Source organism: Pectinatus frisingensis (genome assembly GCF_015732285.1).
Classification (GTDB): Bacteria; Bacillota; Negativicutes; order Selenomonadales; family Selenomonadaceae; genus Pectinatus; species Pectinatus frisingensis.
In genome coordinates this window covers 1-57,671 of record NZ_WIQU01000029.1, presented here as the reverse complement: position 1 = coordinate 57,671, position 57,671 = coordinate 1, and the positions used below count along the sequence as shown (strand labels likewise).

At 39.3% G+C, this 57,671-nt stretch carries 56 protein-coding genes and 1 pseudogene (1 of these 57 running past the window's edge); 31 read left to right on the top strand and 26 right to left on the bottom strand.

Going from position 1 to position 57,671, the window contains the following annotated elements:
• From I6751_RS05095 to I6751_RS05045, 11 genes are all read right to left on the bottom strand, one after another.
• A protein-coding gene (locus I6751_RS05095; protein WP_196592328.1) for a BglG family transcription antiterminator crosses the window boundary here: on the bottom strand, positions 1 to 695 show its 5' portion. 1,210 nt of this gene lie to the left of the window's left edge; the window shows 695 of its 1,905 coding nt (coding positions 1–695); the start codon lies at positions 693 to 695; its stop codon lies off the left edge, out of view.
• A gap of 107 nt (positions 696 to 802) precedes the next feature.
• Positions 803 to 1,141, bottom strand: coding sequence for a PTS lactose/cellobiose transporter subunit IIA (locus tag I6751_RS05090; protein WP_196592327.1), 339 nt, complete (start codon positions 1,139 to 1,141; stop codon positions 803 to 805).
• 4 nt (positions 1,142 to 1,145) lie between these two features.
• Positions 1,146 to 1,454, bottom strand: a complete 309-nt coding sequence (locus I6751_RS05085; RefSeq protein WP_196592326.1) for a PTS sugar transporter subunit IIB — start codon at positions 1,452 to 1,454, stop codon at positions 1,146 to 1,148.
• A 2-nt stretch (positions 1,455 to 1,456) separates the two neighbouring features.
• A complete protein-coding gene (locus I6751_RS05080; protein WP_196592325.1) occupies positions 1,457 to 2,791 on the bottom strand; it encodes a PTS sugar transporter subunit IIC in 1,335 nt (444 codons plus the stop codon).
• 16 nt (positions 2,792 to 2,807) lie between these two features.
• Positions 2,808 to 4,172: a glycoside hydrolase family 1 protein gene (locus I6751_RS05075; protein WP_196592324.1), complete on the bottom strand. Its 1,365-nt coding sequence runs from the start codon at positions 4,170 to 4,172 to the stop codon at positions 2,808 to 2,810.
• Between the two features lie 369 nt (positions 4,173 to 4,541).
• Positions 4,542 to 5,474 (bottom strand): pyrimidine-specific ribonucleoside hydrolase RihA, encoded by a 933-nt coding sequence (rihA, locus tag I6751_RS05070; RefSeq protein ID WP_196592323.1) that lies wholly within the window; start codon positions 5,472 to 5,474, stop codon positions 4,542 to 4,544.
• Positions 5,475 to 5,489: 15 nt separating this feature from the next.
• On the bottom strand, positions 5,490 to 6,674 hold the full coding sequence (locus tag I6751_RS05065; RefSeq protein ID WP_196592322.1) for a NupC/NupG family nucleoside CNT transporter: 1,185 nt from the start codon (positions 6,672 to 6,674) through the stop codon (positions 5,490 to 5,492).
• Positions 6,675 to 6,702: 28 nt separating this feature from the next.
• Complete coding sequence (gene rbsK / locus I6751_RS05060; RefSeq protein ID WP_196592321.1) at positions 6,703 to 7,617, bottom strand: ribokinase; 915 nt, start codon at positions 7,615 to 7,617, stop codon at positions 6,703 to 6,705.
• A 138-nt stretch (positions 7,618 to 7,755) separates the two neighbouring features.
• Positions 7,756 to 8,688 (bottom strand): pseudouridine-5'-phosphate glycosidase, encoded by a 933-nt coding sequence (locus I6751_RS05055; protein ID WP_196592320.1) that lies wholly within the window; start codon positions 8,686 to 8,688, stop codon positions 7,756 to 7,758.
• Positions 8,689 to 8,715: 27 nt separating this feature from the next.
• On the bottom strand, positions 8,716 to 9,807 hold the full coding sequence (locus I6751_RS05050; protein WP_196592319.1) for a PfkB family carbohydrate kinase: 1,092 nt from the start codon (positions 9,805 to 9,807) through the stop codon (positions 8,716 to 8,718).
• Between the two features lie 490 nt (positions 9,808 to 10,297).
• Complete coding sequence (locus I6751_RS05045; RefSeq protein WP_196592318.1) at positions 10,298 to 10,717, bottom strand: phage holin family protein; 420 nt, start codon at positions 10,715 to 10,717, stop codon at positions 10,298 to 10,300.
• Between the two features lie 153 nt (positions 10,718 to 10,870).
• Here I6751_RS05045 and I6751_RS05040 point away from each other — a divergent pair, with 153 nt between their 5' ends.
• Positions 10,871 to 11,383, top strand: a complete 513-nt coding sequence (locus I6751_RS05040) for a sigma-70 family RNA polymerase sigma factor (protein ID WP_196592317.1) — start codon at positions 10,871 to 10,873, stop codon at positions 11,381 to 11,383.
• 54 nt (positions 11,384 to 11,437) lie between these two features.
• Here I6751_RS05040 and I6751_RS05035 read toward each other — a convergent pair whose 3' ends face one another.
• A complete protein-coding gene (locus I6751_RS05035) occupies positions 11,438 to 11,653 on the bottom strand; it encodes a DUF2922 domain-containing protein (protein ID WP_196592316.1) in 216 nt (71 codons plus the stop codon).
• Between the two features lie 35 nt (positions 11,654 to 11,688).
• Positions 11,689 to 11,913 carry a DUF1659 domain-containing protein gene (locus tag I6751_RS05030; RefSeq protein ID WP_196592315.1) on the bottom strand — a complete coding sequence of 75 codons (225 nt, stop codon included), beginning with the start codon at positions 11,911 to 11,913 and terminating at the stop codon, positions 11,689 to 11,691.
• Between the two features lie 265 nt (positions 11,914 to 12,178).
• Here I6751_RS05030 and I6751_RS05025 point away from each other — a divergent pair, with 265 nt between their 5' ends.
• From I6751_RS05025 to I6751_RS05010, 4 genes are all read left to right on the top strand, one after another.
• Positions 12,179 to 12,742: an N-acetylmuramoyl-L-alanine amidase family protein gene (locus I6751_RS05025; protein ID WP_196592314.1), complete on the top strand. Its 564-nt coding sequence runs from the start codon at positions 12,179 to 12,181 to the stop codon at positions 12,740 to 12,742.
• Between the two features lie 41 nt (positions 12,743 to 12,783).
• On the top strand, positions 12,784 to 13,482 hold the full coding sequence (locus I6751_RS05020; RefSeq protein ID WP_196592313.1) for an amidohydrolase: 699 nt from the start codon (positions 12,784 to 12,786) through the stop codon (positions 13,480 to 13,482).
• The gene (locus I6751_RS14075; RefSeq protein WP_196592334.1) at positions 13,455 to 13,781 is read left to right on the top strand and encodes a hypothetical protein; all 327 of its coding nucleotides are present in this window, start codon (positions 13,455 to 13,457) and stop codon (positions 13,779 to 13,781) included. Before I6751_RS05020 ends, I6751_RS14075 begins: the two co-directional genes overlap by 28 nt.
• Before the next feature lie 226 nt (positions 13,782 to 14,007).
• Complete coding sequence (locus tag I6751_RS05010) at positions 14,008 to 15,396, top strand: aspartate ammonia-lyase (protein ID WP_196592312.1); 1,389 nt, start codon at positions 14,008 to 14,010, stop codon at positions 15,394 to 15,396.
• A gap of 130 nt (positions 15,397 to 15,526) precedes the next feature.
• On the opposite strand, the gene I6751_RS05005 is transcribed toward I6751_RS05010, so the two are convergent.
• Together I6751_RS05005 and I6751_RS05000 are read right to left on the bottom strand one after the other, a co-directional pair.
• A complete protein-coding gene (locus tag I6751_RS05005) occupies positions 15,527 to 16,420 on the bottom strand; it encodes a response regulator (protein ID WP_196592311.1) in 894 nt (297 codons plus the stop codon).
• A gap of 6 nt (positions 16,421 to 16,426) precedes the next feature.
• Positions 16,427 to 17,737: an ATP-binding protein gene (locus I6751_RS05000; RefSeq protein WP_196592310.1), complete on the bottom strand. Its 1,311-nt coding sequence runs from the start codon at positions 17,735 to 17,737 to the stop codon at positions 16,427 to 16,429.
• A gap of 293 nt (positions 17,738 to 18,030) precedes the next feature.
• Here I6751_RS05000 and I6751_RS04995 point away from each other — a divergent pair, with 293 nt between their 5' ends.
• The 5 genes and pseudogenes from I6751_RS04995 (at position 18,031) to I6751_RS04970 (ending at position 24,573) form a co-directional block, all read left to right on the top strand.
• Positions 18,031 to 19,455, top strand: a complete 1,425-nt coding sequence (locus tag I6751_RS04995; protein WP_196592309.1) for a DASS family sodium-coupled anion symporter — start codon at positions 18,031 to 18,033, stop codon at positions 19,453 to 19,455.
• 90 nt (positions 19,456 to 19,545) lie between these two features.
• Positions 19,546 to 20,934: an aspartate ammonia-lyase gene (locus tag I6751_RS04990; RefSeq protein WP_196592308.1), complete on the top strand. Its 1,389-nt coding sequence runs from the start codon at positions 19,546 to 19,548 to the stop codon at positions 20,932 to 20,934.
• Positions 20,935 to 21,337: 403 nt separating this feature from the next.
• Positions 21,338 to 21,889, top strand: a complete 552-nt coding sequence (locus I6751_RS04985; RefSeq protein ID WP_196592307.1) for a TetR/AcrR family transcriptional regulator — start codon at positions 21,338 to 21,340, stop codon at positions 21,887 to 21,889.
• Positions 21,890 to 22,276: 387 nt separating this feature from the next.
• A pseudogene (locus tag I6751_RS04975) lies at positions 22,277 to 23,398 on the top strand (ABC transporter permease).
• Positions 23,395 to 24,573, top strand: coding sequence for an ABC transporter permease (locus I6751_RS04970; protein ID WP_196592305.1), 1,179 nt, complete (start codon positions 23,395 to 23,397; stop codon positions 24,571 to 24,573). The pseudogene I6751_RS04975 and the gene I6751_RS04970 overlap by 4 nt, the downstream one beginning before the upstream one ends.
• Before the next feature lie 172 nt (positions 24,574 to 24,745).
• On the opposite strand, the gene I6751_RS04965 is transcribed toward I6751_RS04970, so the two are convergent.
• Complete coding sequence (locus I6751_RS04965; RefSeq protein WP_196592304.1) at positions 24,746 to 25,297, bottom strand: flavodoxin family protein; 552 nt, start codon at positions 25,295 to 25,297, stop codon at positions 24,746 to 24,748.
• A gap of 145 nt (positions 25,298 to 25,442) precedes the next feature.
• Here I6751_RS04965 and I6751_RS04960 point away from each other — a divergent pair, with 145 nt between their 5' ends.
• A complete protein-coding gene (locus I6751_RS04960; RefSeq protein WP_196592303.1) occupies positions 25,443 to 25,763 on the top strand; it encodes a winged helix-turn-helix transcriptional regulator in 321 nt (106 codons plus the stop codon).
• 309 nt (positions 25,764 to 26,072) lie between these two features.
• Here the strand turns inward: I6751_RS04960 and I6751_RS04955 are convergent, their stop codons facing one another.
• Positions 26,073 to 26,738, bottom strand: coding sequence for a hypothetical protein (locus tag I6751_RS04955; protein ID WP_196592302.1), 666 nt, complete (start codon positions 26,736 to 26,738; stop codon positions 26,073 to 26,075).
• Between the two features lie 210 nt (positions 26,739 to 26,948).
• On the opposite strand from I6751_RS04955, the gene I6751_RS04950 reads away from it, so the two are divergent.
• The 3 genes from I6751_RS04950 to I6751_RS04940 all read left to right on the top strand — a co-directional run bounded on the left by I6751_RS04950 (position 26,949) and on the right by I6751_RS04940 (position 30,644).
• A complete protein-coding gene (locus I6751_RS04950; protein ID WP_196592301.1) occupies positions 26,949 to 28,145 on the top strand; it encodes a phosphoenolpyruvate hydrolase family protein in 1,197 nt (398 codons plus the stop codon).
• A 146-nt stretch (positions 28,146 to 28,291) separates the two neighbouring features.
• Positions 28,292 to 29,509 carry a Tm-1-like ATP-binding domain-containing protein gene (locus I6751_RS04945; protein WP_196592300.1) on the top strand — a complete coding sequence of 406 codons (1,218 nt, stop codon included), beginning with the start codon at positions 28,292 to 28,294 and terminating at the stop codon, positions 29,507 to 29,509.
• A gap of 304 nt (positions 29,510 to 29,813) precedes the next feature.
• Positions 29,814 to 30,644, top strand: a complete 831-nt coding sequence (locus I6751_RS04940; protein WP_196592299.1) for a phosphoenolpyruvate hydrolase family protein — start codon at positions 29,814 to 29,816, stop codon at positions 30,642 to 30,644.
• 187 nt (positions 30,645 to 30,831) lie between these two features.
• Here the strand turns inward: I6751_RS04940 and I6751_RS04935 are convergent, their stop codons facing one another.
• A complete protein-coding gene (locus I6751_RS04935; RefSeq protein WP_196598997.1) occupies positions 30,832 to 31,938 on the bottom strand; it encodes a response regulator in 1,107 nt (368 codons plus the stop codon).
• 193 nt (positions 31,939 to 32,131) lie between these two features.
• Between I6751_RS04935 and I6751_RS04930 the strand changes: the two genes are divergently transcribed.
• From I6751_RS04930 to I6751_RS04870, 14 genes are all read left to right on the top strand, one after another.
• Complete coding sequence (locus I6751_RS04930; RefSeq protein ID WP_196592297.1) at positions 32,132 to 34,789, top strand: hybrid sensor histidine kinase/response regulator; 2,658 nt, start codon at positions 32,132 to 32,134, stop codon at positions 34,787 to 34,789.
• Between the two features lie 3 nt (positions 34,790 to 34,792).
• On the top strand, positions 34,793 to 35,533 hold the full coding sequence (locus tag I6751_RS04925) for a response regulator transcription factor (RefSeq protein ID WP_196592296.1): 741 nt from the start codon (positions 34,793 to 34,795) through the stop codon (positions 35,531 to 35,533).
• Between the two features lie 204 nt (positions 35,534 to 35,737).
• On the top strand, positions 35,738 to 36,991 hold the full coding sequence (gene urtA / locus I6751_RS04920; protein ID WP_231038002.1) for an urea ABC transporter substrate-binding protein: 1,254 nt from the start codon (positions 35,738 to 35,740) through the stop codon (positions 36,989 to 36,991).
• A gap of 78 nt (positions 36,992 to 37,069) precedes the next feature.
• Positions 37,070 to 37,978 (top strand): urea ABC transporter permease subunit UrtB, encoded by a 909-nt coding sequence (gene urtB, locus I6751_RS04915; RefSeq protein WP_231038001.1) that lies wholly within the window; start codon positions 37,070 to 37,072, stop codon positions 37,976 to 37,978.
• Positions 37,979 to 37,992: 14 nt separating this feature from the next.
• Positions 37,993 to 39,072 carry an urea ABC transporter permease subunit UrtC gene (gene urtC, locus I6751_RS04910; protein WP_196592295.1) on the top strand — a complete coding sequence of 360 codons (1,080 nt, stop codon included), beginning with the start codon at positions 37,993 to 37,995 and terminating at the stop codon, positions 39,070 to 39,072.
• An 8-nt stretch (positions 39,073 to 39,080) separates the two neighbouring features.
• Positions 39,081 to 39,836 carry an urea ABC transporter ATP-binding protein UrtD gene (urtD, locus tag I6751_RS04905; RefSeq protein WP_231038000.1) on the top strand — a complete coding sequence of 252 codons (756 nt, stop codon included), beginning with the start codon at positions 39,081 to 39,083 and terminating at the stop codon, positions 39,834 to 39,836.
• Positions 39,829 to 40,518, top strand: a complete 690-nt coding sequence (gene urtE, locus I6751_RS04900; RefSeq protein WP_196592293.1) for an urea ABC transporter ATP-binding subunit UrtE — start codon at positions 39,829 to 39,831, stop codon at positions 40,516 to 40,518. The genes urtD and urtE overlap by 8 nt, the downstream gene beginning before the upstream one ends.
• Before the next feature lie 17 nt (positions 40,519 to 40,535).
• Entirely contained in the window at positions 40,536 to 40,838 is a 303-nt protein-coding gene (gene ureA, locus I6751_RS13885; protein ID WP_196600327.1) for an urease subunit gamma, read from the top strand.
• 15 nt (positions 40,839 to 40,853) lie between these two features.
• Positions 40,854 to 41,255 (top strand): urease subunit beta, encoded by a 402-nt coding sequence (gene ureB / locus I6751_RS13880; protein WP_196600328.1) that lies wholly within the window; start codon positions 40,854 to 40,856, stop codon positions 41,253 to 41,255.
• A complete protein-coding gene (ureB, locus tag I6751_RS04890; protein WP_196592292.1) occupies positions 41,230 to 42,948 on the top strand; it encodes an urease subunit beta in 1,719 nt (572 codons plus the stop codon). Before ureB (I6751_RS13880) ends, ureB (I6751_RS04890) begins: the two co-directional genes overlap by 26 nt.
• Before the next feature lie 15 nt (positions 42,949 to 42,963).
• Positions 42,964 to 43,461: an urease accessory protein UreE gene (locus tag I6751_RS04885; RefSeq protein WP_196592291.1), complete on the top strand. Its 498-nt coding sequence runs from the start codon at positions 42,964 to 42,966 to the stop codon at positions 43,459 to 43,461.
• Complete coding sequence (locus I6751_RS04880; RefSeq protein WP_196592290.1) at positions 43,454 to 44,143, top strand: urease accessory protein UreF; 690 nt, start codon at positions 43,454 to 43,456, stop codon at positions 44,141 to 44,143. Before I6751_RS04885 ends, I6751_RS04880 begins: the two co-directional genes overlap by 8 nt.
• 14 nt (positions 44,144 to 44,157) lie before the next feature.
• Positions 44,158 to 44,766: an urease accessory protein UreG gene (gene ureG / locus I6751_RS04875; RefSeq protein WP_196592289.1), complete on the top strand. Its 609-nt coding sequence runs from the start codon at positions 44,158 to 44,160 to the stop codon at positions 44,764 to 44,766.
• Positions 44,759 to 45,565 (top strand): urease accessory protein UreD, encoded by an 807-nt coding sequence (locus I6751_RS04870; protein WP_196598996.1) that lies wholly within the window; start codon positions 44,759 to 44,761, stop codon positions 45,563 to 45,565. The genes ureG and I6751_RS04870 overlap by 8 nt, the downstream gene beginning before the upstream one ends.
• A 60-nt stretch (positions 45,566 to 45,625) precedes the next feature.
• Here I6751_RS04870 and I6751_RS04865 read toward each other — a convergent pair whose 3' ends face one another.
• From I6751_RS04865 to I6751_RS04830, 8 genes are all read right to left on the bottom strand, one after another.
• On the bottom strand, positions 45,626 to 46,927 hold the full coding sequence (locus I6751_RS04865) for a CapA family protein (protein WP_196592287.1): 1,302 nt from the start codon (positions 46,925 to 46,927) through the stop codon (positions 45,626 to 45,628).
• A gap of 26 nt (positions 46,928 to 46,953) precedes the next feature.
• A complete protein-coding gene (locus I6751_RS04860) occupies positions 46,954 to 47,868 on the bottom strand; it encodes a dihydroorotate dehydrogenase (RefSeq protein WP_196592286.1) in 915 nt (304 codons plus the stop codon).
• Positions 47,861 to 48,634: a dihydroorotate dehydrogenase electron transfer subunit gene (locus I6751_RS04855; protein WP_196592285.1), complete on the bottom strand. Its 774-nt coding sequence runs from the start codon at positions 48,632 to 48,634 to the stop codon at positions 47,861 to 47,863. The genes I6751_RS04860 and I6751_RS04855 overlap by 8 nt, the downstream gene beginning before the upstream one ends.
• 48 nt (positions 48,635 to 48,682) lie before the next feature.
• Positions 48,683 to 49,357: an aspartate/glutamate racemase family protein gene (locus tag I6751_RS04850; RefSeq protein WP_196592284.1), complete on the bottom strand. Its 675-nt coding sequence runs from the start codon at positions 49,355 to 49,357 to the stop codon at positions 48,683 to 48,685.
• 30 nt (positions 49,358 to 49,387) lie between these two features.
• Complete coding sequence (locus tag I6751_RS04845; RefSeq protein ID WP_196592283.1) at positions 49,388 to 50,773, bottom strand: dihydroorotase; 1,386 nt, start codon at positions 50,771 to 50,773, stop codon at positions 49,388 to 49,390.
• An 18-nt stretch (positions 50,774 to 50,791) separates the two neighbouring features.
• On the bottom strand, positions 50,792 to 52,075 hold the full coding sequence (locus I6751_RS04840; RefSeq protein WP_196592282.1) for an MFS transporter: 1,284 nt from the start codon (positions 52,073 to 52,075) through the stop codon (positions 50,792 to 50,794).
• Between the two features lie 264 nt (positions 52,076 to 52,339).
• Positions 52,340 to 53,110, bottom strand: coding sequence for an IclR family transcriptional regulator (locus I6751_RS04835; protein WP_196592281.1), 771 nt, complete (start codon positions 53,108 to 53,110; stop codon positions 52,340 to 52,342).
• Between the two features lie 181 nt (positions 53,111 to 53,291).
• Positions 53,292 to 54,359, bottom strand: coding sequence for a type II asparaginase (locus tag I6751_RS04830; RefSeq protein WP_196592280.1), 1,068 nt, complete (start codon positions 54,357 to 54,359; stop codon positions 53,292 to 53,294).
• Between the two features lie 223 nt (positions 54,360 to 54,582).
• On the opposite strand from I6751_RS04830, the gene I6751_RS04825 reads away from it, so the two are divergent.
• The 3 genes from I6751_RS04825 to I6751_RS04815 all read left to right on the top strand — a co-directional run bounded on the left by I6751_RS04825 (position 54,583) and on the right by I6751_RS04815 (position 57,568).
• Positions 54,583 to 55,047, top strand: a complete 465-nt coding sequence (locus tag I6751_RS04825; RefSeq protein ID WP_196592278.1) for a MarR family winged helix-turn-helix transcriptional regulator — start codon at positions 54,583 to 54,585, stop codon at positions 55,045 to 55,047.
• Between the two features lie 104 nt (positions 55,048 to 55,151).
• Complete coding sequence (locus I6751_RS04820) at positions 55,152 to 56,435, top strand: TolC family protein (protein WP_196592276.1); 1,284 nt, start codon at positions 55,152 to 55,154, stop codon at positions 56,433 to 56,435.
• A complete protein-coding gene (locus tag I6751_RS04815) occupies positions 56,432 to 57,568 on the top strand; it encodes an efflux RND transporter periplasmic adaptor subunit (RefSeq protein ID WP_196592275.1) in 1,137 nt (378 codons plus the stop codon). The genes I6751_RS04820 and I6751_RS04815 overlap by 4 nt, the downstream gene beginning before the upstream one ends.
• The last annotated feature ends 103 nt before the right edge of the window (positions 57,569 to 57,671 follow it).

The window sequence follows — 57,671 nt, the reverse complement described above, 5'->3', positions numbered from 1 at the left end:
GGACTAATATTATTTTCCACATTGATTATATTGTTATTTTTTTTACGATAAATAATAATAGCTAAATGCAACAGTACGAAATTAAAACCAAAATCATTTATATAAATATTATGACTGACAAAAAATGCTCTTACTAAAGAACTAAGCTTTTCCATATCTACTTTTGTAAAATATTCTTTAAATCGATAAATATCCATAAATGAATTTTTATCATTGTTATATATCCATGAACTTACCCATTTACGTATGTTTTTTTCTTTCCCCGATAATAAAATCTGTTCATTTTTTACTATTATATTAACCCTGTATGGTGCAAATATCTTATTCAAATTAGCTATGTCATTATTTATTGTTGAATAACTAATATCAAGTTCTTCACATAAATCAAATATATCAACAGATTTATCATGCATCATCAAAATTTTTTTTACGATATAATCACGCCGTTCATCCGATGTTTTTATATTATCATTATTTTGTTCCTTCAGTATATCTTCTGTTGGCATCTGCGGATTGATGCGATAACCCCGATTTGTTGAAATTATAATTTTTTTACCATATTTTATATTGATTTTTTTTATATAACTTTTTATGGTTCGTGTGCTGACACCAAAATCAACAGCAATTTTTTTACTGGTTGTAAAATCTTTTTGCCTGCTTAAATACAGATATATATCGAGTGCCTTCAACGCCATATACAGTCTTCCCTTCATGAAACAACTATCCAGCCAGCAATAAAACTCATAATGAAATGATATTTATCACAGGCTGGATAATCTTTTCTCTTAAACATGAAAACCAATTATTGGATACCCTTCAAGGCATTAATCTCGTCGTTCATATTTTTATAGACTCTGATAAATGACTCTGCTACTATTTTGAACATTTCCGCTCCGATAAGCAAATCTTCTGCGTGAATCAGCAACAATGACAATTCATTTTTTTGCCCGGCAGATTCTTTTTGTATCATCTTAAAATGTACTTTGTGCCCTTCGGCATAAAGCTTATCACCCTCCTTTATCAATTCCGACGCTTTTTCAAAATCTTTTTTTTCAGCATAGCTTACAGCTTCTATATAAGCCGAACGTGCGGCACCTGCGTTGGACAATAATGTCAAAAATTGTGTTTCCGTACTTTCCATATCATTATTCCTTTCCTGCTAATATTGCTAATGCCCATTTCAACACTTTTTCTCCCTGCATACGGCCATAATCGGCAATACTAATAATTTCAACCGGTTTATCACCCAGTATTTTCTTATATTCATTATACTTAAACTTTAACTGCGGTCCAAGTAATACAATATCTGCCTCGTTAAAATTATTATGGGCTTCTGCTTCCGATACCGCCCATATTCTTACAGCAATATTATCTTTTTGTGCTGCTTTTTCCATTTTTTGTACCATCAGGCTGGTGGACATCCCGCCTAAACAAACCAACAAAATACTTTTCATCTTCATTCATCCTTTCCTTCTGTCTGGCTTTCCAATTCATAAGTTCTTATTGATACTCTTTCACTTATCTTTAAAAACGGCAGATAAAACATTGTCGTCACCACAATGATTACCACCTGAAGCAAAACAACTTTCCAGTCACCGCCGCTTGACAGGAATCCCGACAGCAAAGGTGGCGTTGTCCATGGCACATAAATGAACAAAGGTTTTACAAATCCCACGGCGGTGGCAAAATAGCCTATACATGAACCAATAATAGGTGACAAGATAAACGGTATTATCATCGGGATGTTAAAAACAATCGGCAGTCCGAAAATAATCGGTTCATTGATATTAAAAATCCCCGGTGTAAGTCCCAGTTTACCAACATCTTTATAGGGTTCATATTTACTGAATATAAAGATTGCCAATAGCAGTGATATTGTTAGCCCTGTCCCGCCTAATTGTGCGTAACATGTCTGAAAGTCCGCATTGATTATATGCAGAGCCTGCTGCCCCGCCTGCACAGCCTGCATGTTTTCATTCATATTGACCAGCATTACCGGATCAAGCAGTGAACCATTTATGACAGACTGATGTATTCCCAAGGCAAAAAGCAGATTGCCGCATGAATATATCAGCAAATATCCCGGCAAAGATGTATTTATTGAGCGCAGCGGTTCCTGTACCATTGCTGATATTACTTGTATTAAATCAGTATTCATCACGACCTGCAGAAAACTTGACAGCATCCCCATGATTACAAGGGTAAGCATCGATGATAGCAATACACTGAAAGTCTTTCCTACCTGCGGCGGAACACCTTCCGGCATATTTATCTGCATGCATTTTAACTCAGTCAATTTAATATACAGCATCGACGATACAAGTCCAATAATTATTCCGGCAAACATTCCCTTTGTTCCTATGTGATTGAACAGCAGCACCCCGTTGGTAATTGACATCGCACCTTCACCGCCGTCCGGTGTAATGGAAACAGTACTTGCCATCATTATTATTAAACTTGACAGTGAAATAACCACTGTGGAAATCGGATTTTTAAAATTTCTATTAACTGAATATAAATATGCTATCATCACTGCAATAAGCAGTCCGGCTATATTCAACGTTCCGTTTGTCAATACGTTACCAAATAACTGCAGTTTTTTAAGGCTTTCCCCCTCAGCTATCAACGGAAATATTACATTATTGATCATTACTGCCAGTCCGGCCAATATAAACACCGGCATTATAGTTATAAATGCATCCCGCAAAGTCCTCAGGTAGATGTTATTGCCGATTTTAACAGCTATTTCAGCAAATTTATCACTTATTTCATTAAATTTTTCTCCATTCATTATTATACTTCCCCCCCTACATCTCATTCCCACCAGATGCTATTACCTTTTTAAACCAAAAATAACTCTTTTTCGGTACCCGCTTCATATCACGCAAGTCACGGTTCCCCCTGTTCACATAAACCAAACCGTAGCGTTTTTCCATGTCACCGCCTGAACTCAATATATCTATAAGTCCCCAGCCCAGATAACCGAGCACTTCAACTCCATCCTTATTGATTGCCTTCAGCATGGCATCTATATGTTCCTTATGGTACTTTATCCGGTAATCATCTTCAATTATATTTTTCCCATCCCATTTTTCCCGCACGCCTATACCGTTTTCTATGGGAAATACCGGTATCCGATAGCGCTGATACATTTTATTGAGTACATTCCTGAATCCTACTGGATCTATCTGCCAGTCCCATTCTGTGGAATCTATATAAGGATTTACTTTCTTTCCTTTTATTAAAAAATAATTTGGCACTGTTTCTTCGGTAATATTTGTCGAATCGACCGTCGTTGACGCATAATAACTAAAACTCAGAAAATCATTTTTTAAATCAGCAATATCTTTTAATTCCTCCGGCAGCATCTTCATATCGATATGCTTGGTTTCCACCAGCTTTAACATGGCCGGTGAATATCCCTGTCCGGCAAAACAATCCAGCAAAGAAAAATTTATAAATTCGTCCCATTGTCTGGCACACTCAACATCCTTTGGCCGGCATAATGCCGGATATACTTCACTGTATGCGAGCATCCCGCCGATCTTTGCGTCAGATGTTTCATGGATAAAATTTGATATCTGCGCATGTGCCGTCATTACATTATGCATTATTTGATACAATTCATCAGTAGTTTTATCGCCTTTAACATATCCTGCTATCCTGAAGGCTATATCTGGCTGTGAATAAAGATTCTGCTCATTGAAAGTTATCCACCATTTACATTTTGCAGAAAAGCGTTTTACCATTTCCTTACCAAAGCGAACAAATGCTTTTACTGTTTCTTTTCTTAAAAAACCATTATACTTTTCTGCGAGATAAAGTGGCATGTCAAAATGGTATAAGCATATCATTGGCTCAATACCACGTTTTATCAATTCATCAATAAAATGATCATAATATTCAATTCCTGCTTCATTCCATGCGCCGGTACCGTCTTTTACGACACGCGACCAGCTTATTTGGAAGCGGTACATATTCATCCCGGCATCTTTCATTAAATCAAAATCTTCTGCAAAATTATGAAAATTATCATTGGCAAAATGCCAGTCACTTAAATCTTTTGCCGGTTTTTGCACGTCATATACTGAAAGACTTTTACCACCTTCATTCCAGCCTCCTTCTGTCTGCATGCTGCTCACACTGTTTCCCCAGAAAAATTTATTTTGCATAGTTATTCATTCTCCTTTATTAGTCATTCTTTATTAATCATATTTTATATAATTTCCCCTTCACCATTCAACTTACAAATTTCACTGTACAGTGCAAATGCAACAACACAAACAATATCTATGATTTAACAGTTATCATTTCTGTATAAACTAATTCACCATTATATTTTTGAGATAAAAAATCCCCAGACTTTATTTGTCCGGGGATTTCTCAGAACCAACCACATTTACTCACGATCTCAATATATTTCATTAAATCTATATACATATATTATTTGATATTTTTACAATATTCTAATACATATGCAGTATAAAATCATACTTTACATTTTCTACACACTAAAACCATATTCCGTCCAATATCTATCCTCAAGAAAATGTTTTCAATGAATCCATTATCAATTTAATAAACCTATCACGGTCAATATTCAATAATACATCACAATTTGGGGAACGGCCAGACAGTCCATAATAATCGACAACTGTCTCTCCCTTAGTCAATGTACCGGCTATTTCCACATCAACATTTAAATAACGGCTTTCAAACATATCCGGAGCAATCAGCCATGCAATTGTGCATGGATCGTGCAGCGGAGCTCCCACAAAGCCCCATTTAGGATCTTCATGGTAAATTTCAAAAAACTTCAGCAATCCGGCAAAAGCATCTGCCACACTATTACCAATTTTCCCTATATTATCTATCTCAGACTTCAATATCTGAGCCTTATGCGTCACATTCAATGGTGCCATGGTCAATGGAATTCCTGAATCCAACACTATCTTAGCTGCTTCCGGATCGACAAAGACATTAAATTCAACAGATGGTTCCCAATTCCCGAGTCCCATTGCTCCACCCATAAAAACAATGCGCTCTATTTTCTCCTTAAGTTCCGGATACACAGACAAAAACAATGCTATATTAGTCATTGGTCCGGTAACTACCAATATAATTTTTTCCCTGCTGCCGCGCAAAATATTCGCTATCAGCTCAATGGCGGTCATATCTTGCGGCTTAAAGTCCGGCTCTGGCAGGACTGCACCATCCAACCCGCTCTCCCCATGCACATTTTCCGCAATCATTAACTCCTTAAACAACGGTTTTTTATTGCCTCCTGCGACTGGTATTTCCTGATGTTTCATAAGTGTCAATAATTTTAAAACGTTTTTCAATGTTTTTTCTGGGCGTTGATTTCCCGCCGAGGATGTCACCGCCGACACTTCAATATTTTTTGATGCTAAAGCCAGCATCAGCGCCAATGCATCATCATGCCCCGGATCACAATCCAATATGATCTTTTTCATTTTCATTCCCTGCCTTTAAAAATAAATACCAACTATAGTCGCACTTATCACAGATGCCAGCGTAGCTCCAACCAACAGTTTCATAGAAAACCTTGCAACGTGCAATCCAGCTTTCTCACTTATCGCTTTAATTGAGCCACTTACGATTCCAACTGTTCCGAAATTAGCAAAACTTATGAGATATACAGCTATTATTGCATTTGCCTTAGCAGACAAACCTGCAGCTGCTCCATTCAAAATCCCCATCGCAACAAATTCATTAGTTATCAGTTTAGTCGCCATTATTCCGCCTACACTCAATATTTCATTGCTTGGTACTCCCATTAAAAAAGCTATTGGAGCAAAAACATAACCAATAATCGTCACAAAAGATGTACCTAATAATGCAATAAACGTATTATTTAAAAATGTCACCAATGATACAAATCCAATAAGCATCGCTCCAACCGTTATTGCTAATTTGAACCCATCAAGAATATATGTTCCAAGTACCTGAAAAAAGGGATCCTCATTCCCACGTTTTATTTCAGTTAATTTGTCATTAATTTCAGGCTTATAAGGATTTATAATGCATGAAATAATCAACGCTGACAATATATTCAAAAATACTGCCACTACCACATATTTCCCCGGCACCATTTTCATATATGATGCCAGCATAGCTGCACTTACAGCACTCATCGCCGATGTGCAGATAGTATATAGTCGCTGTTCCGTGAGCTTAGGTATCTGATCTTTTATTGTCAGATATACTTCCGGCTGCCCTAAAACCGCCGTTGATATAGCAAAATAACTTTCTAACTCTCCCATGTTAGCCACTTTATTAAGCAACCAGCCTGTCCATTTAATAATAAATGGCAAAACCTTAATATAATTCAATATCCCAACTAAAGCAGAAATAAAAACAATTGGCATCAATACACCAAAGAAAAATACAAATCCCCCTTCCTTAATCACTATACCGCCAAAAACGAAATTTACGCCCCCATCAGCCTGTGCAATCAACCAGCTGAAAAATGTGGAAATCTGCGACAACACATAAACCCCACCTGAAGTATTTAGACACAAAAAAGATATTATCAGCTGCAATGCAAGCAAAACCGCGATGTTTTTGTACCGAATATGCTTTCGATCGGAACTTAGCAACCAACCAATACAAAATACAAATGCCAATCCGGTAAATAAAAACACAATATTCATATATTATGCCCCCCTTAAAATCTAACTATCAAAACCCTGACCAGTTCAAAAGCTCAGCTGACGATGGAATCGATGATTGTGCTCCCTTGCGTGTCACTACAATAGAAGATACCCTGCCAGCAAATTTTATAGCATATTCACTATTATTCCCATTAAAAGCCAACGCAAATGCCGCTGTAAAACAATCACCAGCAGCAGTAGTATCCACCGCATCAACTTTTTTTGCCGGAAAGAACTGATGCATATCTTTTTTTATCAGCACTGCTCCGCTACCGCCCAAAGTAGCCACAACCACTTTTGCACCTCGCTGTATCAAAACTTTCCCTGCGGCCAATATATCGTCCCGGCATTCTGTTTCATGTCCCGTTAAAATCGCCAATTCCGTTTCATTTGGTTTTATTACATCAACATATTTAAATATATCCAAAGGAAAGTTTTTTATTGCTGGTGCCGGATCCAACACAACTATTTTATTTCGCCTTTTTGCCTCCTTGCACACATAAGCAACTACCTCAATTGGAATTTCCAATTGAACAATAACAACATCACAAGCATCAATTAGCCTTATATTTTTATCTATCGCTGTACAGTCAATGCATTTGTTGGCTCCCTGTATAACTATTATCCTATTATTCCCATCAGGCTCTATCATAACGAATGCATTCCCCGTAGGCACTCCCTTAATACATGCTATACCGCTTGTGTCTACGTTGACCAACTGCAAATTACTGACCAACATCTCACCAAACGAATCATCACCTACAGCCCCAATCATGCTTACGTTTCCGCCAAGTTTGGCTGCTGCATAAGCCTGATTGGCTCCTTTTCCTCCTGGTATCAAGCTCATTGTCTTTCCCAAAACGGTTTCACCGTTTCGGGGAAATTTACTTATCTCTATGGAAAAATCCATATTTAAACTGCCCACCACCAGAATCTTTTTCATAATATCTCCCTTCCGAATGTTTCAAAATTTTTATCTTTTAATTTTCAGTTTTTTATCATTTTTGATTAAATTGCTGCCGGACAAAAATAACTTTAACAGCAGTATATCAATAATCCGGCGGCACCTTTTATCTTTACCTTACTTATCACTCAGTCTGCTTACTTCACAGGCAATGCGTGCTGCCAGTTCAGCATTATTATACACAAGTTGTATATTCGCTTCTAAACTGTCACCACCAGTTATATCCTTGACCTTAGCCAACAAATATGGAGTTATTTCTTTACCATGTATTTTTAATCTATTTGCTTCAGCGACAGCTTCGTTAACAGCCTTATTTATCAACTCGTGATCCATTGAATATTCTTCCGGTATAGGATTTGTTACTAGAATGCCCGACTGTAATCCCAGTTTTTGACTAGTACAAAATATATTTGCCAATTCTTTCGGGCTATCAATCTCGTAATCTACATTAAATCCACTTTTTCTTGTATAAAAAGCGGGTAATTCTTTTGTACCATAACCGAGCACGGGAACGCCATGCGTTTCCAAATATTCCAGAGTTAAACCCAAATCTAAAATGGCCTTGGCTCCCGCACAAATCACCATTACAGGCGTCTTTGCCAATTCTTCCAAATCGGCAGAAATATCCATTGTTTTTTCTGCTCCCCGATGAACACCACCAATTCCACCAGTGGCAAAAATTTTTATTCCTGCCATATGAGCAATCATCATAGTAGTGGTTACCGTTGTAGCTCCGTCACTTTTACTTGCAGCAAGCACCGCTAAATCACGCCTACTGGCTTTGTTCACTCCTGTCCCGGTTTTTCCCAGATACTCTATTTCTTCCGGAGAACACCCGGCTTTCAGCTTTCCTTTAATTATGGCAATTGTGGCAGGTACAGCTCCATTGTCACGGATAATATGTTCTACTTTCATAGCTGTCTCAACATTTTTAGGATAAGGCATGCCATGTGATATAATCGTTGATTCCAAAGCTACCACAGGTTTATTATTTCTTATGGCATCTGCAACTTCTGGTTTTACGTCTAAGTATTTACTATAATCAGTCATTATAAGCACCTCATTAATTTCTTTATTTTACTGAACAACAATGCTGTTCATCCGTTTTTTTAATTGTTCCTCTGACAAATTAGGATTAACCGTCTGCTCCGACTCTATTGACAACGAAGCCGCCGCCAGTCCCGATAACGCCGTTTCTCTCAAGTCAGTTCCTTCCATATATGACCAAACCAATGCCGCCATAAATGCATCTCCACAACCAGTTGAATCAACCGGATCAGCCTCAATGCAAGGCAGCATTAATCTATGCTCATGGTCGGCGGCTAATACTCCATCAGCCCCGAGACTAACAAAAATCCGTCTCAACCCCGTATCCAGCAAAATATCAATAGCCTTATCCATTGATTTTCTATCTACGATGTCAATACCCGAAAGAATTTCTGTTTCAATAAGATTAGGCTTAAGAGTATGAATATTGTTCAAAACATTTTTCAGTTTAACAGCCTTTGCTGTAGACACTGGATCAGCAAAAACAGGTACATTGCAATGTCTAATCAACCATTCAATTGACTTTTGCGGTATATTGGTATCGACAACAATCACTTGTGCGTTATTCAACAATCGCTGTCTCGTTTTCAAAAATTCTGGTGTTAACTGCTTATAAATCTCCATATCTGAAATTGCCAACTGCATATTACCAAAAGAATCATCAATAAACATGTATGTAGATGTCCTGCCTCCCGGCATTTGCAGTGCCTGACTAATATCTATCCCTAATTCACCGCAGGAAGCAGCTATTTTAGAAGCGTTAGCATCATCACCGAATACCGTCAACAGCCTTACATCCAATCCCAATAGGCTCATATTATGAGCAATATTTCTACCAACACCTCCCAGACTCATTGTGATTTTCCCCGGATTAGAATCACACTGTATGATCTTCGCCTTAGGATACCCTCCTATGTCAACATTCAAACCACCAACAACCACCACATATGGCTCAGTCCTCGTTATATACCCCCTTCCCATAATATATCCCTGTTTTGCAAGGTTAGAAATATGAACTGCCACTGAAGATCGAGCCATATTAGTCTTCTCAGCTAATTCAGATTGGGAAATCAGTGGATTCTCACAAATCCATTTTAATATTTCCCTTTCACGCTTTGTCATTATTTACATCATTCCCTTCACTTCACACAAGGCACAAACAATCCTCAAATATACCTACTTTTATTTTAAAAAAACTACTACAAAGCGCAGGATGACATATGGTATTTTTTCCCACATTTTATATGTGTATTTGCCGGTTCAATCATAAACCAGGAAACATCGTAGCTATTTTGCACATGCATTCAGCAAAAGTTAAAATGAAATAATTACCTATTGTCAAAGTTAGATATCCCTTAAATCTAAACATATGTTTAGATTTAAGCATATGTTTAGTATTCTTTTATAATATCACATTACCTGCAAAAATCAATATATTGTTTTAAAAAATTAAAAATATAATAAATATTGTCTAAATTGAAGATTTATCAGCTAAAAACGTTGACGTTTTTGCTTTTATAGAAGCCTTACTTTGTAAGAAAGTGACAGAATGAAAATTACTCGCAGTTTTTTACAGCTACATTTTTACCAATAACTTATAATTATCAAAGAACTATCTTTTATCCCGCGTAAATTGAGCCAATCTCCCCTTCAATTTTGCAGGTACTGGAACCCCGGCATTAGCCGCATTTTCCAAAATAGACAAGCCTTCATTACCAATGAAAAAAAATACTATCAATGTGCGGATATTATCCTGTTCTGTAACATAATCCGTGAAATGAGCGACAGCAACCAGTAATAAAATCATCACTTTCCTGCCTATCCCCCCAAAACCGCGTCTGCTGTTAAGTTTTTGCCGGGGATTCTCATATGCAGCAATAACACCGCTGACATAATCAATTGCCATAAAAACTAATAAAGTTTCCATAGATTTATCAAAGTCTCCCCATAGATACGAAACGGTTTTTCCAATCAGTGATGCTGCTATGCTCGCTTCCCATTCAAGCTTTATCGGAATAAGATTTCTCAGCATTTTTATATCATCTCCTTTCTGAAATCAAAATCTGTCCATGAACATTTTTCTTCTTCCCACCGGCCGGATAGTTTTTGTATATTGCGTGTTTTCCCGTTATGCTGTTGACAGCGCAAAATACGAGAGGCTGGCTTCTCACTATAAGGTGAGAACATGTATACAACTGATGAAAAAAATCTGGAATCTTTATTGAAGAACTATCAAGGTTTACTGCGTAAAGCTGCCGGTCAAAATCATTTACGTTCATTCTATGAAGAAGCTTACGCACAGGCTGTACTAAGCTTCTGCGAAGCTGTCCGGCAATTCGATGCAAGCCGTTCCATACCATTTGCCGGATACGTAAAAGCCAAAATCTACGGTGACCTTTATACTCTTTTCAAAAAGCAGCGCCGCAGCTGGCGGCGGGAACTTCCTTTAGAACAGGCCGATAACAACAGCAGTTCACTAATTAATCTGCAGCTCAATTTTGAAGATCGCATTATTGATAGAAATATCCTGGCGACAGCTTTGAAACAATTATCTACACGTCAGCGTCAGATTATCGATTACACACTGCTGCAGGGTTTTACACAAACCGAAACTGCCGGATTTCTGCAAATATCGCAGCAAGCCGTTGCTGCCGGGCAAAAGCACGCACTTGCCTTACTAAAGAAGACATTGACCTAAAAGGAAAAACTGCCAAGGCTGAAAATGCCCTGGCAGTTTTTGTGTCAGATAAAGTTAAAGTTCAACAGTATCTGTTGCTTTCACATAAATCCCATCTATCCGGGATGCAGCTGAAGCGTTTTTCGAAATGACATTTTTAGCAATCATATCATTCATTACACCTTCCACCGCTGCTCTGGAAATGTCATCTTTAGGTTCAGCCAGATTATAACTGGCCTTTTTGCCATCTTCCAGTAAAAATACCATTTGTAAATTTTTCTTAGCAGCCATTTTTTCACCTCCTCATTCATAAAAATACAGTTTCATCACGCCTCATCAAGCGTGCATACATCCTGGCGCATTATCACGCCTGCAGGATATTTTTGCAATTCACTGATAGATTTTCCAACTGTGAGTAACCCATCATCAGCTGTAGCCGGATTGATGGATGCAAAGCTGCGCTGGCTGTATTTTGCTTTACCGCTTTCGGTTACACCAGTTTGGACCTTGATTATGAGCTTTGTGCTCTGGTCAGTTTTTTTTGCTGGCATCTTCATTCCCCCTTTCACTTATATACATGCCTTGAATCACAAAAAATACAACTATAAAACTTTATTTTTATTTATGCCGATAAGAAAAAATATGACAAATCTGTTAAAAACTTTGACAAAAAATAACATGATCCGTCATGCAGAAATAATTTATTTCCTGTTCTTATAAAGCAAACTTACACAATTATCTATATCTGTATAGTAAAAATGCCTTCTGCCGTCATGTATATATATGAAATAATAATAAACAGGAGGTACTAATATAATGAAGGTTTTTATAAATCCCGGTCACATGCCCGGTATTGACAGCGGTGCCGTCAATGGACATCTTTTACTGCGTGAATGCGATATTGTACTTTCGCTTGGCCAACTGCTTGCCAGTAAGCTGGAAAGTGCCGGCTGTGCTGTTATGCTGCTGCAAAGTGATAATCTATGCGGTGAATCTCCTGCTTTTCCCAATGTCTGCCATGCCGCCAATAACTGGCCGGCTGATATATTTATATCGATGCACTGCAATGCTTATAATACTACAGTCCGCGGTACAGAAATTCTCTGTCGGAGGAAAAACAGCCAGGCTGGTATATTAGCACAGTATATCCGCCAACAGCTCAGCAAAACTTTACGTAGCATTGATCCTGACATACCTGACCGCGGCATAAAGGAACGCTTGGATCTGATTGTTCTGAACCATACTGTTATGCCCGCAATATTGATTGAAGTTGCTTTTATTGATAACGATGCTGATGCCCGCATCCTGGTCGAAAAACAAAATTCTTTAGCCTCTGCCATAGCTCGCGGTATCACTGACTATTGGTGCCATCTGAATTAATAACTGATATTATCTTTCTTTATGTGATATGTTCCAAGTAAATGTTATTGCATGAACAGCATCGTCCGTACCGAGAAGGTTTTTGTTCCATAAATCCCAATGCAATGCATGCTTGCGGTCATGATGGACATACTACGGTAGGCTTGGCAGTGGCCGGTATCCTATCCAGTCTCAAGAATGAACTCAAGGGAACTATAAAACTTATTTTTCAACCAGCTGAGGAAGGCGTCCGTGGTGCCAGAGCAATGGTAGAAAACGGTGATGTCGATGACGTAAATTATATGCTGGGTGCCCATTTCGGATTCAAGATGAGAAAAACCGGCAGTATTGCCTGCAATGTCAAAGGATTTTTAGCTACCAGCAAATATGACGCATATTTTACCGGCGTACCGGCACATGCCGGAGCCGCTCCGGAAACAGGGAAAAATGCACTTTTAGCGGCAACTTGTGCAACTCTTAATCTCTATGCTATCTCTCGTCATTCTGAAGGTGTATCACGCATAAATGTTGGCACACTTGAAACGGGCAGCGGGCGCAATATCATTGGTGATAAAGCTTTAATAAAACTGGAAACCCGCGGCAGTTCGAGTAATATCAACAAATATATGGAAACCGAAGCACAACGCATATTAAAAGCAGCTGCGCAAATGTACGATGTCAAAATACAAATTGAAAAAGTCGGTGGTGCTGCCGGTGCCAACAATACGCCCGAATTAGCAAAATATATTCACAGCAGATAGCTCAAATAGTATCCGCTTTCGGTACTTTCTTAATAGGTGCACTTTCCGGATCAGGCAACGCTGCCGCTTTGGCATTCAATGGAGCAATTACACCACATGCCGCTGACTTTGGCTATGGAATTATTGAACTTGGTTCAATGGCCCAAATCGGCGCAGGTCTGGGACGCTGCATGAGTCCTGTAGCCGGTGCCGGTATCATTATTGCTAAAATGGCTAATGTTAATCCGTTGGAATTAACTAAGCGCAATGCTATCCCGACAATAGCAGCAACTATTATTGTCATGTTATTATTACTGTGAATAAATCGTAAAAACAGCTTAATTGCCATGCTATTTTTCAACAAAATAATTATATTGTGACCATATCATGATTATTAAAAAAATATATTAAAAACACATGCATTATTTATATAAATGCGTTATAATGTACTCAAGATATTTATGTATACATTATACAATGTACTAGTAAATATTATAAATATTAATTTAACAACTAATCTATAACATAAAAGAAAGGTGTTATTAAATGAGAAAAGAACGCGATTTTTTAGGTGAATTAGAAGTACCTGACGATGTGTACTATGGCGTACAGACACTTCGTGCCAAAGAAAACTTTCATATCACCGGCCAGACCATTGACCCTGACTTTGTGCAGTCTTTTGCCAAGGTAAAGAAAGCTGCTGCCTTAGCCAACCTGTCCACCGGCCGTCTCGATAAAAAAATTGGCAAGGCACTGATTCAAGCTGCCGACGAAATAATTGCCGGCAAAATGCTCGATCAGTTCCCGGTCGATCCTATCCAAGGCGGAGCCGGCACTTCAGTCAATATGAACACCAATGAAGTCCTGGTAAATCGCGCTTTAGAAATAATCGGAGAAGCCAAGGGCCGTTATGACATCATTTCCCCCAACAATGATGCCAACATGGCTCAATCCACCAATGACTCTTTTCCTACTGCCATCAAAGTCTGTATAAGCCATAAAAACAAAAAACTTATTGCTGCTCTGGAACGTCTGGCCGGTGAGCTGGACAAAAAATCTATCGAATACAAAGATATTCTGAAAATGGGACGCACTCATCTACAGGACGCTGTTCCGATCACGCTTGGACAGGAAATGGCTTCATACGCTTCCGCGGTACGTCGCGGCATCAAACGCATTAAATCTGCCGTTGATTCCATCCACGTGATAAATATGGGGGGTACGGCTGTCGGCACCGGACTTAACGCCGAACCGGAATACATCAAAACCGTTGCCAAAACACTTTCAGACGTAACTGGTGAAACCTTCAAAACTGCTGACAATCTGGTCGATGCCACCAACAATACCGACGGATTCGCCGATGTCTCTGCAGCTCTTCGAGTTACCGCACTCACTTTAATTAAGATGTCCAATGATTTTCGCCTTATGGCTTCAGGTCCGCGCTGCGGTTTTAATGAATTAAAACTGCCGGCCCGTCAGCCGGGTTCATCCATAATGCCAGGTAAGGTAAATCCTGTTATCGCCGAAGTACTTGACCAAAGCTGCTATCAAGTAATAGCTAATGACCTGGCTATCAACCTTGGCGTGGAAAATGGACAGTTTGAACTCAATGTAATGGAACCGGTCATCTCCTTTAATCTGTTCAACTCCATGAACTATATGACCAATGCCATCAACACCTTTGTCGATAAACTACTCATCGGCCTGCAGCCAAATAACAAGCAATGCCAGACTTGGCTTGATAACAGTGTTGGCGTAGTCACTGCCTTACTGCCCCATATCGGTTATGAAAAATCAGCGATGCTGGCCAAGGAAGCATACACTACCGGTAAACCGATCCGTGATATAGTCATAGCCAAAAACCTGATGCCCAAGCAAAAACTGGAACATATATTATCGCCGCAACAAATGACCCACCCGGGCATCGCCGAATAATTCTATAGTTTTATCAGCTTTCCTGTCGGGATTGCAGCAATCCAGCACGCCGCAATCTCTTTACATACAACGAGACTTGGATTTTACTTTCCAAGTCTCGTTTTTTATTTTGCAATATTTTTTTCATGGTTTATTTATGGCTTTCAATATACAATGTGCGAATAAATTTCTTACTGTTTATATGTGAATTAGAAATCTGCGGTTTCTCATCTTTTTCCAAAGTGCGCATCAACGCATATATTTCCGCCAAATCAAAATAACGAGATGAATAGTCATCAAATTTGGGGTTGGTACAATCGACAATACCCATTGATGCAATATTTACCATAGCCTGAAAAATAGTGCGGCGCACACGTTGCTCCACAGCCTTAATTTTCTTGCAATCGCCTTCCTGTGGTGTTTTTTCGTTTACCAATTGTGTAAAAATGGTTTTCAAAGCGGGAAAGTCATTTGCATTGCTGTCAAGATTTTTCCCTAACCAGCCGATAACTTCCAGTAAGTCTTTGCTGCCCGCCTCACTTTCAATTCCCAAATCTCGTAAAACCATATTTCCCCGCTCTGTAATTGTCATTTTTTTATCACTTTTATCTTTATTAATACCACGCTCATAAGATAAATTATGTAAATCATTTTGAATATTACTGACAAATTTTTTTAAACAGATATGTTTGCTTACTTCTTTAATTACACCGACCACTTCATTACGGTTTATCGGCTTGGTTATATAGCTGTCAACACCCAGTGAATAAGCATTTCCCACCATTTCTTTATTTTCTACCTGCGAAAGCATAATGATCTTGCCCAAAAAGTCAGCCTTTATACTTTTCACTGTTTGAATACCATCGCACACCGGCATCAGTAAATCAATTATCAAAATATCAATTTTTTCGGCTGTTAATAATTCATTATCGACATCAACTGCTGAATCCAGTGAACTTATTACCTTTCCCAGCTCACAGTCTTCGATAATATCCTGCAGCATAAACCTCGTTGCCGAATCATCATCAACAATCATAAATCGCATATAACGTTATCCCCTTTTTATCTTATTTAACGGAATCAATAATTTACATTCAACATTATTTACACCGTCAGAATTAATTGTGACCATACCGCCCAAATTTTTTACATGATTTTTTAAATAGGACAGTCCTACACCGGTTGAAGCATTTCCATTACTATCAAATTTTGTCGTATAACCCGGCTGGAAAATAAGCTTCAATCTTTTAATAGGAATAAAGCTTCCTGTGTTGTCCACTAAAATTTGCAGCATATCATCTTTTTCCGCCAGAGATATCTCCACAATTCCCCGTGAGAATATGCCTTCAACTGCATTTGACAATAGATTATTCAACAATGACAACAATGTATATACATGAAGCAACGGTAATTCTGCCGAAATTTTTGTATAAAATTTTATTTGCTTATTCAATGATTTGGCATATCTGGTATATGTGTCTACAGACAGCTTAATTATTTCATCTGCACTCATATAATCTTCTGTCTTACTATTATTCTTATTGGTCAGTGCCATAAGATTTACATATATTCTCTGGTTGTCTTTTTTTATCGAATGTACGGTTCCTGCCATTGCCAGCATCTTTTGTGCCAGTATCTTTTCTTCTGGTGTGGCAGCTTTTTGATTTATTTCCTCGTATATTTTATAAAACTCACGCGTGGCATTTTCAACATTATTTTGCGACTCATGCAGCTGTACTACTTCATCATAGAGATTAGTTATCATCAACAGCATCCGTTCTTTTTCTTTTCTTTCCTGCTGCATTCGTGATTCTATTGTATAAATCTGTGCCAAGAAGAAAAAACTCAGTATAAAAAAACAGCGCAAAACTGCTATGAACATCAGTTTCAAAAGCATCGGTACTGTAACAAAATGCCAGGAATTATTAACCAAAACATTTGTTGCTGAAAGTTCTGCCACACTGGCTACAATTTCAGCCAGAACCGACCAGACTGCAACTTTTACAGCATTGCTGTAAATATATTTGCGGTCAAATCGCGCCAGGGAAAAACATCCCGCATAAAAAAGATAATAAAAAAATGTAGCGGCATGCATTAACAGCGCCCGGGAAAATATATCACATGTTGAGTATACATCAATTGCTGCCCGAAAAATCACAACTACCACGCCCATGCAGGCACCAGTAAAAAGCAGTGAAGGCCGCCGCATAAAAAGAATAAACAGCAAAAAAGTCGGCGAACCCAGACTGACTTGAAATCTGGAAAAATAACCACCAAATGGGTGAAACTTCAATTCTCCGGCCAAAGAAACACATATGAGCATGAACAAAAACAGCAATATATCACGTCGATAACTTTTCAAAAAACTCCTCCTGATAATTCCTTATATTTTATATGTTACATTTATTTTAACATGATAATTGTTTATTAAAAATAAATTGTTGCATAAAAAAATAAATTTTTTTGTATCCTGTGAATTTTATATATATTTCTGTAGAATCTGGTAGGGCAAATTATATATATATTATGAGCTTATTAATAAGATTAAGGTTTTCATATAAATTGTTTATCGTCATAGTTTTTATGATAACTATTGTAAATGCCGATATCTACGTAGTTTGTGACATTCTATAAATCCTTTAAGGAGGAAATCATATGGATAGTAAAAAGACTCCTAAAAACTTTCTGGTAAAAAGTCTAATCTGTTTAGCCATTGGCGTAACACTCTGGTTTATTCCCGCTCCCCAGGGAGTGGCACCTCAGGCCTGGCATCTACTGGCAATCTTTATTGCCACTATCGCCGGTTTTATTCTCCAACCGCTGCCAATAGGAGCCATCGCAATTATTGCTTGTACTGCTTTAGTCTTGTTCAATGTATTAAAAGCCGGTGAAGCCCTGGCCGGTTTCAGTAACACCGTAATCTGGCTCATCGTATCGGCTTTCATGTTTGCCGAAGGATTCATAAAAACAGGACTTGGCAAACGTATAGCTTATATGCTTCTGGCAAAGTTTGGCAGCAGTTCTTTGCGGGTGGCCTATATAATGAGTGCAGCCGATTTTGTTATCGCTCCATTCACACCATCCAATACAGCCCGCGGTGGCGGGATTATCTACCCGATAGTCCGTAGCATCTGTTCTGCTATAGGTGCAGAACCAGATCAGGAAAAAAATCGCCGTACAGGTGCTTTCCTGATTTTCAGTTCATACTGCGCTGTTATCACCTCAGCCTGCATCTTCCTCACCGGTGCTTCCAACAATGCTCTTGCCGCTTCACTGTCCAGCACATTATTCGGTGTCACAATAACTTGGACAGACTGGTTTATCGCCTGTATAGTACCTGGCCTGATTCTTACAGTTCTGACCCCGTGGCTGTTGTATAAAATTATTAACCCGGAACTAAAAGCTACCCCCAAGACCAAAGAATTGGCAACCGAACAACTTGGTAAATTGGGTCCAATGTCCCGCGCCGAAAAAATACTTTGTGTAATCTTCATTTGTGCTCTGTTATTATGGGCAACCGGTCCTATTCACGGTATTGATTCCGCATTTGTAGCCTTACTTGGTCTTAGTGCAATGCTCTTTACCCATGTACTTGACTGGGATGACATTCTTAAACAAAAGGGTGCCTGGGACGTTCTGGTATGGATGGGTGTATTAGTCAACATGGCTGCCTACCTTTCCAAGCTGGGTCTCATGGGATATCTGGCCAATATTGTCAGCAGCAGTCTCGCCGGTACTTCCTGGGGTGTAATGCTGGTAATCCTCTCCATTATTTATGTTTACGCACATTATGTTTTAGCCAGCAACAGTGCTCATATCATGGCTTTATTCGCCGCTTTCGCCACAATATTAATAGCGGCCGGTGCACCAGCCTTAGGTGTACTCATAATTTTAGGCGTATTAGCTAACAGCTGTTCCTTCCTCACTCATTATGGCTGTGGTGTAACACCAATATTCTTTGGCGCAAACTACATGAGCCAGGGAAGATGGTGGAAAATAGGTTTTCTAATCACCACACTCCATATCATAGTGTGGCTGGGAATCGGCCTGCCTTGGATGAAATTTGTCGGGTTCTTCTGATGAATCGCAATCCCAAGCAGTATTACAGTATTAATTAGATAAACAGTATTAATTATTATAGAAGATTAAATTTAAAAGAAGGGTGTTAAAATGAGAAAAGAACGTGATTTTTTAGGTGAATTAGAAGTACCGGACGATGTGTACTATGGTGTACAGACACTTCGTGCCAAAGAAAACTTTCATATCACCGGCCAGACCATTGATCCGGATTTTGTACAAGCTTTCGCCAAGGTAAAAAAAGCTGCTGCCCTAGCCAATATGTCCACCGGCCGTCTTGATAAAAAAATCGGCAATGCACTGATTCAGGCTGCCGATGAAATAATCGCCGGTAAAATGCTTGACCAGTTCCCGGTTGATCCTATTCAAGGCGGAGCCGGCACATCCGTCAACATGAATACCAATGAAGTACTGGTAAATCGCGCTTTAGAAATAATTGGAGAAGCCAAGGGCCGTTATGATATCATTTCACCAAACAATGATGCTAACATGGCTCAATCCACCAACGACTCTTTTCCTACCGCTATTAAAGTCTGTGTAAGCCATAAAAGTAAAAAACTTATTGCTGCTCTGGAACGTCTGGCCGGTGAGCTGGACAAAAAATCTGTCGAATACAAAGATGTCCTAAAAATGGGACGCACTCATCTCCAAGATGCCGTTCCTATTACGCTTGGTCAGGAAATGGCTTCATACGCTTCTGCGGTACGCCGCGGCATCAAGCGCATCAAAGCTGCTGTTGATTCCATCCATGTGATAAATATGGGCGGTACTGCTGTCGGCACCGGCCTCAACGCTGAACCGGAATACATCAAGACCGTTGCCCAAACACTTTCCGACGTAACCGGTGAAATCTTCAAGACTGCCGACAACTTGGTCGACGCCACCAACAACACCGATGGATTCGCCGATGTGTCCGCATCACTTCGAGTCACCGCACTCGTTCTGATAAAAATGGCCAACGATTTCAGGCTTATGGCTTCAGGTCCACGCTGTGGGCTCAATGAATTGAAATTGCCGGCCCGCCAGCCGGGTTCATCCATCATGCCGGGTAAGGTAAATCCCGTTATCGCCGAAGTACTTGACCAAAGCTGCTATCAAGTGATAGCCAACGACTTGGCTATCAATCTTGGCGTGGAAAACGGACAGTTTGAACTCAATGTAATGGAACCGGTCATCTCCTTTAATCTATTCAATTCCATGAACTATATGACCAATGCCGTCAATACATTTATTGACAAACTACTTGTCGACCTGCAGCCAAATAACAGGCAGTGCCAGACCTGGCTTAACAACAGTGTCGGCGTTGTGACTGCCTTGTTACCGCATATCGGTTATGAAAAATCGGCAATGCTGGCCAAAGAAGCTTACACTACCGGCAAGCCGATCCGTGATATAATTATAGCCAAAAATCTGATGCCCAAAGAAAAACTGGAACATATATTATCTCCACAGCAAATGACACATCCTGGTATTGCTCAATAATTTACACAAAATCACTTTCATTAACAGCAGATAACCATTTAATGTAACTGTACTCCCCAGTAAAGTTATATAATGGGGTTGTCGCACATAAACATTTTCATTCATAAAGCAGCATCCCGTTTCTTCTGTCCATCCTCAAAAATACAGAAAACCATATTACAGCAACGGGCTGCATTTTATGAGGTCAATGTCGTTCGTGCGACAGCCCCATTCTTATTTTAAAACTGCTTAATTTAAGCAGTTATTGACACCAAAACACATTATTATTCTACCAAATGTTTGACACCACCGGGCATATCGATAGTTATCTAATTAGCTTGATCATTGACATTCTCATATAAAATCAGTATAATAGCATCGTAGTACCAATATAGTTGTTTTAGGTATCGGAGGGTACGATGCAATGAATGAAAGAGTGATCCTGGCTGCATTAAAAGAAATAGAAATACATTCTTTACGATTTAGAATGATTGATTTAACGCACCGTTTACATATCAGCAAAACCTCACTATATAAAATTGTGGAATCAAAAGATCAGCTGATCTATGAAATAATAAATTACTTAATGAACAATTTTAACCAAAAAGAAAAATCAATACGCAACGCCGATCTGCCGGTGAAACAAAAAATCATATCTTTTGTTTGCCTATATACAGAAGCATTTAAGCGTTTTGATAAAAACATCTATGCTGATTTACGAACTGATTATAGCAGTGAATGGCATCGCTGGTCTATTTTTCGTGAAAAAAAAATCAATGTCTTGATGGATATATTACAGGAAGGCATCCAAAAACATGAATTTAGAAAAGTTAATCTGGACGTTATGCATCAATGTTTATTAGTAACGTCAGAAGCCTTGTCCCAATACATTTTTTTAAAAAAAAGCAATCTTACCTATAGTGAAGCATTAAAACATTTAAGTGATATTATATTTTTTGGATTAGAAAATAAGTAATTCACTATTTTATTTATAGTTTTAAATTTAAACATTACGCAATAAAGATATCAAAAAAGGGCTGCCGCATAAACGACATTGGCCTCATAAAAATGCAATCACCACCGCTTTTTTAAAGGCGGACAAAAAAAATGGCATATCGCATATTTATGAATGAAAATAGTTATGTGCGGCGGCCCTCAAAAATGTATTTTAGTACCCGATATTACATATGCGGTATTATCAGTAATAAATACCACGTATATTTAGCTATAAACTGTCTATATCGTGCTGCCTGAGTACTAATCAAACAACATAACATAAAAACTACATCAAGCTATAACATTACAGGAGTTATATCATCATGAGAAAATTTTTGGAGATTGTGCGTTATGAACATCATGCACTTTGGCGCAGACCTTTCCCGGCAGCATTATTTTTTTGACACCGCTGTTATTTTGTATATTTTTTGGCATGATATATAAAGAAAACACAGTACGACATATTCCTATGGTAATTTATGATCAGGATCAAAGCAATTTAAGCCGCAGTTTAATTAAGGTATATCATGATTCCGAACGATTTGATATTAAATATTACGCAGATACTCAGGAAGAAATGTCGAAACTGCTCAGTGATGATAAAGCCCAAGTTGGGCTTGGTATACCAGTTAATTTCTCCGAGTAAATAAAATCAGGCCGCAGTGCTGATATTATTTTACTTCTTAACTCATCAAATAATATTTTTGCCAATTCTGCTTTGGTTTCAATTCAAGAAAATAATCGTACTTTTTCTGTTGGGCTGGCGCAAAAATTAGTGGAAGGTGCAGGTGTTTTACCAAATGAAGCCTTGCATATGGTATATCCGGTTCATATTGGTGTACGCCTGCTCAACAATCCGACAACCGGATATACTTCATTTATGCTGCCGGGGATAGTGTTGAACGGTCTGCAGATTGCTTTGCTGGTGACAGTTACTCCGCTTCTAAGTGCACTTTGCCGACGTAATATTTATGGCCCGGATTATTCCTCATTTTTACTGATGACAGCAAAAGCGCTGCCATACTGGTTTCTGGGATTGATCAGTTATGCTGTTTCACTGGCCGGATTGACTTATTTATGGGCCGTACCAATCCGTGCGCAAATATGGAAACTGCTTTTACTCGGCGGATTCTTTATATTTGCTGTAATTGGTGTCTTATATCTATTTTCTGCTATGTCTCCGGATGAAACGCTTGCCGTACAATTGCCATTATTGTACATTATGCCAGGACTATTATTCAGTGGGCTTTCCTGGCCGTTATTATCCATGCGTGGATTCAGCAAATGGTTTTCATCCACTATGCCTATTACTTACGCAGGAGACTGTATACGTGATCTGATGCTGGCAGGCTATTGTCCTGATTTTGCATATAACCTAAAAATGCTGCTTACAGTCGGTTTTACTGCCGGCACAATTGCCTGGTGTATATTTACCTTACGTCGCTATATCTCCGATAAAATTACACAAAAAATGAGGTATAAACAATGAATTTATGGCAAATCATAAAGCGGGAGCTCTATGAAATATTTCTTAAAGATCCGCGACGGATAATTTTTATTTTTGGTGCCATATTAATATATCTGTTTTTGTTTGGTTCCCTCTATGAACCTGGTATTGTAAAACATGTACCTGCCATAATCTATGATGAAGATCAGTCACACTTAAGCAGAAAACTTATAAAAAACATCGATGACAGTGAAACCTTTGAAATTGTGCAAAACGCATCCAGTGAAGAGGCCATGCTCCAGGCACTGGATAATAAAGAAGTATATGCTGCGATTCAAATTCCAAGGGATTTTTCTAAAAATATTGCCTTAGGACATCCTGCTACAGTCCTTTATATGGTAAACGGTGCTAATCTTGTTTTTGCCAATACCACAGCCACGGCTGCCCAAGATATAATCAACAACTATTCTGATAATATTGCTATTAACTATACATCTTTAAGGTTAGGACTGTCGCAAGATATCCTGACGCCAAAAATCATTCCAATTCACTATAACTTACGGATGATGAATAATCCGATTCAAACATATCTGTTCTTTTTCTGTATCGGACTATCCATGACAGCATTTGAACAAGGACTTTTTTTTGCCGTAGGGGCATCCGTCCACTATGATCTTAACCATTTGTCCGAATTAAACGGTACACCTATATACAAACTTATATTCGGTAAACTATTACTGCATTGGTCACTTGCAACAATAGCTTTTATAAGTTTTCTATTTTTAGCCGGCCATGTATGGTATGTTCCTGTAAAGGCTTCATATATCAAACTTCTGCTGCTTAATAGTGCTTTTTGTTTTGCAGTACTTTGTTTGGGCATCTTTATCGCCGCTTTTTTTATAACGGAATTAAAATTTGTAAAAGTATCGCTGGTATACGTAGTCCCGGCATTTATTTTTTCCGGCTACACCTGGCCACTGGAATCAATGCCTGCCTCAATGCAGCTGATGGCCAAAATTTTTTTCCCATTAACATGGATGTCCAATCCTATCCGCGATCTGCTTTTATCAGGAACAACAAACAATCTGATTCAGGATATTTTAATGCTTCTTAGCATTGGCAGTGTCTGTCTGGTATTTTCAGTAAAAGCCTTTAATTATGGTCGTAAAAAACATGAACAGCTGTCAGCTAAGGCAAATCTAAAATTCAATTATTGATTTTAGATTTTTAGATAACTTTCTCATAAAACATAAAAAAACTGCCGCACACAGGCATTTTCATTCGTAAATATACACAATGTTCCACTCTTAGAAGGACGGTGGGCCGCATAGCGGTGGTGAAGTGCATCTTTAAAAATCAATGCCGTCGTGCGACACCTAAAATAATTTTTCAAACCAAATTTCTGCCAGCATTAAACGCCCTTGCCAATATTTTATCATCCTTTTGCAAATCCGGATTACCACTGGTTCCACAATAATGAATACTATCTTCGATCTTCCAGCCATACATGTCAAATGTCCGATTTATAGACCTGATCCCGTCTTCGCCTATTTTGGCATCTGCATTTCCCTGCACGAATACAGTCACAGCTTTTTTATCTGGATGCCTTGGAACAAACTTATCACCAAGCATCGGGAATGTACGGTCAAGCCATACTTTCACCTGCCCTGTTATTTGATAATAGTAAATTGGGGAACCTAATACTATAGCATCTGCTTCATTAATATCCTTATACATTGGCTGCAAATAATCATCAGTAGCACAACCATCATGGGTTCTGCAATAGAAACACCCCTGACAGCCTCTTATTCGCGTGTCATTTAAATTATATTCTACAATTTCAGCACCCTTGGACTTTGCCCCATTTACCACTTGTTCCAACAAATTTGCCGTATATCCATTTTTCCTTGGACTGCCTTCAAAAACAACTACTTTAGACATTATTATCACTCCTCTTTAATACGCCATTTTCAAATTGTTGCCAATCCGCATTGACTATTTTCATTATATTAAGTAACATATAAATCAACAAGTACGCAAAAAATATTTAGTTACTAATATACATATTAGTACCAGGAGGAATTTTATGGAAAACTGCCCAGTTGCTTATGCTTTAAATATGATAACCGGCAGATGGAAACTGCTTATTATATGGACGCTGCATCAAAACGGTGTAATACGCTTCAATGACTTGCAAAGAAAAACACCTGGAATATCAAGTCTTATGCTTTCTAAAAATCTCAAGGAACTTGAAAAAGATTGTCTGGTCATCCGCCATCAGTATGATGAAATTCCACCAAAAGTTGAATATGAATTATCTGAACTGAGCCAAAAATTAATAACAGCTCTAAAAGCTATCGGTGAGTGGGGAAACGAAGTCTATCAATACAAAAATAACACTATATAATATGTTTTTTTACGACTATTTCGCACACAGGATCTGAAAAATCTTATTTTCATAAGTATCAGCAACCAATATCACAAACTTATACTATATATAGTAAAACATGATAAAAAAATCACTCCCGGTTTAAATCATCCGAGAGTGATTTTGGTTTATGTCGTTAAATCATTGAGATTGGTATTTCCATTTATAAATATACAATGTACAACTTCCTTTATCCGCCCCCCAAGCGCGAGGAATCATACAGCGATTATAGGCTGCATCTTTGCGAAGTCAAGCCTGTTCATATGAGAGCCTCTTTTTTATCTATACTTATCTGTCCCAGTTACCATGCATCGGGCCATCATGCATCGGACCAAAATCCTGCCGGAAACTTGCCCTATTCACCCCAAGTGAATCAGCTACATCTTTCCATGTATTATTTACTTTTTTCATTGCCATTACATCATCGATTGATTTTGAAGAAACCTTAGACAGTTCAGCCGCTATCATAATATCACGTCCATTATAGCCCTGTTTAAACAGATTTGTTATCGCACTTTTATCTACACCTGTACGCTGCGAAATTCCGTCGGTAAATAAATCCTGATGAACTTGTCTGAGTTGGTCATCGGTAACATTGACCTTTCCCATGACATAATGCCATGTAGTATCTGCTGTCTTATAGCTAATAACCTTGTCAAGTGATTTACCGCTTGCCTTAGCTATGATTGCAGCGTGCATAACATCTCTGCCGCTGTATCCTTTTGTCCTGTAATTATCGAAATCTGCCTTGCTGATATTCAATTCTTTTTCCATTTCAGCAAACATCCCATTCTTATGATGACCGCCAATACCCTGGCCTTGATAACAATCATACGGGCTGCCATAGGCATCGTTTTGGCTTGCCGCAAAAGTCAATGCGGGAAAAGCTGCACCAAATGTCATAACTGCTCCTACAGCAAGTGCGCCCATTTTTTTCTTTGATAAATTAATCATTATTATCATCCTCCAAATATATTTTCTAATCCATCTGATTCATTTGATTTATCCTTATAATACAAATAAAATTTGACAAAAATAAGGCAAAAATAAAATTTATTTGTGACAATTATTTTATTTTAAATAATATTAGCGAAAACTATATAATGAATCAAATATCATTTTGCTTTATAATAAAGAATAATGAATTATAAATGAGATGATAAAATGTTTACCAGAAAGAATATATTAACAGCTCTCAATAAACAAAAAAATAATCATCATCACATCATTGGCGCTGTTGTAGGAACCGGTATAACAGCTAAATATGCTGCTATGGGCGGAGCAGACCTGCTTTTAGCGTTGAGCGCAGGCAAGTACCGATCCATGGGGCAGGGTTCCTATGCCAGTTATTACTGTTATGGCAACAGCAATGATCTCATCATGGAAATAGGCAGCCGGGAAATATTACCAATGCTGAAAACCGTTCCTGTATTATTCGGACTTTTTGCCAGTGATCCTTTCATCAATCTGACCGAATATATAAAGAAAATTAAACGTACCGGATTTTCCGGAATAGTCAACTATCCTACGTTATCACTTATAGACGGCAAGTTTCGTGAAGCTTTAGAAGAAGACGGTAATACCTTCAAACAAGAAATCGAAGCCATCAGCTTAGCCCATAAAATGGATATGTTCACCCTGGCCTTTGTTATCAATACACATCAGGCACAGCAAATGCTTTTAGCCGGTGCTGACATTATCTGTCTGCATCTGGGACTGACCAAGGGTGGTTTTCTTGGTGCCAAAAAATATATTTCCATCGATGAGGCGCGAAAAATATCCGGCACGATATTTAAAGTATGTACCGCATTAAACCCTGACGTAATAAAAATGATTTATGCCGGACCGGCAAACACACCTCTTGATATGGAATACATTTATCAAAGCACTGAATGTCAAGGTTATATAGGCGGTTCCACATTCGACCGTATCCCCACAGAAAAAGCCATACTAAAAACCATTCAATCCTTTAAATACTACAATGACTTCGAAAAAAAGAAACCAGCTGCTAAAATTCATAACAATTGGAATAATAAAGATTATGCCGATTTCATAAAATACTATATCAAAGAACACTATATCGAAGAAATACATCTTAGTTCATTAGCTTCTGCTATACATGTATCCAAAAACTATCTGAGTATTCGCTTCAAAAAAGAAGTTGGCTGCAGTTTTTCTCAGTACTTGGTGCGTTTCCGTGTTAATAAAGCCAAAGACTTACTGCGTCACGGCTGTGTATCCTGCAAAGAAGCCGCTGTCAATGTCGGTTATACTGATTATGTACAATTCTCTAAAATGTTTAAAAAATATACAGGATTCACTCCCAGTGCATTTGCCAAGGACACAGCTATTAATAAGTAGAAAATTATAAATATTAATAAAAGTACTTAAACACAATATAAAGAAACATAAATACATTTACTTCCCTCCTGCCAAAACATAATATATATATATAAGATATGCATATCGGAAAAATATTTTACAATAATCAAAAGGAGGGAATATCCTTGAAAACACTCGCAATAGCGGGCACTTTTGATACCAAGGGAATAGAATACGAATATGCGAAAAAAATTGCCGAGACTATCGGCTTAAAAACACTTACCATTCACACAGGCATATTTGCTCCGGCTTTTTCCCCTGATGTTTCCAACAAAGAAGTAGCTGCAGCAGCCGGTTATGATATACAGGCAATTGCAGCAAAAAAAGATCGCGCCCTTGCTACTGAAGCTATGTCCAATGGTATGAAAAAGATTGTGCCTTTATTATATGAACAAAAAAAATTTGACGGGATAATTTCTTTTGGCGGCTCCGGCGGCACATCTTTAGTTACTCCGGCAATGCGCCAGCTGCCTATTGGTGTGCCTAAAGTAATGGTGTCGACCATGGCTTCCGGTAATGTATCACAATATGTCGGCACCAGTGACATTGTAATGATACCCTCAATCGTTGATGTAGCCGGATTGAACAAAATATCCAAGACCATTTTCAAAAATGCTATTTTCGCCATAAGCGGTATGCTTACTGCCGGTGATAAATTACCGGCGGACCCACCCGATACTAAACCTTTGATTGCTGCCACAATGTTTGGTGTAACCACCCCCTGCATTGACCAGGCGAAAAATTATCTGGAAAAAGCCGGCTATGAAGTCTTAGTTTTCCATGCCACCGGAACAGGTGGAAAAACAATGGAATCTCTGATCAATCAAGGTTTTTTTAAAGGTGTGCTGGATTTGACAACTACTGAATGGTGTGACCAGGTAGCCGGAGGTGTTCTCGCAGCCGGAGAACACCGTTGTGAAGCTGCCATAAAAAACAAAATTCCCCAGGTAATATCCGTTGGGGCTCTGGATATGGTAAACTTCGGTCCAATAGACACTGTACCGCCGCAATATCGCAACCGCAGCTTATACAAACATAATCCCACTGTAACGTTAATGCGGACTACTGCTGAAGAAAACATAGCTATTGCTAAAAAGCTGGCCGAAAAACTGAATAGTGCTGCAACTAAAACTATTATCATGCTGCCTTTAAGAGGAGTGTCAGCTATTGATGCCACGGGCCAGCCCTTTTATGGTCCATCTGAAGATAAGGCTTTATTTACAACCTTAGAACGTGAAATAAGTAATCCCCATGTCAAATTTCTCAAAATGGATAATAATATCAATGATAAAGTTTTTGCTGAAACTGCTGCCCAAAACCTTATTGATCTGCTGAACGCTTAATATTTATCACGGGAGTGCCATTCAGTGATGACTCAAAAGACAAAATATAGTAATCAATAAAAAGTTTATATTTATTCGTAATATTTTTCATAATACCATTTGTAAAACTTTGACAAATCTCTATGCTGGAGAAATCGTCACCAGCCATGGCTGGGAATATTTTATCCCACTATATACATTACGCAACTATACATTAATTACACGGCAGCTCATTATAATAATTATCGCGTCTGACGGTTCCCGCAGGCCAGCAATATTCATTAAATAATAATCACTTTAAACAAACTGTAAAGAGGTAATTTATATGTTGAGAAAATCAAGAACAGAAATCTTAGCTGATTTTAAAAACCAGATACAAACCGGAAAAATCTTGGTTGGTGTCGGTGCCGGTACCGGCATCACTGCGAAATGCAGTGAAAAAGCTGATGTTGATATGCTTATTATTTATAATTCCGGACGTTTTCGCATGGCAGGACGTGGTTCCTTATCCGGACTTTTATCTTATGGCGATGCCAATCAGATAGTTCAGGAAATGGGCCGTGAAGTGCTGCCGATAGTTAAAAAGACACCTGTTTTAGCCGGAGTATGCGGTACTGATCCCTTCCGTGTAATGGATCTATTTTTACAAAAGCTCAAGGATCAAGGTTTTAACGGTGTCCAAAACTTCCCTACCGTTGGCCTCATCGATGGTAAATTCAGATCCAATCTGGAAGAAACCGGTATGGGATACGGTTTGGAAGTAGATATGGTAAGACAAGCTCACAAACTTGATATGCTGACCTGCCCATACGTATTTGATCCGGAACAGGCAAAAGCAATGGCACAAGCCGGTGCCGACATTCTGGTTGCCCACATGGGACTTACTACCAAAGGCAGCATTGGTGCCGAAACAGCAGTCACTCTCAATGATTGCTGTGAAAAAATCCGGTCAATCATTAAGGCTGGTCGCGCCGTTCGTTCCGACATAATGGTAATCTGCCACGGCGGCCCTATTGCCGACCCGGAAGACGCTGCTTATGTTATAAAACATGTTCCTGAAATCGATGGTTTCTTTGGTGCTTCTTCCATCGAACGCCTGGCCTCAGAAAGAAGCATGACCGCTCAGGCCTCTGCTTTTAAAGCTATAACCAAATAATAATATTAGTTAAATCAAGGGGCTGCCCGCGCGAACGGCATTGACCTCATAAAAATGCAACCTACAACCGTATGGCTTAATTTCCTACTGAGAAATATTCTAAGGAAATATTGCAACTGCATATTTATGAATGAAAATGTTAACGTACGACAGCCCCATTTCTATTCAGCAATGGGGCTCTATTTTATTAACAGTCTTTCTCCATCATCGGTATCTCCCGACGCGGCAGAGAAAAAAAGAAAGATGCTCCTTTTCCCGGTGCACCGGTAAGCCATGCTTTGCCGCCCTGCCGCTGCAATATTCTCTGACAAATAGCGAGTCCTACACCGCTGCCCTCAAATTCCCGCTCGGAATGAAGCCGTTCAAACACATGAAACAATCTATTAACATACCGCATATCAAATCCAATTCCGTTATCCTTAATAGAAAAAACAAAATAATTTTCAGTCAAACGACAGTTAATTTTAATAACAGCACAATCTTTTTTTCTTGTATATTTTAAAGCATTGGACAAAATATTTTGACATAAAAGTTTAAAAAGAACCGGATCTGCATATATATACGGTAAATTTTCTACCTGGAAACAGATTTTTCTGGAGGGTTCTAAAGCACGCAGGTTCTTATACATATCAGTAAAATACTGCCTGGTATCGATTTTACTGATATGTATTTTTTTGCTGCCCGCATGAGAAAGTTCCAGTAAATGATCAATAATCTCTGTTACATCAGTGGTTTTTTCTTGTATTTTTGCAGCAAGTTCTTTCCCATCAACCGTAAAAATTTCATCATAATCCTGTAACAAGAAATCTATCAACCTCCGGATGGAAAGCAATGGTGATTTTAGATCATGAGCCACAGAATAACAAAAACTGTCAAGATTTTTATATGCGTTTTCCAATTCTTCAGTTCGCTGCGTCAACTTCAGGTGTGTGTTGACGCGCGCAATTAACTCTGCCGGTTTAAAAGGCTTCGTAACATAATCCTGTGCACCAAGTGCAAACGCTTTTCTTATACTTTCCTCCTCATCACTAGCCGTCAGAAAAATAATGGGAATTTTTTTATATTGGACATTATTCTTTAACAATCGGCAAAAATCAAAACCATTCATTTCCGGCATGTTAACATCAAGCAATATAATATGCGGTATTTGAAATTGGATTAATTTCAAAGCTGAATTTGCATTCTTAGCAATGCGAATCGTAAAATCAGATCGTTTTAAAATACAGCTGACAAGTTCAATACTTTCCGGTGAATCATCAATAATCAGAATTTGTTTTTCATATGGCACGGGCATAAGAACACCTGTTTCTTTACTTTTAGTTATTATTCTAACATACACATTATTTTACGCAAGAGTACTAAAAAATAATACATTTGTTATTTTTTAGTGATTGGATTATAATATGAGAATAGATTTTTGGCAATGGAGCCTGACCACTTACCGGTCGGGCTTTTTTTATGCATAACTTTGTAATGGGGATATCAACATGGGAAAAAACTTTGTTATGACGCAATCACGTCTCAGTCTTTTTATGGCAATTAGTTTTTTCATGATTACTGCTCTGCTTGCCATCAGCAGCATATATATGAATATAAATATCAAAGCTGAAAAAACAGCTGAAGAACACCGTATAATGTTTCAACAGCTGGGAGAATCACTGGCAGAGGCATCTGATTATCTGACCGCCGAAGGACGAAAATATGCAGTTACCGGTGATCGTTCCCATATGGATAATTATTGGCGGGAAATCCAAGAAACCAGAACCCGTGATTATGTTATCGAAAAAATGCAAGAAGCTCATGCACCGGCAAATGAATTATTATTACTTGAAGAAGCAAAAAAATATTCTGACGAACTAGTCGAAACAGAGCGCCGTTCCATGCGTTTAGTATTAGAATCAGAACATGTACCTGAAGAACTAATGCCTGCACCGGTATCTATAAAAAAGCTCAGCAACAGTGACGCCGTTTTGTCAGACAGTGCAAAAAAAACCAAAGCAGTTGAAATCATGTTTGATAATAACTATGACTTGAGCAAAGAACATATCATGAATCCCATTGCTGCTTTTCAACAGTCAATGAACGATCGCTTGGAAAATGAGTTGTTACACGCCCGACAAAATCTTTATCACGCTTTTGTTCTGCAGGTCATACTGGCCTGTTTGATAATTGCTGAAATCTTAGGGTTGATGCGCATATTTATGTTATATATAACACATCCCATACGCAATTATACCAAAAACCTGGAAGGTTTTTCCCTGCAGCAACACTTTAAATTGAAGGCAGAAGGTACAAAAGAACTTTGTATTTTAGCAGATACTTTCAACACTTTATATACATCTTTTCAAAGTGAACTAAAAAGACGGCGGGAAACAGAAAAACGTATGCTGCTTGCCAAAGAAGAAGCAGAAAAAGCCAACGCCGCCAAAGGTGAATTTCTTGCTAATATGAGCCATGAAATACGGACACCATTAAACACAATTATTGGTTATCACTATATGCTCAAACAGCAGCACCCTTCAGCAAAAATATTGGATTATACCAATAATATTGGATTAGCCGCTAAAAATTTATTATCGATTGTCAATGAAATCCTGGATTTTTCTAAAATCGAATCAGGAAAAATAGAATTAGAAATGGCCCCGTTTAGTCTAAGACAGGCAATAAAGGAACTCTATACAATGATTGAAGTTGAAACAAGGAAAAAGGGATTAAAATTCTTTTTGGAAATTGATAAAGCTGTCCCTGATGTAATTTGCGGTGATTCCTTCCGCTTAAAAAGAGTTGCTTTGAATTTGCTATCCAATGCTGTAAAATTTACCGAGCAGGGTTTCATCTGTTTTAAGGTTTCTTCATGTATATTGGATAATCATGAATGGATATACATGTCTTTTACCGACAGCGGCATAGGTATAGCCAAAGAGGCTCAAAAGCATTTGTTTGAAGCCTTTACACAGGCTGATATTTCCACGTCGCGTTGCTTTGGCGGTACAGGTCTGGGACTCGCTATAAGCCGGCAAATTGCCCTGTTAATGAAAGGTCATATAGTATTAAACAGTGAACCAGGACATGGAACAACCTTTATCTTTTCTTTTCCCGCAAAACGTACAAACGATACTATCCCACAAAAAGACAATGTCTCTCCCAGCATGAATTTTCACGGTATCCGGCTTTTATTGGTTGAAGATAACACAGTCAATCTGCACATGACTGAAGAAATCCTCTCCGGATTCGGGTTTACTGTCACTGCTGCCAGCAGTGGTAAAACCGCACTTAATCTGGCCAAAAAAAACAAATATGATATTATTTTGATGGATATCCGCATGCCCATAATGGATGGCTATGAGACAACAGCCCATATGCGGAAAAACTCACAAAACACCACTACTCCAATCGTTGCTTTATCTGCTGATGTACTTGGCAACGTCCAGGAAAAAGTTCTTGCCGCCGGGATGGCAGCATATTTGGAAAAACCATTACAGCTGGATAAACTGGGAAAAATTTTATCCGGTGTATTGAAAATACCCATAAATTCTGAACCGTCATCTGATCTGCCATCCCATTCTTTTTTTGCACCACAAGATGTCATAAAAAAATTGAATGGCAAAACAGCCTCCTATCAAAAAATCCTGCAGCTTTTTTATGTAAACCATCGAAATGATGCCTGTACTATTGAACAATATGTTCTAAAACAAGAATATCGCAAAGCATCTGATTGTTTACATGAATTAAGAGGAGCTGCGGGCAACATCGGCGCAAATGGACTATATTCTGCAGCAATGACATTATCCAATGCCCTGAAAAAAGGCAATAAAGAAAGCATAAAAAATTTCTTGCCTATATTTCAACAAACAATACAATGCATTAAACAATACTTGACGATTTCTTCTAATGCAGCAGATGCAGCAGAAAAATTACCGATTTTCTCATCAACCACAACTGACGCAGAACTACACGAATTACTCACACTTTTACAAAACGGTGATTTTTCAGCTAAAGAGGCATGCCACAAACTGCAAGAATGCTTGTGCACACTATTTGGCAAGGTTTTCTACAATCGTTTATGGCATGAAGTAAATATATATGATTTTCCCGCAGCAGCTGTATTATTATCTGCTGCGGTACAAAAAACAGGCAAGGAGTAAATTATGTATAAGGTATTGTTAATTGATGACGACAGTGCCGAACGATATATTTTAAAACGTTTCGACTGGAATTCATCCGGATTCTGCATAGCAGGCGAAGCTGCCGATGGAAAAGAAGCACTACAATTTTTAGCCCGACAGGAAGTAGACCTAATTATAACTGACATCCGAATGCCTGGCATGGACGGTCTGGCATTTCTCCAAGAACTGCGCCGGAAAAGAATCAACAACTGTATAATTTTGTTAAGTACTTACAGTAATTTTGAATATGCACAGCAAGGGATACGTCTGGGAGTTTTCGATTATATGACCAAACCACCGGATGATAAAGACCTTCGTTCATTATTACAGCGTGTCCGCAGTTACTTAAACAGTAAAACATATTTGCAAAAAAAATTAGCTGAAAAATACGAATTAAATAATGACAGCATTGTTGTAAAAATCTGTCGCTTTATCCTTGATCATATTGAAGATAATATCACTTTAGACAGTTTTGCCCAAGAATTTGCCATAAGCCGCGATTATGCCGGAAAATATTTTAAACAAAAACTAGGCGAAAATTTCAATGAATATTTAACAAAAATGAAAATGGAGCATGCCAAGTATTTGCTGCGCAGCGGCAAATACAAAAATTATGAAATAAGTAATCGGCTTGGTTATGCCAGTCCGGATTACTTTCGCCGTTTATTTAAAATTTACACCAAAATGACTCCTGGTGAATATAAAAAAAATATTAATAGCTAATATAAATATCTAAAAACCGAAACTTGTCTTTTTTTTACTGGAAAATGACTTTTTTATATGGTTTTTTCCCTCAGCAAAAATTGCTAAACTAATATTGTAATTAAAAACAATATAACAAACAGCAAAGGCGCTGTGATATGTACAATCTATGTACATACCGCAGTGCCTTTTCATTTTGCTGTTGCGTGGAAGGAATGAAATCATATGAACATGGGACTTTTTGCCAAAATGAGAAAAAGTGCCTCCCTAGCAATGACCGCTCTTTTTATTTCATCAGTTTTTCTTAGTGGCTGCGGCAATTCACAGACATCACAAAGCTCCGGCAGTTCTACTGATTCCAAAAGTACGATTAAAGTTGGTGTTCTTCACTCGTTGAGTGGCACAATGGCAATCAGTGAAGTTTCTGTAAAAGATGCCGAAATGATGGCAATTGATGAAATCAATGCCAAAGGCGGCGTACTTGGTAAAAAACTTGAAGTAGTAACAGAAGATGGTGCATCAGATCCGGCTGTTTTCGCCGAAAAGGCGAAAAAACTTTTACAGCAGGATAAAGTGGCAACCGTTTTCGGCTGCTGGACATCAGCCAGCCGAAAAGCCGTATTACCCGTATTTGAAAGCAATAACGGACTTTTATGGTATCCTGTCCAATATGAAGGGATGGAATCATCCCCTAATATTTTTTACACGGGTGCCGCTCCTAATCAGCAGATCGTCCCTGCTGTTGATTGGCTGCTAAAAAACAAGGGCAAGAAATTCTTCTTAATCGGTTCTGATTATGTGTTTCCGCGTACTGCTAATAAAATAATCAAAGCTGAATTAAATGCCGAAGGCGGACAAGTCGTAGGCGAAGAATATACCCCAATGGGCCACACAGATTATAGTACAATAATCAACAAAATCAAGGAAGAGAAACCAGACGTGGTCTTCAATACGCTCAATGGCGACAGCAACGTAGCTTTCTTTAAACAGCTTAAGGATGCCGGAATAACTTCAAAAGATCTCATTACTTGTTCCGTCAGCATTGCCGAAGAAGAAGTACGCGGTATCGGCGCGGAAAACATGACTGGACAGCTCGTTTCCTGGAATTACTACCAGACGACAAATACTCCGGAAAATAAAACTTTCGTTGCTAACTATAAGGCTCGTTATGGACAAGATCGTGTAACGGATGATCCTATAGAAGCTGCCTATGATGCTGTGTATCTATGGGCCGCTGCCGTAGAAAAAGCTGGTTCGACCGATGTCGATAAAGTAAAAGAAGCGGCAAAAGGTCTGGAATTTAAAGCACCTGAAGGAACTGTAAAAATTGAAGGCGAAAATCAGCATCTCTGGAAAACAGTCCGCATCGGCGAAGTTCAGGCAGATGGTTCAATCAAAGAAATCTGGAGCACACCGGATCCTGTTCGTCCTGATCCATATCTGAAAACATACGACTGGGCAAAAGGATTGTCCAATTAACTAAATAAAAAAATAAAGCGGTATGCAAAAAATATGCCGCTTTATTTTTATTAATAAACGGAGGCAGCAGTAAAAACAATGGATACTTATCTTCTTCAAATTTTTAACGGCATAAGCGTAAGTTCAATTTTCATGCTGGCCGCGCTGGGACTGGCAATCACCTTTGGTCTTATGAAAATAATAAATATGGCCCATGGTGAATTCATAATGATTGGGGCATATGCTGCCTACGTCATCCAAAATATATTCAGCCAATATCTGCCTGCTTCTATTTTCGATTTTTATTTTTTTATTGCTATTCCTGCTTCTTTTCTGGCAGCCGGCATATTCGGCTGGGTATTGGAAAGGCTCGTCATTTGCCATTTATATGGCCGAGCTCTTGATAGTATACTAGCCACTTGGGGTGTAAGTCTTATATTGCAGCAATTGGCCCGCAGCATATTTGGTGCCCCCAATGTCGATGTTAAAAGTCCCGACTGGTTAAATGGCGCTCTTTTGATTCATCCTGGCCTGCAGCTTCCCTATAAACGTCTTTTCATCATGCTTATGGTAATTATCTGCATGACAGCTATTTATTATCTGATGTATCGCAGCAATTATGGCCGAAAAATCCGAGCCGTCATGCAAAACCGGGCTATGGCAGCCAGTCTTGGTATAAACACCCGCAAAATAGATGCTTATACTTTTGCCTTTGGTTCCGGCCTGGCCGGAATTGCTGGCTGTGCCCTGACCCTGCTAGGTTCGATAGGACCAACACTGGGCACCAATTATATAGTCGATACCTTTATGGTTGTAGTCCTTGGTGGTGTAGGCAGCTTATGGGGAACTATTGCCGGTGGTTTTCTTATTGGCACCGGCAATACCACCCTGGAATTTTTGACAGACGCGACCTTGGGAAAAGTCCTGATATTTACTTTAGTTATCATATTTTTACAATGGCGGCCTAAAGGACTATTCACTATCAACAGCCGCTCATTAGACGAATAAGAAGGGCGGTACCTATGACTACAAAAACTTTTTTTAAAACACCAGCAAATCGAATCTTTTTCGTTATTATATTATTGCTTTTACTGGCACCATTATTTCTATCCGTATTTAGAATAAACCTGCTTGGTAAATTTATTGCATATGCAATTTTGGCACTTGGTATCGATCTTATCTGGGGATATACCGGCATTTTGAGCCTTGGACATGGTGTATTTTTTGGATTAGGCGCTTATGCCATGGGAATGTACTTAAAAATGGAAGCCGCCCATGGCAGGCTGCCCGATTTTATGTCATGGAGCGGCTTAGAAAAACTTCCGGCACTTTGGGCTCCCTTCTCCAGTCCTCTGTCTCTTGCTTTAATCATTATCATACCAGCTATTTTGGCTGCCATTATCGGTTTTCTTACCTTTAAAAACCGTATTCGTGGTGTTTATTTTTCTATATTATCGCAAGCTTTATCACTGATTTTCGTGATACTTTTTATTGGACAACAGGCCTATACAGGAGGGACCAACGGTCTTACCGGTTTCCGTACAATGTTTGGTTTGCCGCTGGCAGCAGACAATACTAAGTATTTATTATACTATGCTGCTATATTTTTCTTAGTTATAGTTTATCTATACTGTCGATTCCTTGTCAGCCATCGTCTTGGCAAAATCCTGATGGCGATTCGTGACGGCGAAAACAGAGTAAGGTTTTCTGGTTACAATCCCGCCGCATATAAGATTTTTGTATATGTATCTTCCGCTGTCATCGCCGGAATCGCCGGAGCAATCTTTGTACCCCAGGTTGGTATTATATCACCGGCCGAAATGGGAATCGTCCCCTCAATAGAAATGGTAATATGGGTGGCTATCGGAGGCAGAGGTACATTAATCGGAGCCGTCATTGGAGCAATTCTCGTAAATGGCCTAAAAAGCGGCATCAGCGAATCATTCCCCGAAGTGTGGTCATATTTTTTAGGTCTGGCCTTTATCATAGTCGTCATTTTCATGCCAGAAGGGCTTATTGGTCTCGTTAAAAAATACTCAACCCGTATAGCATGGCGTGTCAAAAAGGAAAAAACTGCAGAAAAATCTCCGTCGATAAATTGAGGTGTGCTATGAATACAATTCTCGAAATTAAGGATCTAACAGTATCATTTGATGGATTTCGTGCATTAAACGGTGTTACTACCAAAATAGAAAAAGGTGAAATCCGCTTTTTTATCGGATCTAATGGCGCCGGCAAAACAACCTTACTGGATGCTATATGCGGACGAATACATCCTCAGCAAGGAACCATAGTTTTCAACGGTGACAAAAACATCATGCGTTATCCTGAACATAAATTAGTTAATATAGGTATTGGTCGCAAATTTCAAGTACCTTCGGTTTTCACGAGCTTATCCGTCCATGAAAACATGGAGGTATCCGCGGTCAAGAAACGTGGTATTTGCTCCTCACTGCTGCAGAAGCTAACAAGACAACAGGAACAAAAAATCGACGAAATACTGACCTTGGTAGATTTAAAAAACTATCGTAATAAAATGGCATCTGAACTTTCACATGGACAAAAGCAATGGCTGGAAATAGCTATGCTTTTAGTCCAAGATTTAAAGCTCATCATGCTTGACGAACCAGTTGCCGGAATGGGCCGCAAAGAAACCACCAAAACAGGTGAACTGTTAAAGAAAATAGCCCAGCACTGTACTGTTATCATCGTTGAACATGATATGGAATTTGTCCGGGAATATGCCACTAAAGTGACAGTGATGCATGAAGGACGTATATTGGATGAAGGCAGTATAGACCAAATACAAAACAATCCCAAAGTAATTGATGTCTATCTGGGCAGAGGGGGTGAAAACTGTGCTTGAGGTAAAAAATTTACAGGCCTTTTATGGTGAAAGTATCATACTAAAGAATATCAACCTTGATGTACAAGAAGGACGCATAGTGTGTTTACTGGGAAGGAACGGTGTCGGCAAGAGCACTTTTCTAAAAAGCATCATGGGACTGGTGAATACTCCCTGCGGCAGTATCCGTCTGCAGGGCAGCGAAATTATCGATCAGCCGACTTACGCCCGTGCCCGTGCCGGTATCGGTTATGTGCCCCAGGGACGGGATATTTTCCCCCATATATCGGTAAAGGAAAATCTACAGCTTGGCCTGGAAGTAAATAACGGCAAAGGCAATATTTCCCCCGAAGTTTACGAATTATTTCCCATATTAAAAGAAATGCTCGCGCGCAAAGGGGGCAATTTAAGCGGTGGTCAGCAGCAACAGCTTGCCATTGCCAGAGCACTGGTTGCCCATCCCAAACTATTAATGTTTGACGAACCGACTGAAGGGATACAGCCATCGATTATCAAAGATATTGGCAAAGTCATTCTCCATCTAAAAAAAGAAGGCTACACGATTTTAATCGTAGAACAATATTTGGAATTTATACTTGACATTGCTGACTATTACTATGTCATGGACAAAGGTACCATAGTTGCCCAAGGTTTTGTTTGTGACATGGATAAAGAGACAATTCAACATAAAATTTCCATTTAAACAAGGAGGCGAACATTATGCATTTAGTACCTAAAGATATGGAAAAATTATTGCTGCATTATGCCGGTACTGTAGCTAAAGAACGTAAAGAACGCGGCATTAAACTTAATTATGTGGAATCTATAGCTTATATCAGCAGACAGCTGCTGGAATTAGCCCGGGAGGGCAGAACAGTAACACAGCTGATGCAGTCCGGGCGTAAAATATTGACTTCCAATGATGTCATGGAGGAAGTCCCTTCAATGATACATGAGGTCCAGATTGAAGCTACCTTCCCCGACGGAACAAAACTGGTAACTGTCCATAATCCAATTCAATAAAAAGGAGGTGTAAAGATGTTGATCCCTGGAGAAATCATAACTGCTGACCGTGATATAGAACTAAACAGCGGACGTCCCACTATGACAATACTTGTCGGTAACACCGGTGACAGACCGGTGCAGGTAGGTTCGCATTTTCATTTTTTCGAAGTGAACCGCTGCCTATCTTTTGACAGAAATGCAGCTTTTGGTATGAGGCTTGATATTCCTTCCGGTACATCAGTACGTTTTGAACCCGGTGAAAACAAGACTGTACATTTAACCGCTGTTGGCGGTAATAAAAGAGTATTCGGTTTCAATGCCCTGACCTGCTCCCATATAAACGACGACACCCGGCGTCTGGCCTTGGGACGAGCAGAAAGAGCCGGTTTTATACAGAAAGGAGTAAATTATGAGCCGAAAAATGAAAGCCGCTGAATATGCAATGATGTTTGGTCCAACAACAGGTGATAAAGTCCGCCTAGCCGATACGGAACTTTTTCTTGAAGTCGAAAAAGATTATACCTGCTACGGTGATGAAGTAAAGTTCGGCGGCGGGAAAACACTGCGCGATGGTATGGGACAATCAGTAAACACCCTCAGCAATGACGGTGACCTTGACCTTGTCCTGACAAACGCTTTAATCATTGATGCATACAATATATGTAAAGCCGATATAGGTATAAAAAACGGTAAAATTGCCGGTATCGGCAAAGCCGGCAATCCTGACATAATGGACAATGTAACTCCCGGAATGACTATTGGAGCTTCAACTGAAGCTATTGCCGCCGAAGGTATGATTGTCACTGCCGGTGGTATTGATTCACATATCCATTTCATCAGTCCGCAACAAATAGATACGGCACTTTACAGCGGTATAACCACGATGATCGGCGGCGGCACCGGACCCGCCGACGGAACAAATGCCACCACATGCACACCCGGGCCATGGAATCTGGCCCAGATGCTGCGGGCTGCTGATGAATATCCGATGAATCTGGGATTTTTGGCTAAAGGGAATTGTTCCAATATACAGCCTTTGGAAGAGCAAATATTAGCCGGCGCCGCGGGCTTAAAAATTCACGAAGACTGGGGAGCGACACCGGCCGTAATTGATGCCTGCCTGCAAGTCTCCGACAAATATGACGTTCAAACAGCCATCCATACCGACACCCTTAATGAAGCCGGTTGTGTAGAAGATACATTGAAAGCCATAGCCGGCAGGACTATCCATACTTATCATACAGAAGGAGCCGGCGGCGGACATGCTCCCGATATTATAAAGGCTGCCGGATTCCGCAATATTCTGCCCTCTTCCACCAATCCGACAATGCCTTTTACTGTCAATACCATTGATGAACATCTTGACATGCTGATGGTGTGCCATCATCTCGACAGCCGCATACCCGAGGATGTCGCTTTCGCCGATTCACGGATACGTCCGGAAACAATTGCCGCAGAAGATGTCTTACATGACATGGGAGTTTTCAGCATGATGAGTTCCGACTCACAAGCCATGGGCCGTGTCGGTGAAGTAATCACCCGTACATGGCAGACAGCTGACAAGATGAAAAAAGAACGCGGTCGTTTACCGGAAGAAAAGGGAGAAAATGACAATTTTCGCATCCGTCGTTATATTGCAAAATACACAATCAACCCCGCCATAATGCAAGGAATTTCTGAATATGTCGGCTCTGTCACTAAAGGTAAATTTGCTGACCTTGTCATCTGGCACCCTGCTTTTTTTGGCGTGCGCCCTGAAATAATTATAAAAGGCGGTATGATTGCCGCAGCTAAGATGGGAGATCCCAATGCATCCATACCTACACCACAGCCGGTTTTTTATCGTCACATGTTTGGTGCAGATGGTAAAGCAAAATACCCCAGCTGCATAACCTTTGTATCCAAAGCAGCCTGGAAAAGTGATATCCGGAAAAATTTAAAACTGGAAAAAACAGTGCTCCCGGTTCATGGCTGCCGCACAATCAGCAAAAAAGATATGGTGCTCAATAATGCCACACCGCATATTGATGTAGATCCTGAAACATATGCCGTACACGTTGATGGCATCCGCTTGGTCAGCAAACCAGCCCCAAAGCTGCCATTAGCACAATTGTATAATCTATTTTAATAGGGAGGTACCATCATGCTGATTGACCATATACTCGGAAACATGAACGATGAAAAATTCAAAAATTATCCTATGGACATAGTGAATATCGAATGGTATGACAGCAAAAAGAAAATCCATCGTCTGACAAGCCATAAGGGACGTGATATTGCTGTACGCTTATCAGACAAAGAACAGCAGCGTGGTTTATGGTATGGTGATGTGCTGGCGATTGCCGATGACAGTGATGCTATTATTGTTGAGATTATTCCCAGTAAATGCCTGACAGTATCATGCCACAACAAACTGGAAATTATTACATTATGCTATGAAACCGGCAATCGTCATGCACCTTTCTATTATCTGCCCGATAATGAAGAATTCATTATCCCTTACGATCACCCTTTTGCGGAATTGCTGAAAAAACTGCATATTTCTTTTGTTATAGAAAATCGACGTCTTGACAATCACTGGCGCATTGGCGGCTCAGCCGTACACAATCACCACCACACAGCGGAGACTACAAATGAATAACATTGAGCAAAAATTTTTATTATTGCAGATAAATGATGCTCTTTTCCCAATAGGAACCTATATTCACTCTTACGGTCTGGAAACTTATGTACAGCATGAATTGGTAACTGATGCTTCAAGTATGCAGGAATGGCTTACACAATATATGACATCAGCTTTTTTATACAGCGAATTATTGGCTGTCAAGCTTGCCTATGAACAAACTAATAGCCACGATTTAGCTACTGTTGATTATCTGGAAAAAATTTTTTTGACCGCAAAGGCTCCTTTAGAGCTTCGTCAGGCCGCCATTAAATTAGGTTCGAGGTTTATAAAAACAGTCCAATCCCTGCCATTACCTTCAATTGATGATAATTTTTACCACTATATATCGCAGTCCCGGCTTCACGCCCACCCGATAGCTTACGGTGTTTTCTGCTCGGCGGCAGACATTGCACTGCCGGATTCCTGCCTGCATTACATTTACGCACAGGCAGCCAGTCTCATAAACACATGTGTGAAAAGCATCCCATTAAGTCAAACTTCCGGCCAGCAAATATTGCGCAGCTGCAGTGTGCAATGGCCGCAACTGTTAGATAAGCTTCATTCTCTTTCAATAGACGATTTCTGTTTGTCAACACCGGGATTCGATATTCGGGCAATGCAGCACGAAACATTATACTCTCGCCTATATATGTCATAAAAAGGAGATTATTCATGAGTTATATAAAAATCGGTGTAGCCGGCCCGGTCGGTTCCGGCAAAACCGCATTAATAGAAGCACTCACCCGTATATTGTCAAGTGATTACAGCATCTGCGTCATTACCAATGATATCTATACACAAGAAGATGCCGAATTCCTGATTAAAAATTCGGTAATGGAAAAAGAACGCGTAGTCGGCGTGGAAACCGGCGGATGCCCCCATACAGCCATCAGAGAAGACGCTTCAATGAATCTTGATGCTATTGAAGTAATGAGTGAAAAATTTCCCGATGTACAAATTTTTTTCATTGAAAGCGGCGGTGATAATTTATCTGCTACTTTCAGCCCTGAACTCGCCGACAAAACGATATTTGTCATTGATGTAGCTGAAGGTGATAAAATTCCCCGCAAGGGCGGTCCCGGCATAATGCGGTCAGATCTTTTGCTTATCAATAAAATTGACCTGGCACCATATGTCGGAGCTGATCTTTCCGTAATGGAACGCGACGCCCGAAAAATGCGCGGCAGCAAACCTTTTTTATTCACCAATATCCGGGAAAACAAGGGTATCGATAAAATCATAGCATGGATAAAGCATGAGGCTCTGCTTGAAGATGTCTAAGCAGAAAAATATCAACAGCGCCTATGGAAAACCTTCCTGTCTGTCTTTAGAATTTTGCTGCCGACTAGGAAAAACCCTTCTTAATGATGTCTACTTTACAGCCCCCTTCAAAGTAATGCAACCATTTTGCTCCGTTCCTATTACACGCTATATGATTCTAACTGCCTCTGCAGGCATCATGTCTGGTGATCAGCAAAAGATAACCATCTGTCTGCAAAAAGGAACCAGTGTAGAATTAACTTCACAATCATACGAAAAAATCCATAAAATGCCTGATGGAGAAGGCCGGCGTAGTACCAGGATCATCTTAGCGGAAAACACGTTACTTTTTTATATGCCGCAGCCCGTCATTCCCTTTGCTGGATCCGCTTTTGCCAGTGATACTGTCATTCATCTTACTGATAATACCGCAAAACTTTTTTACAGTGAAATATTGAGCAGCGGCCGGACTGAACACAAGGAACACTTTCTTTATAAAAAATACACTGCATTACTGAAAGTCTACGAAGGTACACAACTTTGTTACTTTGAAAATGCCCGTTATTTCCCTGATCAGCAAAACCTGGCATCATTTGGCTTTTATGAACGATATACCCACCTGGCAACAATTCTTCTATTCAATTTTGAAAATGCTGAAAAACTGAGCAAAAAAATCCGGGAATTTATCGATACACAGACAAACATTGACAGTGGCGTGAGTCTCCTCAGCACTAATCATTTATGTATAAAAGTATTTGCCTATTCCAGCGAAATTTTAGTAAACCTTATTAACTTGATAAAAGTACAATTAAGACCGTAAAAAAAATTGACCTTCATAAGTTGGATTTATTAAATCTGATTTATGAAGGTCAATTCAGTATCAATTATTTATTTTTATTACACCCATATTGTCTGCTATTTTTATCTTTGTCCCATATTTTTCCGATAACGCAGCTATCTCATTTAATATGCGCTTACCATTTGCTGCATCAGCAAACTCAGGTTTGCCACGTTGTGCCCGACCATTTTTAAAACCTAATGTCAATGGTCTTAACTGTATGTCGGTGACATTGCCATCCTCAACAAAAAAGGCTGCTGCCGCCGATTCGAAAACACGTCTGTCAGCTGCCAAGCCGCGAGTATCATTAGCACTGCGGATATCCAGTCCATCAGCCACAGTATCCTCACCGCCCAGATTATAAAGATTATAAAACTCAGCAGGCTGCCGTTCAACTAAATCATTCTGGAAAATAAAATTTCCCAGACTATAAAAGATCGGTTTTTGTTTATATATCTCAATACCGCGCCAAATATGAGGCCCATGACCAATATAGGCCTGCACGCCATTATTGATGCATAAATGGGCAAAATCCCTGGCAAAATCAGCCGGCAGCTGTTTGTCAAGGCCTTTTCTTTCATGGGTATGATGGCTTACAATGACAACATCAGCCTGACGTTTTGCCTCCTGTATCGATCTTACAATTCGCTGTGCATCCTGCATATTCATTTTTGTGACTGTGCCCGGTTCAGCACCGGCTTTGATGCAGATATCATTTATAAAAAAACCGTCTTTCAATGGTTTCGTAAAACCTTCCTTTTCATTCAGAAGACGGTTGGCATTTATTTCTGTCTGACCAATTATTTCCCGTAACGTTTCCAGCTGTTCAGGCAGAACGATATGCTCTGCCTGATAACGAAGCACATTTGCTCCCGGTCTTCCTAAAACATCTGCTCTTGGATAACTGGCCATCCCCCACTCTGATATAGTTGAAGTGACACCTATCAGCGCCAATCGTCCGTTGGGTGTATCGATATACCGTGGCTGCGCCGCTTTCGCTAGGTTACGGCCTACTCCGGCGTTAATCAGGCCGCTTTTTTCCAAGTGCCGCAACGTGGTCAATACCCCTTCGATATTCCAGTCAATATTATGATTATTCGCCCATGCTACAATATTAAACCCGAGTTCCCTGATATCTTCTGTTACATACGGTCTTGCAGCCGCCCATGTACCACCGCTGACAGGCGCCGGATAAACTTCAAAATCATGCAGCAGTACCTCAAAGTTAGTAAATCTGACATCGTATTGCAAAAAATAGTCCCGCAAATCCGCAAATTTTTTATCATGCGGCAGATGCTGTGTAATGAATGAATCACCGACAGCAGCTATACTTATTCGCGACAAAATCAACCCTTCTTTACTAAAAAGATCTATACTTCTAATTTCCCAATAATTTCATCCAAATTATGTATATTATTTTTTCTCATATATTTTTCAATGCCGTCCGTCACATCTTTTACTGCCCGCGGATTGGCAAAATTTCCCGCTCCGACTGCCACTGCACTGGCACCCGCCAGTAAAAATTCTACGGCATCTTCACCATTCATTATTCCGCCCATACCGATTATCGGTATTTTGACACTCTGGGCAGTCTGCCATACCAGATGCAAGGCTACCGGCTTTACTGCCGGACCGGATAATCCACCAGTCACATTTCCCAGCAAAGGTTTTCGTTTGTTAATATCTATCACCATTCCGGTGATGGTATTTATCAATGACACCGCATCAGCGCCGGCAGCTTCCACGGCCCTGGCCATACAGCTTATATCAGTCACGTTGGGTGACAGCTTCACTATTACGGTCTTCCCCGTGTGTTTTTTTACCGAAGACGTAACTGCGGCAGCCGATCTGGGATCAGTTCCAAAAACGATGCCCCCCTCTTTGACATTAGGACAGGAAATATTTACTTCCAATGCATCTACACCTACGATATCCAGCTTTTGTGCCATTTCACCATAATCTTCAACTGTCCCCGCCGATATATTGACAATAATCGGCACATGATATTTTTTTATTTTAGGCAGTATATCCCTGATAAACGCATCCACTCCGGGATTTTCCAAACCAATGGAATTGAGCATTCCCGCCGGTGTTTCAGCAATTCTTACGCCTGGATTTCCCTCTCTTGGCAAGGGAGTAAGCCCTTTAGTGACTATTGCTCCTATTTCATGGACAGCAAGAAAATCCTCATACTCTCGACCGAAGCCAAATGTTCCTGATGCCCCCATTACCGGTTTCTTTAAATGCAGTCTGCCTATATCCACAGTTAAGGATATCTCATTCATAGTCGAATACCTCCTCAGCCGGGAATACCGGACCATCAACACAAACCTTACGTCGTTTACCGGTAATTTTATCGGTAAAGGTACAGCCCAGACACACCCCTATTCCGCAGGCCATTCTTTTTTCCATGGATACTTGACAGCTTTTTCCATATTTCTTAGCAATCTTAGCAACCGAATGCATCATGATATCGGGCCCGCATGTATAGATATCATCGACAGCGTTATCCTCTAAAATTTTCGGCAGAAACTGTACTGTAAATCCCTTGAACCCCAGTGAACCATCATCAGTGGTCACATAAATCTTATCGGCATACTTTTCCATATATTTAGGCCAAAATACTTCTTGTTCGTTTTTCCCACCGACAAGAACCAGAGGTTTCTTTTCTTGTAATCGTTCTGCCAAAAAAACAAGCGGAGCCATACCCATTCCCCCACCGACAATCAGTGGCCGTCCTTCTTTAATCATAAATCCATTGCCTATCGGTCCGACTATGCTCAGCTGTTCACCCACTGTCATAGCTGCATATTCTGCTGTTCCCCTGCCGATTATCCGGTAAATTAAGCTTATTGTGCCCTTTTTCTTATCAACCTCCGCTATTCCTAATGGACGCCGCAAAAAATTGATACTGTTATTTTTCTTAACATGTACAAACTGCCCCGGTTCTGCATGATCAGCTATTTCCGGTGCTTGTAAAAGCATATAATAAACATCATCAAGAATTTTTTCATTAATCAAAATACATCCTTCAATGAAAAATTTTTTCAAACACACTGCCTCCCCTGCTTGATAATACAATCAAAAACATTCACACGATTATGCTTCAAGCCATTTTTTATTAAATATGATATTTTCCGTTACTGATACAGCAGACATGACTGCGTCAATGACCGGCAGTTTATACAAATCAAACAGTGGTTTCATCGCAAAACTCATATTTATATCATCTATTATAATAGAATCCAATCGATTGATATCTGTCATTTTTTCTATCGTCTGCCGCATATTTTCCAATATGGTTTCTTCATTACCACTGCTTATATCAACCGGTAAAAGTTTCACATCAGCAAGAATACTTTTTTTATAATCATCGACAAGTTTTTGCATTATTGCTGTTTGTGTTTTATCTACAAACATTCCCATCCTTTTCCCTAATGGAAACGCAGTGTAAATAGCAGAATAACTTATACCAATGACAGTTTTTTTCAAGGCATCTTTTAGAAAATTGACTCCTGCATCGCTGCTGTGTGCTATTATGATTCCGTCATATGCATGTGCGATTGGCTGAAGTGCCTTCAAAATCAAGTCCGGCAGACTTGCCAAACTGTCTGCTGTAGCGAGTTCCCCAGCAGCATCAGCAATGTTTATAACTGATATATTAGTATGGTCCTCACTGTTTCTGGCCGTTATTTTGGCAGAATAAATTGCCCTGTCATAAATCTTGTCATTAAGACTTCTATTACCTGTTGGATTTACAATCAATAAATTCATTTTACCGGCTTAAAGCCTTTCCTCCTTAAATCAATAATTGGCACGCAGGAACTTCCCTTCCGGTTTATTAAGTATTTCTCCGTCACCTGCTATTAAGATTCCCCGCAAGTATGTCCTTTGCGGCCAGCCTGTGATATCGAATCCGTCAAACGCCGTAAATGGTTCCTTACTGTGCAAATTTTTATTCAATATTTTTTGTTTTCTGTTCATATCCAAAACTACTAAATCTGCATCATTGCCAACTTTAACAGCACCCTTCCTATCATCGATCTTATACAAACCTGCTGCTTTTTCCGATAGAATCCGCACTAAAAATGGTAATGTTATTTTTCCTTTGCTGACTTCATTAAGCATAAGCGGCAAAGTTGTTTCTACGCCGCACATCCCGGAAGGAATTTCAAACAAATCACCCTGCTTCTCTCTTACTGCATGCGGTGCATGGTCAGATGAAACATAATCCAATGTGCCGTCCTTAAGCCCTTCCCATAATGCCAGCCTGTCGGATTCACGTTTTATTGGCGGATATACTTTCATCCCTGATCCAATTTTACCATAATCTTTATCTGATAAAAACAAATAATGTGTACAAGTTTCTGCTGTGACATTTATATTTTTGGCCTTGGCCTCACGAATCAAGTCCACTCCCATACCTGAAGTTACGTGCAGTATATGCAGATGAGCTCCCGTTGCCTGTGAAAACGCTATTGCCGTTTGTATAGTAAGCACTTCTGCCAGCGTAGGACGCGCTTTCAATAAAGCCTCATAATCATTTTCCCCGTTTTCCCTGACTCGTTTTGTCAACATGCTGATAAGCTCATTATTTTCGGCATGTATTGCCAAAACATGTCCATTATCGGCTATTCGTTCAAAAATTTTATAAACTTCACCGTCGTCAAGCGGCGGTATAACACCGTTTTGACCTGGCTCATAATTATATATTAATGCATTTGTAGCCTTATTGATAGCATATCCCCAAAAAAATTTTATTCCTACCCCGCCGGCCTGTTTTATTTCATCCAATGTATTTAAATTTAAGTCTCCCAGAGATAATCCCCATAAACCGTAATCGACAAAAGCTTTATCCGCAAAATAATTTCTTTTATAAATAAAGCTTTTGTTATCAAGAACTGCCGGATTAGTGTTAGGCATATCAAAAACAGTTGTCATTCCCCCAACCGCTGCCGCAGCTGTTCCATGGCTGAAATCTTCCTTATATGCAGCACCGGGATCACGAAAATGACAGTGCGGATCTATTCCTCCCGGTATAACAAAAGCATTATTTACATCATCAACATGCTTTGCTTCCAAATCCTCATCAGAAATTCTGACAATTTTACCGTTTTTAACATAAACATTAGCTTTTTTTATTTCATTACCTGAAACTATTCTTCCATTTTTTACAACCAAATCAAACATATTAATTACCTTCTTTTATTATTCTATATCTACACCCTTTGTTTCCGGTATCATAAGCAGCATGCATACCAATGCAACAGGATAAATGACAAATACCAAGCTCATTGCGCTCAATATGTTTCCACCAACAGCAAGATAACCGATAATCGAAGGGCCGAAACCGGCCAATCCCCTGCCGGTACCAAAAATAAGATTTTCTGCTGTGGATCTTGCTTCCGACGGATAATTTTCTGCTATTACAGCACCATATCCCCCCATCATGCCATTTACTGTAAAGCCTAGGAAAAAACTGCCCCACAATAAGCTGGCTTGACTGGTAAATAAAAAGAAATATAAGATACAATAAAGGGTACCGCCCACATACCACATTGCAAATGTTTTCTTTCTTCCTATTTTATCTGCCAATATACCAAATAAAGTTATTCCCACAATCATACCGGCAATAGAAATGATCATCCAACCGCTTGTCTTAGCCAGACTATATCCATATTTCTGCGACAAAACAGTGGGCATCCAGCTGAATATGGCATAATAGCCAAAATTTTGTACCAGACACATAACTGTCAATCCGACAGTCGTCACTGTCACTTTATTGCTGGAAAACAATTTTTTTAAGGGCATACCGGCAATATGATAGTATTCTTTTTCTTCTTCAGCTGAAAGATTATTATTATTTCTTTTGGTTTCCAACTCTATCTGGCGGTTACGTCTTTTTTGCCACAATATAGGTTCTTTCAAATGCATACGTACATAAATGGCTACCAAAGCCGGAACAAGCCCCACTAAAAATACTGCCCGCCAGCCAAAAAACGGAACTATTGTAGCCGGCACTATCGCTGCGATCAGTACACCGCCCTGCCAGCCGAGTGATACCCACGAAGTTGCTCTTGCCCGCATTTTAGGTGCCCATGTCTCAGTAACCATTGCCATGCCTATACCAAATTCACCGCCAATGCCAAGACCGATCAAAAACCGCAATGTCAGTAAAACTGTATAATCATTGACAAAATAAATGGCGCCGGTGCCTATGGCATATAATATTATAGATAATGATAACGTCTTTGTGCGACCATACTTATCTGCCAGATATCCAAATATATAAGACCCCACCCACATACCGATCGTAGTGGCTAAAGTAAGATTGCCGGCCTGCGCCGTGGTCAAATTAAAATCTTTTATTATAAAAATTAAAACAAAAGATAACAAAAAGACATCCAGACCATCAGCAGCATAACCTAAGACAGCACCTATAAGTGTCTTTATGTGCTGCCCTTCCTCTCCCTCAACATGATTTTTTCCCATTTTATCATTCCCCTTCATATCTCATAAAATTTCTGCATTATAAACTCCTTCACACTATAACAAAACATTTCATTTTAATTATATTTCCTTTATAATTCCTTTTAAAGAAACTTTGTTCCGTTAAACGGAATTAAAAAATGGTATATACAATTTGTGCATTACTATGCGTCATTGCATATACCATGGTGTGTTTTCTATAGTGTACTTTTATAATAGATAATTATCACTTACTTGTCAATATGATTTCAAAATCTTTTTCGATTTTTATATCATGGTCGTCAAAGTATTTGCAATAGATATATCGTCGCTAGCCCTTTTACTTATATCAAGCAATATTTTCTTCAATTCTATCTGATTTTTCATAATATATTCATTGTTTCCCACTATAGAAAAACTATATTCCACCTTATTCCCTTGAGAAAATACCGGTACGGCCATGGCAGATACATTTATTTCCATTTCTTCCCGACACCATGCAATATTCTTCTCCCTGATCTCAATCAGCTCTTTTTTCAACCTTTCACTATCAATAATAGTATTTTTAGTATAGATTTCCTTCTTCCCTTTCAGTATCTTATCAATAAAAACCAATGGTTGAAAAGCCAATACGGCTTTGGCACAAGCTGAACAATGCCATGGCATCATCTGTCCTATGCCGACAAAATATGTGTGTCCTTCCAACAAAGGCTGCCGCGTAACGATGCAGTATAATTTATCGGCGGAAAATCTGCATAAAAAAGAATACAGCTTAGTCTTTTCTGCTAACTCAGTACAATATTTCCCCAAAAATTTTGCCACATTTTGTCCTTTTATAAAGTTGCTGCCCCAAACCATCGCTCTGGGACCAAGCTGATATTTCTTAGTTTCAGCCTGTTGAAGGACTAAGTCGTGGTCAATCATACTTTGAAGCATACGATGCAAGGTGCTTTTGCTGATGTCACACTCTCTAGATAACACAGTTATTCCTATCCCGCCCGAATATCGCTCGGATGATAAAATATCCATAACTTGCACAAAACGATCCAACCATTCCATAAAATACCTCATTACAAATTTATAATAATAAATCAATTTATTGTTTATTTTCAAATATTATATCACAGTTACGCTTTTAAACCCATATGAAATAAACAATATTCTCTGTTACCACCTCATCGCATTATTAATGAATATTTGCTGCATGTAAATTTATAATTATTATTTATTTGTTATGATATTAATATTCATCGAATATTCTTTGTATATCTGTCAAATTATGTGTTTTTAACAAAGACAACTGTAATAAAATGCGTGCTTTTTGTGGATTCAATGTCCCACCATTAAGAAAATGTTCATTAGTATATGATTGTTCTGCAGCAATAACAGCTCCATTACTCACTCTTGAACTTCTTACAACTACTATTCCCAAGGTTGTCGCCTTTGCCAACTCTGCTTCATCAGCTTTATGAACACTGCCGTTGCCTGTACCTGCATAAATAATACCCTTAACCCCTGCATTTATGGCAGCATCAATTAATGCTTTATCTCCGTCAGCATGTCCATAGATAATTGCCACATAAGGCAAAGCTGTGACTTTTTCTACAGAAAATTCACTATTGATAGTATTTCTGCGTGTTGTTTCGCGATAAAAAACAGGCGTACCATCTTCGATATATCCCAAAACACCTAATTCCGGAGCTTTAAAAGTGCTCGTTGCCAATGTATTGGTCTTAGTAACATCGCGTGCCGCGTCAATTTCATCATTCATTGCCACAAGCACCCCCTTACCGATTGCCTGACTGCTTGCCGCCACACGTACCGCATTCAAAAGGTTCATCGGTCCGTCAGCACTGATTGCCGTTGCCGGACGCATCGCCCCGACAATCACGACCGGTTTTTTGCTTTTTATCGTAAGATCCAAAAAATATGCCGTTTCCTCTAATGTATCAGTACCGTGGGTTATTACAACACCATCCACATCATCTTTACTCAAAAGCTCATTTATTCTGTCGGCAAGCTTAAGCCAAACTGCATCTGTCATATCCTTGCTGTCAATATTGCAGATTTGCTCACCTGATACATTAGCATAATCCTTGATTTCGGGCACAGCATTTATCAGTGCATTCACCCCGATTGCCCCCGCTTTATACCCTGTTGTAGCCGTATCTGATGCTGCACTGCCAGCAATAGTGCCGCCTGTAGCCAATATTACAATATTGGGCTTGCCAGCCTCTGCAAATACAGTCGACATTCCAAATATTACCATAAGCGCAGCCATAAACAAAACAGAAATCTTCCCCTTCATTGTTCATCTCTCCTCCTAAATAAATATATTATTTAAGAAATTATAATATATTTCTACAATGTTTTACTTAATACTACAAATAATAACAATATTTTATTCATTCATACTATTCATTGTATTTATTATGATTTATATGATTGTTTTATTGCATTTATTGACAAAATCTTTTTCTACACATATAATTACTAATAATAATTATCAATGATAACTATCAGGAGAAATTATGAATTCTGAACTAATAAAAAATTTTCTGGATGCATGTTTTACCGCTAAAAAGATGGGCAGCCTTATGCCTCCCCTGCCAAAAGATCTGCGAAAGCCCCGCCTTATCAATATCATAGATACCGTACACACTCTTTCAAAACAAAAAAAATATATTAAAATAAGTGACATCAGTAAAAGTTTAAAAATAACCGCTCCCAGTGTAACTAAACTGATTAATGAACTAGAACAAAAAAACATTCTGCAAAAACACCAGCAAACCGATGACAAGCGCGTCATTACTGTGACACTCACCACACTCGGTGAAAAATATTATGATATCTACATCAATAAGTATCATCAATGGCTCTGCACATTATTTAACGACTTTGTCGATGAAGATATATTGACTACTATACGCACTATAAACAAAGCCTATAAAGTCATGCAAAACAATCGGCTGAATATAAATGATCTACTTCAATAAAAATATCTTAATTTTTCAGCCGGATGCCATAGTTTAGTCAAAATTTATTTATATAATATTAATTTATCCAGTATTATTAAAGAATATGCGAAAGAGAGTATATTATGAACTTAAAATCCAAACATCTTACACTACTTTTTTCCTTTTCTCTTATTTTTTCTCAAACGACTATCGGTCAATGTCAAAGTTTATCTATTGATCAGGCTGTACAAATGGCTCTGCAAAATAACTTAGATATAAAAATCGCCTCACAAAAAGAAAATCAGGCTCAGGCAGAACTCAACGGCACGAAAGCTAAATATGGCTTTACCATCACACTCGGCAATACGACTACTGTCTCCAACGGTGCTGATGCACATTATGAACGTGACAACAATACCAGCGTGTCGGCTGCTTACCCGTTATATACTGCAGGGAAAAAACAAATCAATACAGCCATAAAAGAACAGTCAATGGCTCAAAGCACCCTTAATACCCAGCGCACTGTTGAAAATATAAAATACGATACAGTAAAAGCCTATTACGATATTTTGGAGGCACAGCAAAACATTGATGTCGATCAGGAATCAGTTAACAACTATGACAAGCATCTAACCAATGTACAACAGTTATATAGTGCCGGCAGCGTGCCAAAATCTGATTTGCTCCGCTCGGAAGTGGCCTTATCCAATGCCAAGCAAGACTTGATAAAAGCTCGCAATAGTTACGACATATCGGTAATAACCTTTAAAAACATCATTAAAATGAATCGTGATGAACCGTTGCAGCTCACTGACACTTTCCGCTACATTCCATTTGATTATCAAATGCCCTATTGTCTTTCCTATGCTGCTGATAACCGCAAAGATTTGACAGAAGCAAAATTAGACTATGAAATCGCACAAAAAAACGTAGAACTCGCTAAAGCTGATTACAAACCGACGGTTGACGCCTCTGTCAGCTCTAACTGGGACAAGCAAGTCCTGCCAAGTGACATGGACCATGACTATACCATCGGCGTGTCGGCCAGCTGGAACGTTTTTGATAACGGGCTCACCAAAGCCAATGTAAACGCTGCCGAAGCAGAACTCAACCAAGCCCAGCTGACATTACAGCAAAAAAGTGACTCCATCGACCTCGAAGTGAGACAGGCTTACCTCAATATGCAGGAAGCTGAAAAACGTTTTAATTCAACTCAAACAGCGGTTGCCCAGGCAGAAGAAGATTTTTTCATTGCCCAGGAAAAATACCGAGTTGGTGCCGGAACGACTCTTGATGTTACCGATGCCCAACTTGCTCTCTCCACAGCAAGATTAAATTACATAAGCGCCCAATACGATTATGCCCGTTACAAAGCCGAATTGGAAAATACGATGGGATTAGATGACGACGGAGAAACGATTAAATGAAAAAATTACAAAGAAAATCAATCATAAAAATTGTAGCAGGACTGATAATATTGGCCTTAATCGGCTTCGCCGGTTATAAATACTGGCAAAGTAAACAGGCGACAACTAACAGTATATCCAGTGACAATATCTATACCGTACAGCGCATGGACCTGAAATCAATAGTATCCGGGACTGGTACTGTATATCCGGTAGAAGCGGTCGATGTCAGTTCTAAAATTACCGGGCGCATCAAAACCGTACTTGTTAAAGAAAATGATAATGTTAAACAAGGGCAGACAGTTGCTACACTTGACAGCACCGATTTAGAAAACGAACTCAAAAAAGCCCAGGAAAAAGTAACTAATACATCATCGAAATATAATCGGGCCAATTATCTATATTCCATCGGTGCTGAATCAAAAGCCGATTTTGAGGACGCTGAGTACAACTATGAAACTGCTAAAAGTGATGTAGAAGTAGCCAAATACAACTTAGATGAAACTGTCATCACCTCCCCTATGGACGGAATAATCGTTGGTAAACCGCAGACACCTGGCACCATGGCTGTGCAAGGAACCAGCAATCCTACTGTTATAATGCGCATAGCCGATTTATCTCGCAAACAAATTCTGGCTAAAATCGATGAAACCGATATCGGCAGCATAAACGTCGGACAAGAAGCTACATTCACCGTCGATGCCTATACCAACAAAAACTTCACCGCGAAAGTTACCAAAATATCCCAGACTGATACCGACAACTCATGGGATACTGCCTCATCTTCATCATCCACCTCCTCGTCATCTTCCTCATCCTCATCGGTAATCTATTACTATGTTACTTTAGATATAGATGACGATAATGGTTTACTTAAACCTGGCATGACCGCCCGTGTTGATATAAACACCGCTGATAAGCCCAATGTATTGGCAGTACCGCTTGCCGCACTTAAAACAGACAGCAACGGTTCATACGTAGTATTGATCGACGATGCCGGAAAAACAACAAACCAATATATACAAACCGGTATTTACAGTGATGATTATGTTGAAATTACCGATGGCCTAAGTGAAGGTGATAAAATAGCTCTCACTTATACCGCTCCCAAAACCACTTCAACGTCATCAAGTCATGGAGGTCCACCGTTATAAGATAGCAATGGTTCTGGCAATAGCCTCACGGCGTCCTTAAAATGGCAGGTGTATTATCCACAGCAAAATTTCTTAATCTCCAAGAGTTTTTATGAACCACATG

What these genes read in the sequence shown, in the direction of transcription:
- I6751_RS05090 (WP_196592327.1), bottom strand. Translation starts at nt 1,141, where the DNA reads ATGGAAAGTACGGAAACACAATTTTTGACATTATTGTCCAACGCAGGT.
- I6751_RS05085 (WP_196592326.1), bottom strand. Translation starts at nt 1,454, where the DNA reads ATGAAAAGTATTTTGTTGGTTTGTTTAGGCGGGATGTCCACCAGCCTG.
- I6751_RS05080 (WP_196592325.1), bottom strand. Translation starts at nt 2,791, where the DNA reads ATGAATGGAGAAAAATTTAATGAAATAAGTGATAAATTTGCTGAAATA.
- I6751_RS05075 (WP_196592324.1), bottom strand. Translation starts at nt 4,172, where the DNA reads ATGCAAAATAAATTTTTCTGGGGAAACAGTGTGAGCAGCATGCAGACA.
- rihA (WP_196592323.1), bottom strand. Translation starts at nt 5,474, where the DNA reads ATGAAAAAGATCATATTGGATTGTGATCCGGGGCATGATGATGCATTG.
- I6751_RS05065 (WP_196592322.1), bottom strand. Translation starts at nt 6,674, where the DNA reads ATGAATATTGTGTTTTTATTTACCGGATTGGCATTTGTATTTTGTATT.
- rbsK (WP_196592321.1), bottom strand. Translation starts at nt 7,617, where the DNA reads ATGAAAAAGATTCTGGTGGTGGGCAGTTTAAATATGGATTTTTCCATA.
- I6751_RS05055 (WP_196592320.1), bottom strand. Translation starts at nt 8,688, where the DNA reads ATGACTGATTATAGTAAATACTTAGACGTAAAACCAGAAGTTGCAGAT.
- I6751_RS05050 (WP_196592319.1), bottom strand. Translation starts at nt 9,807, where the DNA reads ATGACAAAGCGTGAAAGGGAAATATTAAAATGGATTTGTGAGAATCCA.
- I6751_RS05045 (WP_196592318.1), bottom strand. Translation starts at nt 10,717, where the DNA reads ATGCTGAGAAATCTTATTCCGATAAAGCTTGAATGGGAAGCGAGCATA.
- I6751_RS05040 (WP_196592317.1), top strand. Translation starts at nt 10,871, where the DNA reads ATGTATACAACTGATGAAAAAAATCTGGAATCTTTATTGAAGAACTAT.
- I6751_RS05035 (WP_196592316.1), bottom strand. Translation starts at nt 11,653, where the DNA reads ATGGCTGCTAAGAAAAATTTACAAATGGTATTTTTACTGGAAGATGGC.
- I6751_RS05030 (WP_196592315.1), bottom strand. Translation starts at nt 11,913, where the DNA reads ATGCCAGCAAAAAAAACTGACCAGAGCACAAAGCTCATAATCAAGGTC.
- I6751_RS05025 (WP_196592314.1), top strand. Translation starts at nt 12,179, where the DNA reads ATGAAGGTTTTTATAAATCCCGGTCACATGCCCGGTATTGACAGCGGT.
- I6751_RS05020 (WP_196592313.1), top strand. Translation starts at nt 12,784, where the DNA reads ATGTTATTGCATGAACAGCATCGTCCGTACCGAGAAGGTTTTTGTTCC.
- I6751_RS05010 (WP_196592312.1), top strand. Translation starts at nt 14,008, where the DNA reads ATGAGAAAAGAACGCGATTTTTTAGGTGAATTAGAAGTACCTGACGAT.
- I6751_RS05005 (WP_196592311.1), bottom strand. Translation starts at nt 16,420, where the DNA reads ATGCGATTTATGATTGTTGATGATGATTCGGCAACGAGGTTTATGCTG.
- I6751_RS04995 (WP_196592309.1), top strand. Translation starts at nt 18,031, where the DNA reads ATGGATAGTAAAAAGACTCCTAAAAACTTTCTGGTAAAAAGTCTAATC.
- I6751_RS04990 (WP_196592308.1), top strand. Translation starts at nt 19,546, where the DNA reads ATGAGAAAAGAACGTGATTTTTTAGGTGAATTAGAAGTACCGGACGAT.
- I6751_RS04985 (WP_196592307.1), top strand. Translation starts at nt 21,338, where the DNA reads ATGAATGAAAGAGTGATCCTGGCTGCATTAAAAGAAATAGAAATACAT.
- I6751_RS04970 (WP_196592305.1), top strand. Translation starts at nt 23,395, where the DNA reads ATGAATTTATGGCAAATCATAAAGCGGGAGCTCTATGAAATATTTCTT.
- I6751_RS04965 (WP_196592304.1), bottom strand. Translation starts at nt 25,297, where the DNA reads ATGTCTAAAGTAGTTGTTTTTGAAGGCAGTCCAAGGAAAAATGGATAT.
- I6751_RS04960 (WP_196592303.1), top strand. Translation starts at nt 25,443, where the DNA reads ATGGAAAACTGCCCAGTTGCTTATGCTTTAAATATGATAACCGGCAGA.
- I6751_RS04955 (WP_196592302.1), bottom strand. Translation starts at nt 26,738, where the DNA reads ATGATTAATTTATCAAAGAAAAAAATGGGCGCACTTGCTGTAGGAGCA.
- I6751_RS04950 (WP_196592301.1), top strand. Translation starts at nt 26,949, where the DNA reads ATGTTTACCAGAAAGAATATATTAACAGCTCTCAATAAACAAAAAAAT.
- I6751_RS04940 (WP_196592299.1), top strand. Translation starts at nt 29,814, where the DNA reads ATGTTGAGAAAATCAAGAACAGAAATCTTAGCTGATTTTAAAAACCAG.
- I6751_RS04935 (WP_196598997.1), bottom strand. Translation starts at nt 31,938, where the DNA reads ATGCCCGTGCCATATGAAAAACAAATTCTGATTATTGATGATTCACCG.
- I6751_RS04930 (WP_196592297.1), top strand. Translation starts at nt 32,132, where the DNA reads ATGGGAAAAAACTTTGTTATGACGCAATCACGTCTCAGTCTTTTTATG.
- I6751_RS04925 (WP_196592296.1), top strand. Translation starts at nt 34,793, where the DNA reads ATGTATAAGGTATTGTTAATTGATGACGACAGTGCCGAACGATATATT.
- urtA (WP_231038002.1), top strand. Translation starts at nt 35,738, where the DNA reads ATGAACATGGGACTTTTTGCCAAAATGAGAAAAAGTGCCTCCCTAGCA.
- urtB (WP_231038001.1), top strand. Translation starts at nt 37,070, where the DNA reads ATGGATACTTATCTTCTTCAAATTTTTAACGGCATAAGCGTAAGTTCA.
- urtC (WP_196592295.1), top strand. Translation starts at nt 37,993, where the DNA reads ATGACTACAAAAACTTTTTTTAAAACACCAGCAAATCGAATCTTTTTC.
- urtD (WP_231038000.1), top strand. Translation starts at nt 39,081, where the DNA reads ATGAATACAATTCTCGAAATTAAGGATCTAACAGTATCATTTGATGGA.
- ureA (WP_196600327.1), top strand. Translation starts at nt 40,536, where the DNA reads ATGCATTTAGTACCTAAAGATATGGAAAAATTATTGCTGCATTATGCC.
- ureB (WP_196600328.1), top strand. Translation starts at nt 40,854, where the DNA reads ATGTTGATCCCTGGAGAAATCATAACTGCTGACCGTGATATAGAACTA.
- ureB (WP_196592292.1), top strand. Translation starts at nt 41,230, where the DNA reads ATGAGCCGAAAAATGAAAGCCGCTGAATATGCAATGATGTTTGGTCCA.
- I6751_RS04885 (WP_196592291.1), top strand. Translation starts at nt 42,964, where the DNA reads ATGCTGATTGACCATATACTCGGAAACATGAACGATGAAAAATTCAAA.
- I6751_RS04880 (WP_196592290.1), top strand. Translation starts at nt 43,454, where the DNA reads ATGAATAACATTGAGCAAAAATTTTTATTATTGCAGATAAATGATGCT.
- ureG (WP_196592289.1), top strand. Translation starts at nt 44,158, where the DNA reads ATGAGTTATATAAAAATCGGTGTAGCCGGCCCGGTCGGTTCCGGCAAA.
- I6751_RS04870 (WP_196598996.1), top strand. Translation starts at nt 44,759, where the DNA reads ATGTCTAAGCAGAAAAATATCAACAGCGCCTATGGAAAACCTTCCTGT.
- I6751_RS04860 (WP_196592286.1), bottom strand. Translation starts at nt 47,868, where the DNA reads ATGAATGAGATATCCTTAACTGTGGATATAGGCAGACTGCATTTAAAG.
- I6751_RS04850 (WP_196592284.1), bottom strand. Translation starts at nt 49,357, where the DNA reads ATGAATTTATTGATTGTAAATCCAACAGGTAATAGAAGTCTTAATGAC.
- I6751_RS04845 (WP_196592283.1), bottom strand. Translation starts at nt 50,773, where the DNA reads ATGTTTGATTTGGTTGTAAAAAATGGAAGAATAGTTTCAGGTAATGAA.
- I6751_RS04840 (WP_196592282.1), bottom strand. Translation starts at nt 52,075, where the DNA reads ATGGGAAAAAATCATGTTGAGGGAGAGGAAGGGCAGCACATAAAGACA.
- I6751_RS04835 (WP_196592281.1), bottom strand. Translation starts at nt 53,110, where the DNA reads ATGGAATGGTTGGATCGTTTTGTGCAAGTTATGGATATTTTATCATCC.
- I6751_RS04830 (WP_196592280.1), bottom strand. Translation starts at nt 54,359, where the DNA reads ATGAAGGGGAAGATTTCTGTTTTGTTTATGGCTGCGCTTATGGTAATA.
- I6751_RS04825 (WP_196592278.1), top strand. Translation starts at nt 54,583, where the DNA reads ATGAATTCTGAACTAATAAAAAATTTTCTGGATGCATGTTTTACCGCT.
- I6751_RS04820 (WP_196592276.1), top strand. Translation starts at nt 55,152, where the DNA reads ATGAACTTAAAATCCAAACATCTTACACTACTTTTTTCCTTTTCTCTT.
- I6751_RS04815 (WP_196592275.1), top strand. Translation starts at nt 56,432, where the DNA reads ATGAAAAAATTACAAAGAAAATCAATCATAAAAATTGTAGCAGGACTG.